This is a genomic window from Nocardioides sp. NPDC051685, assembly GCF_044453405.1.
Classification (GTDB): Bacteria; Actinomycetota; Actinomycetes; order Propionibacteriales; family Nocardioidaceae; genus Nocardioides.
The window spans coordinates 1-57,671 of sequence record NZ_JBITCR010000004.1 but is presented as its reverse complement, the minus strand read 5'-3'; the positions used below and the strand labels follow the sequence as shown (position 1 = coordinate 57,671).

The 57,671-nt window shown below is 70.6% G+C and carries 48 protein-coding genes; 17 read left to right on the top strand and 31 right to left on the bottom strand.

The genetic code is table 11. The annotated features are described in order from the left end of the window. The first annotated feature begins 9 nt into the window (after window positions 1–9). Entirely contained in the window at window positions 10–1,095 is a 1,086-nt protein-coding gene (locus ACIA03_RS13105; protein ID WP_396983015.1) for a citrate synthase, read from the top strand. A gap of 136 nt (window positions 1,096–1,231) precedes the next feature. Here ACIA03_RS13105 and ACIA03_RS13100 read toward each other — a convergent pair whose 3' ends face one another. Beyond that, window positions 1,232–2,233, bottom strand: coding sequence for an aldo/keto reductase (locus ACIA03_RS13100; RefSeq protein ID WP_396983013.1), 1,002 nt, complete (start codon window positions 2,231–2,233; stop codon window positions 1,232–1,234). Between the two features lie 102 nt (window positions 2,234–2,335). Here ACIA03_RS13100 and ACIA03_RS13095 point away from each other — a divergent pair, with 102 nt between their 5' ends. After that, the gene (locus ACIA03_RS13095) at window positions 2,336–3,190 is read left to right on the top strand and encodes a helix-turn-helix transcriptional regulator (protein WP_396983011.1); all 855 of its coding nucleotides are present in this window, start codon (window positions 2,336–2,338) and stop codon (window positions 3,188–3,190) included. On the opposite strand, the gene ACIA03_RS13090 is transcribed toward ACIA03_RS13095, so the two are convergent. Continuing rightward, window positions 3,162–4,361: a glycosyltransferase gene (locus ACIA03_RS13090; RefSeq protein ID WP_396983009.1), complete on the bottom strand. Its 1,200-nt coding sequence runs from the start codon at window positions 4,359–4,361 to the stop codon at window positions 3,162–3,164. The two genes, ACIA03_RS13095 and ACIA03_RS13090, sit on opposite strands and share 29 nt — an antisense overlap. Further along, on the bottom strand, window positions 4,358–6,460 hold the full coding sequence (locus ACIA03_RS13085) for a glycosyltransferase family 39 protein (protein WP_396983008.1): 2,103 nt from the start codon (window positions 6,458–6,460) through the stop codon (window positions 4,358–4,360). The genes ACIA03_RS13090 and ACIA03_RS13085 overlap by 4 nt, the downstream gene beginning before the upstream one ends. Before the next feature lie 334 nt (window positions 6,461–6,794). Here ACIA03_RS13085 and ACIA03_RS13080 point away from each other — a divergent pair, with 334 nt between their 5' ends. From ACIA03_RS13080 to ACIA03_RS13070, 3 genes are all read left to right on the top strand, one after another. Further along, window positions 6,795–8,138 carry an FAD-dependent oxidoreductase gene (locus ACIA03_RS13080; protein WP_396983006.1) on the top strand — a complete coding sequence of 448 codons (1,344 nt, stop codon included), beginning with the start codon at window positions 6,795–6,797 and terminating at the stop codon, window positions 8,136–8,138. Between the two features lie 121 nt (window positions 8,139–8,259). Next, entirely contained in the window at window positions 8,260–9,066 is an 807-nt protein-coding gene (locus ACIA03_RS13075) for a class I SAM-dependent methyltransferase (protein WP_396983004.1), read from the top strand. Between the two features lie 32 nt (window positions 9,067–9,098). Next, window positions 9,099–9,848: a Clp protease N-terminal domain-containing protein gene (locus ACIA03_RS13070; protein WP_396983002.1), complete on the top strand. Its 750-nt coding sequence runs from the start codon at window positions 9,099–9,101 to the stop codon at window positions 9,846–9,848. 79 nt (window positions 9,849–9,927) lie between these two features. Here the strand turns inward: ACIA03_RS13070 and ACIA03_RS13065 are convergent, their stop codons facing one another. The 13 genes from ACIA03_RS13065 to ACIA03_RS13005 form a co-directional block, all read right to left on the bottom strand. Continuing rightward, the gene (locus tag ACIA03_RS13065; RefSeq protein WP_396983000.1) at window positions 9,928–10,815 is read right to left on the bottom strand and encodes a dioxygenase; all 888 of its coding nucleotides are present in this window, start codon (window positions 10,813–10,815) and stop codon (window positions 9,928–9,930) included. Then, on the bottom strand, window positions 10,815–11,867 hold the full coding sequence (locus ACIA03_RS13060) for a maleylacetate reductase (protein ID WP_396982998.1): 1,053 nt from the start codon (window positions 11,865–11,867) through the stop codon (window positions 10,815–10,817). The genes ACIA03_RS13065 and ACIA03_RS13060 overlap by 1 nt, the downstream gene beginning before the upstream one ends. Before the next feature lie 27 nt (window positions 11,868–11,894). Next, window positions 11,895–13,685, bottom strand: coding sequence for an FAD-dependent oxidoreductase (locus ACIA03_RS13055; protein WP_396982996.1), 1,791 nt, complete (start codon window positions 13,683–13,685; stop codon window positions 11,895–11,897). 154 nt (window positions 13,686–13,839) lie between these two features. After that, window positions 13,840–14,109 carry a hypothetical protein gene (locus tag ACIA03_RS13050; RefSeq protein ID WP_396982994.1) on the bottom strand — a complete coding sequence of 90 codons (270 nt, stop codon included), beginning with the start codon at window positions 14,107–14,109 and terminating at the stop codon, window positions 13,840–13,842. 213 nt (window positions 14,110–14,322) lie between these two features. Further along, complete coding sequence (locus tag ACIA03_RS13045) at window positions 14,323–17,820, bottom strand: BTAD domain-containing putative transcriptional regulator (RefSeq protein WP_396982992.1); 3,498 nt, start codon at window positions 17,818–17,820, stop codon at window positions 14,323–14,325. 162 nt (window positions 17,821–17,982) lie between these two features. After that, window positions 17,983–18,834 (bottom strand): alpha/beta fold hydrolase, encoded by an 852-nt coding sequence (locus ACIA03_RS13040; protein WP_396982990.1) that lies wholly within the window; start codon window positions 18,832–18,834, stop codon window positions 17,983–17,985. Between the two features lie 98 nt (window positions 18,835–18,932). Then, the gene (locus tag ACIA03_RS13035; RefSeq protein WP_396982988.1) at window positions 18,933–19,922 is read right to left on the bottom strand and encodes a hypothetical protein; all 990 of its coding nucleotides are present in this window, start codon (window positions 19,920–19,922) and stop codon (window positions 18,933–18,935) included. A gap of 224 nt (window positions 19,923–20,146) precedes the next feature. Further along, complete coding sequence (locus ACIA03_RS13030) at window positions 20,147–21,151, bottom strand: branched-chain amino acid ABC transporter permease (RefSeq protein WP_396982986.1); 1,005 nt, start codon at window positions 21,149–21,151, stop codon at window positions 20,147–20,149. Continuing rightward, complete coding sequence (locus tag ACIA03_RS13025; RefSeq protein ID WP_396982984.1) at window positions 21,148–22,014, bottom strand: branched-chain amino acid ABC transporter permease; 867 nt, start codon at window positions 22,012–22,014, stop codon at window positions 21,148–21,150. The genes ACIA03_RS13030 and ACIA03_RS13025 overlap by 4 nt, the downstream gene beginning before the upstream one ends. Beyond that, window positions 22,014–22,742: an ABC transporter ATP-binding protein gene (locus ACIA03_RS13020; RefSeq protein ID WP_396982982.1), complete on the bottom strand. Its 729-nt coding sequence runs from the start codon at window positions 22,740–22,742 to the stop codon at window positions 22,014–22,016. Before ACIA03_RS13020 ends, ACIA03_RS13025 begins: the two co-directional genes overlap by 1 nt. Before the next feature lie 220 nt (window positions 22,743–22,962). After that, window positions 22,963–23,694, bottom strand: a complete 732-nt coding sequence (locus tag ACIA03_RS13015) for an ABC transporter ATP-binding protein (protein WP_396982980.1) — start codon at window positions 23,692–23,694, stop codon at window positions 22,963–22,965. After that, entirely contained in the window at window positions 23,691–24,983 is a 1,293-nt protein-coding gene (locus ACIA03_RS13010) for an ABC transporter substrate-binding protein (RefSeq protein WP_396982978.1), read from the bottom strand. Before ACIA03_RS13010 ends, ACIA03_RS13015 begins: the two co-directional genes overlap by 4 nt. A gap of 244 nt (window positions 24,984–25,227) precedes the next feature. After that, a complete protein-coding gene (locus ACIA03_RS13005; RefSeq protein WP_396982976.1) occupies window positions 25,228–26,202 on the bottom strand; it encodes a helix-turn-helix domain-containing protein in 975 nt (324 codons plus the stop codon). A 138-nt stretch (window positions 26,203–26,340) separates the two neighbouring features. Between ACIA03_RS13005 and ACIA03_RS13000 the strand changes: the two genes are divergently transcribed. Next, window positions 26,341–26,871, top strand: coding sequence for a Dps family protein (locus ACIA03_RS13000; protein WP_396982974.1), 531 nt, complete (start codon window positions 26,341–26,343; stop codon window positions 26,869–26,871). Between the two features lie 59 nt (window positions 26,872–26,930). On the opposite strand, the gene ACIA03_RS12995 is transcribed toward ACIA03_RS13000, so the two are convergent. From ACIA03_RS12995 to ACIA03_RS12980, 4 genes are all read right to left on the bottom strand, one after another. Next, on the bottom strand, window positions 26,931–28,196 hold the full coding sequence (locus ACIA03_RS12995; RefSeq protein ID WP_396982972.1) for an NAD(P)/FAD-dependent oxidoreductase: 1,266 nt from the start codon (window positions 28,194–28,196) through the stop codon (window positions 26,931–26,933). After that, window positions 28,193–28,555 carry a non-heme iron oxygenase ferredoxin subunit gene (locus ACIA03_RS12990; protein ID WP_396982970.1) on the bottom strand — a complete coding sequence of 121 codons (363 nt, stop codon included), beginning with the start codon at window positions 28,553–28,555 and terminating at the stop codon, window positions 28,193–28,195. The genes ACIA03_RS12995 and ACIA03_RS12990 overlap by 4 nt, the downstream gene beginning before the upstream one ends. Window positions 28,556–28,633: 78 nt before the next feature. Then, window positions 28,634–29,497, bottom strand: coding sequence for an alpha/beta hydrolase family protein (locus ACIA03_RS12985; RefSeq protein WP_396982968.1), 864 nt, complete (start codon window positions 29,495–29,497; stop codon window positions 28,634–28,636). 208 nt (window positions 29,498–29,705) lie between these two features. After that, window positions 29,706–30,875 (bottom strand): glycoside hydrolase family 19 protein, encoded by a 1,170-nt coding sequence (locus tag ACIA03_RS12980; protein WP_396982966.1) that lies wholly within the window; start codon window positions 30,873–30,875, stop codon window positions 29,706–29,708. Between the two features lie 166 nt (window positions 30,876–31,041). Here ACIA03_RS12980 and ACIA03_RS12975 point away from each other — a divergent pair, with 166 nt between their 5' ends. The 3 genes from ACIA03_RS12975 to ACIA03_RS12965 all read left to right on the top strand — a co-directional run bounded on the left by ACIA03_RS12975 (window position 31,042) and on the right by ACIA03_RS12965 (window position 34,378). Next, window positions 31,042–32,202, top strand: a complete 1,161-nt coding sequence (locus ACIA03_RS12975; protein ID WP_396982964.1) for an ROK family protein — start codon at window positions 31,042–31,044, stop codon at window positions 32,200–32,202. 203 nt (window positions 32,203–32,405) lie between these two features. After that, complete coding sequence (locus ACIA03_RS12970; protein ID WP_396982962.1) at window positions 32,406–32,837, top strand: hypothetical protein; 432 nt, start codon at window positions 32,406–32,408, stop codon at window positions 32,835–32,837. Continuing rightward, window positions 32,834–34,378 (top strand): multicopper oxidase family protein, encoded by a 1,545-nt coding sequence (locus ACIA03_RS12965; RefSeq protein ID WP_396982960.1) that lies wholly within the window; start codon window positions 32,834–32,836, stop codon window positions 34,376–34,378. Before ACIA03_RS12970 ends, ACIA03_RS12965 begins: the two co-directional genes overlap by 4 nt. Before the next feature lie 23 nt (window positions 34,379–34,401). On the opposite strand, the gene ACIA03_RS12960 is transcribed toward ACIA03_RS12965, so the two are convergent. The 4 genes from ACIA03_RS12960 to ACIA03_RS12945 form a co-directional block, all read right to left on the bottom strand. Next, complete coding sequence (locus ACIA03_RS12960) at window positions 34,402–36,108, bottom strand: cation:proton antiporter (protein WP_396982958.1); 1,707 nt, start codon at window positions 36,106–36,108, stop codon at window positions 34,402–34,404. Between the two features lie 99 nt (window positions 36,109–36,207). Next, window positions 36,208–38,487: a heavy metal translocating P-type ATPase gene (locus tag ACIA03_RS12955; RefSeq protein ID WP_396982956.1), complete on the bottom strand. Its 2,280-nt coding sequence runs from the start codon at window positions 38,485–38,487 to the stop codon at window positions 36,208–36,210. Window positions 38,488–38,563: 76 nt separating this feature from the next. After that, entirely contained in the window at window positions 38,564–38,770 is a 207-nt protein-coding gene (locus ACIA03_RS12950; protein ID WP_396982954.1) for a heavy-metal-associated domain-containing protein, read from the bottom strand. A gap of 44 nt (window positions 38,771–38,814) precedes the next feature. Then, window positions 38,815–39,705 (bottom strand): hypothetical protein, encoded by an 891-nt coding sequence (locus ACIA03_RS12945; protein WP_396982952.1) that lies wholly within the window; start codon window positions 39,703–39,705, stop codon window positions 38,815–38,817. A gap of 153 nt (window positions 39,706–39,858) precedes the next feature. Here ACIA03_RS12945 and ACIA03_RS12940 point away from each other — a divergent pair, with 153 nt between their 5' ends. The 3 genes from ACIA03_RS12940 to ACIA03_RS12930 are packed head-to-tail and all read left to right on the top strand — an operon-like array spanning window position 39,859 to window position 44,718. Next, on the top strand, window positions 39,859–42,936 hold the full coding sequence (locus ACIA03_RS12940) for an AfsR/SARP family transcriptional regulator (RefSeq protein WP_396982950.1): 3,078 nt from the start codon (window positions 39,859–39,861) through the stop codon (window positions 42,934–42,936). Between the two features lie 57 nt (window positions 42,937–42,993). Beyond that, complete coding sequence (locus tag ACIA03_RS12935; protein WP_396982948.1) at window positions 42,994–44,436, top strand: MFS transporter; 1,443 nt, start codon at window positions 42,994–42,996, stop codon at window positions 44,434–44,436. Window positions 44,437–44,496: 60 nt separating this feature from the next. Beyond that, window positions 44,497–44,718 carry a heavy-metal-associated domain-containing protein gene (locus ACIA03_RS12930; RefSeq protein ID WP_396982946.1) on the top strand — a complete coding sequence of 74 codons (222 nt, stop codon included), beginning with the start codon at window positions 44,497–44,499 and terminating at the stop codon, window positions 44,716–44,718. Between the two features lie 31 nt (window positions 44,719–44,749). Here the strand turns inward: ACIA03_RS12930 and ACIA03_RS12925 are convergent, their stop codons facing one another. From ACIA03_RS12925 to ACIA03_RS12895, 7 genes are all read right to left on the bottom strand, one after another. Beyond that, window positions 44,750–45,361 (bottom strand): MBL fold metallo-hydrolase, encoded by a 612-nt coding sequence (locus ACIA03_RS12925; protein WP_396982944.1) that lies wholly within the window; start codon window positions 45,359–45,361, stop codon window positions 44,750–44,752. Further along, window positions 45,358–46,470 carry an S-(hydroxymethyl)mycothiol dehydrogenase gene (locus ACIA03_RS12920; protein WP_396982942.1) on the bottom strand — a complete coding sequence of 371 codons (1,113 nt, stop codon included), beginning with the start codon at window positions 46,468–46,470 and terminating at the stop codon, window positions 45,358–45,360. Before ACIA03_RS12920 ends, ACIA03_RS12925 begins: the two co-directional genes overlap by 4 nt. A gap of 430 nt (window positions 46,471–46,900) precedes the next feature. After that, window positions 46,901–47,023 carry a hypothetical protein gene (locus tag ACIA03_RS12915; protein ID WP_396982940.1) on the bottom strand — a complete coding sequence of 41 codons (123 nt, stop codon included), beginning with the start codon at window positions 47,021–47,023 and terminating at the stop codon, window positions 46,901–46,903. Between the two features lie 23 nt (window positions 47,024–47,046). Beyond that, window positions 47,047–47,319 (bottom strand): hypothetical protein, encoded by a 273-nt coding sequence (locus tag ACIA03_RS12910; protein WP_396982938.1) that lies wholly within the window; start codon window positions 47,317–47,319, stop codon window positions 47,047–47,049. Between the two features lies 1 nt (window position 47,320). Further along, the gene (acs, locus tag ACIA03_RS12905; RefSeq protein ID WP_396982936.1) at window positions 47,321–49,276 is read right to left on the bottom strand and encodes an acetate--CoA ligase; all 1,956 of its coding nucleotides are present in this window, start codon (window positions 49,274–49,276) and stop codon (window positions 47,321–47,323) included. Then, window positions 49,239–49,661: a DUF779 domain-containing protein gene (locus ACIA03_RS12900; protein ID WP_396982934.1), complete on the bottom strand. Its 423-nt coding sequence runs from the start codon at window positions 49,659–49,661 to the stop codon at window positions 49,239–49,241. The genes acs and ACIA03_RS12900 overlap by 38 nt, the downstream gene beginning before the upstream one ends. Further along, window positions 49,661–51,184 (bottom strand): aldehyde dehydrogenase family protein, encoded by a 1,524-nt coding sequence (locus tag ACIA03_RS12895; RefSeq protein WP_350717440.1) that lies wholly within the window; start codon window positions 51,182–51,184, stop codon window positions 49,661–49,663. Before ACIA03_RS12895 ends, ACIA03_RS12900 begins: the two co-directional genes overlap by 1 nt. A gap of 146 nt (window positions 51,185–51,330) precedes the next feature. Between ACIA03_RS12895 and ACIA03_RS12890 the strand changes: the two genes are divergently transcribed. The 5 genes from ACIA03_RS12890 to ACIA03_RS12870 form a co-directional block, all read left to right on the top strand. After that, window positions 51,331–52,542, top strand: a complete 1,212-nt coding sequence (locus tag ACIA03_RS12890) for a GAF domain-containing protein (RefSeq protein WP_396982931.1) — start codon at window positions 51,331–51,333, stop codon at window positions 52,540–52,542. A 1-nt stretch (window position 52,543) separates the two neighbouring features. Beyond that, complete coding sequence (locus tag ACIA03_RS12885; RefSeq protein ID WP_396982929.1) at window positions 52,544–53,788, top strand: iron-containing alcohol dehydrogenase; 1,245 nt, start codon at window positions 52,544–52,546, stop codon at window positions 53,786–53,788. Beyond that, on the top strand, window positions 53,785–55,152 hold the full coding sequence (locus ACIA03_RS12880) for a sensor histidine kinase (RefSeq protein WP_396982927.1): 1,368 nt from the start codon (window positions 53,785–53,787) through the stop codon (window positions 55,150–55,152). Before ACIA03_RS12885 ends, ACIA03_RS12880 begins: the two co-directional genes overlap by 4 nt. 19 nt (window positions 55,153–55,171) lie before the next feature. Continuing rightward, window positions 55,172–55,855, top strand: coding sequence for a response regulator (locus ACIA03_RS12875; RefSeq protein ID WP_396982924.1), 684 nt, complete (start codon window positions 55,172–55,174; stop codon window positions 55,853–55,855). 639 nt (window positions 55,856–56,494) lie between these two features. Continuing rightward, on the top strand, window positions 56,495–57,671 hold a 1,177-nt coding region (locus tag ACIA03_RS12870; RefSeq protein WP_396982922.1), incomplete at its 3' end, for a DUF222 domain-containing protein.

The following is a 57,671-nucleotide window of genomic DNA, read 5'->3' as shown; positions in this document are numbered from 1 at the left end:
AGTGAGGTCGTGACGGAGTGGATCACGACCCGGGAGGCCGCCCAGCGCCTCGGGGTGAAGCGCACGACGCTCTACACCTATGTCAGCCGCCGTCTGCTCACCCGGCGTCGCAGCGGCGGCGAGAGCCTGTTCGACCGCGCCGAGATCGACGCGCTGGCCAGCACCCGTCACCATCCCGGCTCCCCGCTCGGCGTGCTGCCGATGCGTGCGGTCCGCTCGAGCGTGAGCGAGGTACGCGAAGGGGAGTTGTTCCTGCGCGGTGTGCCGCTGGCCGACCTGGCCGACGAGCCGTGGGAGGAGGTCGTCGATCTCGTTCTGGGCTCGGCTCCTGCAGTCGCCGTCGAGGTGCCGGCGCACCTGACCGCGCTGCCGCTCAACCGCAGGCTCTCCGCGCTGGCCCAGTGGGCGGGATCCCGCGGCGACTGGGTCGGGCCCGCTGCGGCTGCGGGCGTCGCCAAGGGGCTGCTCGGTGCGGCACCCGCCGCTCTCGGCGGTCAGACGGAGCCGGACCGGCCGCTTGCCGACGCGATCTTCGCCGCCGTCGCCGGGCGCTCCGGCAGCCCGTGGGAGGTGGCCACGCTCAACACCGCACTGGTCGCGCTGGTCGACCACGGCCTGGCCGCCTCGGTGGTGGCGGCCCGGGTCGCGGCCTCGGCGCGGGCCTCGGCGTACGACTGCCTGGTCGCCGGCTATGCCGCGCTGTCCGGGCAGCTGCACGGTGGCATCGGCCCGTCCGCCCTCGGGGTGCTCAGGAGCGGCGCCCCCGACGAGGCTGACGACGCGGGGCGGCTGCCCGGTTTCGGGCACTGGCGACACCCCGAGGGCGACCCGCGAGCCGACGCGATCCTCGCGCGCCTCGCCCTCGTCGACGGCTCCGCGCCGACCCTGGCGCGCCTGGACGAGATCGCATCGCGGACCGAGCGCCGGCCGAACATCGACGGCGCGCTCGCCGCGCTCGTCCTCACCTGCGACCTGCCCGACACTGCCGCCGAGGTGTTCTTCCAGCTGGCACGTACGGTCGGCCTCGCCGCCCACGTCGTCGAGGAGTCAGGCGAAGACCCCCTGCGTTGGCGCGCTACCGACCCCACCCCCTGACCCCGCCCCGCGAAGAGTCGATTCTTGACGCCGAGGAGTCGATTCCTGACAGCGAGGCGTCGGTTTTCGGGCAGAAACTGACGTCTCGCCGTCAAGATTCAACGTCTCGGTGTCGAAAACTGACGCTTCGGCGGGGTCAGCGTTCGCTGTCGAGTTGGGTCATGAAACGGGTGGGGTAGCGGTCGCCGCGGGCGGCGCCGACCGGGACGGCGGCGTCGATGCGGGCTCGGTCCGCGGCGTCGAGCGTGACCGCGTTGGCGCCGGCCATCGACTCGACCTGGCTCACCCGGCGGGAGCCGATGACGGGGACGATCTGCTCGCCGCGGGCGGCGACCCAGGCGATGGCGAGCTGCGCGAGGGTGATGTCCTTGGCCGCGGCGATCTCCTCCAGGGTCACCAGCAGGGCGCGGTTGTGGTCGAGGTTGTCGCCCTGGAAGCGTGGCATGTGCGCGAGCGAGCCGCCGAGGGCGCCGCTGCCGCCGATCAGGCCGCGGCCGAGGACGCTGTACGCGGTGATGCCGATGCCCAGCTCGCGACAGGTCTCGAGGATGCCGTTGGTCTCGATCCCCCGGCTGAGCAGGGAGTACTCGATCTGCACGTCGCTGATCGGGGCCACCGCGGCGGCGCGCCGGATGGTGTCGGCGCTGACCTCGCTCAGCCCGATGTGGCGTACGTATCCCGCCTCCACCAGCTCCTGGATCGCGCCCACGGTCTCCTCGATCGGCACCTGCGGGTCCAGGCGAGCGGGGCGGTAGATGTCGATGTGGTCGGTGCCGAGCCGCTGCAGCGAGTAGGTCAGCGAGGACCGGACCGCCTCGGGGCGGGCGTCGAAGCCGGCCGGCATCCCGACCGGGGTCAGCAGCGCGCCGAACTTCACCGAGAGCACCACGTCGTCGCGGCTGCGCTCGCGCAGCGCCCGGGCGATCAGCATCTCGTTGTGCCCGGCGCCATAGAAGTCGCCGGTGTCGATGAGGGTGCCGCCGGCGTCGAGGTAGGCGTGGATGACGCGTACGCCCTCGTCGTCCTCGACCGCGCCGTAGGCGCCGGACAGGCTCATCCCGCCCAGCGCCGGGGAGGTGACCGTGGGACCGTTCTTGCCGAGCTGTCGGCTGCTGAAGGTGATGTTGTGGGTCGTCATGCCATCCAGCCTGCGGCGCGCGACAGGCCGTCGGCAGGCACGACGCATCCAGGGACGAGTCGTCCCTGGATAACCGGCCACCCTCGACGGAGGATGGGGAGCGTGACCGACCGCCGCGAGCTCGCCGACTTCCTCCGCCGTCGCCGGGCGCTGCTCCGGCCCTCGGACGTCGGCCTCCCGGACGGGTCGCGGCGGCGTACGCCCGGGCTCCGCCGGGAGGAGGTCGCCTCGCTCGCCGGGGTCTCGACCGACCATTACACCCGGCTGGAGCAAGCACGCGGGTCGGCGCCGTCGGAGTCGGTCCTCTCCGCGATCGCGCGGGCGCTGCAGTGCGATCTCGACGAGCGCGACCACCTCTTCTATCTCGCCGGGATGACACCGCCGGCACGTCGGGCGAGCCACTACGTACGTCCCGGCCTGATCGCGCTCGCCCGCCGCCTGACCGACATCCCGGTCGTGATCTGCACCGACACCGGCGAGATCGCCTGGCTCAACCCGCTCGCCACCGCGCTGCTGCCGCGCCTTCCCGAGCGACCCGGCCGCGACCGCAACCTGGTGTGGCGCTGGTTCACCCAGCCCGACCACCGGCCGGCGCCCCGGGAGGACTGGGACCGGATGTCGGCGAGCCACGTGATGGACCTGCGGGCGACGTACGCGCGGCGGGCCGGCGACCCGGACATCACCTCGCTGGTGCACGACCTGCTCGCGGCGAGCGAGGAGTTCCGCGGCCTGTGGGAGCGCCACGAGGTGGGCGTGCGGCGTGCCGACCTGAAGACGTTCATCCATCCCGAGGTCGGCGCGGTCACCGTACGCTGCGAGGTCCTGCTCACCGAGGAGGCCGACGTGAAGCTGCTCGCCTACTTCCCGGCCGAGGGCACCGACGCCGCGGAGAGGCTCGAGCTGCTCCGCGTCATCGGCACCCAACGGCTCACCCGCGCGGACTCATCACCCACCTGAGCGCGACGAAGCGGATCAGCGTGGCCGTGGCGTTGGCGGCCACGAGCACGACGACCTCGATCGTCCGCGCGGGCGTCGGCGCGGCCAGGTGCAGGAGCGCGAGCGATCCCGAGGTCAGCGCCAGCCCGACCCCGAAGGCCGCCAGCCCGGCCACGTGATGCTTCACCGCACCCTGCCGCGCAGTGATCCCGAAGGTCAGCCGGCGGTTGGCCGCGGTGTTCCCGACCGCGGTCACCAGCAGGCTCACCAGGTTCGCGGCCTGCGCCCCGGTGGCGGTGCGGAGCAGCACGTAGAGGAGCAGGTATGCCAACGTGCTCAGCACCCCGACAGCGCCGAACCGGATCACCTGAGCCGCCAGGCTCGGGCTCCGGACGGGCCCGGGAGGACGTACGCCGCTGAGGTCGATCCGGCCGCTGACCAGCCCGAACAGCAGTCTCCTGATGCCGGCCAGGTCATCCTTGACGGTCTTGACGATGTCGACGCGGGAGTCCGGGTCGTCGACCCAGTCGACCGGGACCTCGTGGATGCGCAGGCCGGCCTCGGAGGCGAGGACCAGGACCTCGGTGTCGAAGAACCAGCTCTCGTCCTCGACCAGCGGGAGCAGCTTCTCGGCGGTGTCGCGGCGGATCGCCTTGAAGCCGCACTGGGCATCGGTGAACTCCGCCGACAGGATCCCGCGCAGCAGAAGGTTGTAGCCCTTCGAGAGGAAGTCCCGCTTCGGGCCCCTCACGATCCGGCTGCCCTTCGCCAGCCGGGTCCCGATCGACAGGTCGGAGTGGCCCGACAGGAGCGGCGCGAGCAGCGGCGGGAGTGCGGCCAGGTCGGTGGACAGATCGACGTCCATGTAGCCGACCACCTGGGCGTCCGAGGAGGACCAAGCCGCCTTGAGCGCTCGTCCGCGGCCCTTCTCGTCGAGATGGACCGCGCGTACGCGGGTCAGCTCGGCCTCCAACCGCCGGGCGATCTGCCAGGTGGCGTCGGTGCTGGCGTTGTCGGCGATCGTGATCGTCGTCGAGTAGGGCAGGTGCCCGAGGTAGTCGTCGAGCCGGCGGACCGAGCTCTCCAGGCCCTGCTCCTCGTTGTGGACCGGGATCACCAGGTCCACCGCGGTCCTCACCTGGGTCGGCGCCGGCGCCGCGCCGCTCGTCGCGGCGCTCTCGCTCGTCCTCATGCGCCCGCCTTCGGCTGGGTCAGGTCGTAGACGGTGGTGCCGTCGATGTCGGTCGAGGTGAAGTTCTCCTCGACCCAGCTGCTGATCTCGGTCGACACCGACGACTCACGGTTGCCGGGACCGGCCTGGCCTCCCGCCGGCATCTGCGCGTTGCCCGGGAGCTCCATGCCCGCCGGCAGCTCGAACGTTCCCATGCCGCCGGGGCCACCGCCGGCGATGTAGTAGTGGATCTGGCCGTCGGCGACGTACTCCTGGAACTGCTTCAGGGTGATGCTCGGCGCCGAGCCGTTGAAGCCGCCGATCGACATCACCGACTCGCCGCTGCCCAGCTGGTAGCTCGCGGCGCTCGTGGAGCTGGTCGTCGCGGCCGCCCAGCGGTACGCGCCGGCGTTCGTACGCAGCGCCTCGGCCAGCTCGTCGCTGATCTCGTCGCCGCCGAACATCCCACCTCCGCCGCCGAGCCGGACCAGCTCGGGGCCCTGGCCACCGTTCTGGCCATTGCTCGGACCGCCGTTCTGGCCACCCGGCATCGCCGGCATCGCCTGGCCACCGGGACCACCCCGCATCCGCACGGGGCCGCCGGGACCCCCGAGACCGCCGGGACCGCCGCCGCTGTAGGGACCGGCGGTCACGATGGAGCCGGTGTGCGGGGTCCCGATCGTCTGGATCGCGTACGCCGCCGGGCCGATGCCCACACTCACCGCCGTCGCGGCCAGCACCGCCACCGCGGACCAGCGCCCGAGCCGCTCGAGCCGGTCGAGCCGGTCGACCACGGTCAGGCCGGCAGCGGCCACGAGACCGAGGATCAGCACGAACCAGCGGAGCGTGGCGTACGGCTGCTGGTCGGACTGCCCGAGGAGCACCCACGCCCAGGCGGCGCTGGCCACGAGGGTGACCGCGAGGACGATCCGGGCGGCGACGCCCGCACGGTCCCGCCAGACGACGGCGGCGCCGATGACGGCAGTCGCGGCGATCCACGGAGCCAGCGCGACGACGTAGTAGTCGTGGTAGATGCCACCCATGAAGGAGAAGACCAGGCCGGTGACCAGCATCGATCCACCGGTGAGGAGCAGGGTGGCGCGGGTCAGGTCGGTCCGCGGTGCCTTGCGGAGCCACACCAGTGCCGCGACGAGCAGGATCAGCGCGGCCGGGAGGAGCCAGGTGATCATTCCGCCGGAGACACCCTGGAAGAGCCGCAGGATCCCGGCGGCGCTGCCGAAGCCGGCGTTGCCGAGCCCGCCGTAGTCGCCGCCGTTGATCCGGCCGATCCCGTTGTAGCCGAGGGCGAGCTCGAGCACCGAGTTGTTCTGCGAGCCGTCCATGTAGGGCCGCCACGACTCGGGGACGAGCTCGAAGATCGCGATCCACCAGCCGGCCGCGAGCAGCATCGCGCCGAAGCAGTAGACCCCGTGCAGGACCCGCTTCAGGAACGAGCCGGGTCCGGCGATCAGGTAGACGGCGGCGATCGCCGGAATGATCAGGAACGCCTGCAGCATCTTCGTCAGGAACCCGAAACCGAGCAGTACGCCCGCCAGCACCAGCCAGCGCGCCTTGCCGGTCTCGATGGCTCTGACGGTGCAGAACCCGGCTCCGACCAGCAACAACACCAGCAGCGCGTCGGGGTTGTCGAACCGGAACATCAGCGCGGCCGCCGGGGTCAGCGCGGTCAGCGCACCCGCGGCGATCGCCGCCGGCCACGGCGCGACCTTCCGGACCAGCGCGAACGTCAGCCCCACGGTCGCCACGCCCATCAGGGCCTGCGAGACCAGGATGCTCCACGAGGACAGCCCGAAGAGGCGTACGGACAGGCCCATCACCCACAACGAGGCGGGCGGCTTGTCGACGGTGATCGCGTTGCCGATGTCGAGGGAGCCGAAGAACCACGCCTTCCAGCTCTGCCCGCCGGCCTGGGCGGCCGCGGCGTAGAACTGGTTGGCGTAGCCGGACTCCGAGAGCGTCCACAGGTAGCCGAGCGCGGTCAGGCCGAGCAGAACGAGAAGGGACGCCCGCTCAGGGGTCGGGCGCCATGGTCGTCGGAAGGTGGCAGCCCCGGCGTCTTCAGGCGCCGAGCTCGCTGCTGGATCGAGGGTTGCGGTCATGGAGCACAAGGTTTGGCGCGGTGCCTGTGCTCCACCCCCGCTGGACCTGTGACTGACCTGTGTGCATTCTTGACTCCGGACGATGCCGAGAACACCATCGGATACAGGGTCTGCGGCCATCGCCCCCGCGAAGCACACCAGCCCCGTTCAGGCTCGACGACGCGCCGTACGTGTTGGAGATCACTCCCCGACATCCACACAAAACGAGAACACGTTCTAGGGTTGAGCGTGAAACCCACGTACGCCCACGTAACCACCTGGTGGAACGGATTCGGAGGGTTCCACGCCCCCCTTTAGGCTTGCCTTAGTACTCCACGGAAGGTTGAACTCCCTTATGCGTGACATCCGCGTTGCGATCGTCGGTGCCGGCCCGGCCGGCATCTACGCTGCCGACATCCTCACGAAGGAGCACCCTGGTGCGCGCGTCGACGTCATCGAGCGTCTGCCTGCTCCCTATGGCCTGGTTCGCTACGGCGTGGCTCCTGACCACCCGCGGATCAAGGAGATCATCAAGGCGCTCAAGCGCGTCCTGAACCAGGACAGCATCCGGTTCATCGGGAACGTCGACTTCGGCACCGACCTCAAGCTCGACGACCTGCACCGGTTCTACGACGCCGTCATCTTCGCCACCGGCGCGATGGCCGACCGCGAGCTCGACATCCCGGGGATCGACCTGCCCCAGTCCTACGGCGCGGCCGACTTCGTCAGCTGGTACGCCGGCCACCCCGACGTCTCCCGCGAGTGGCCGCTCGACGCCGAGGAGGTCGCCGTCCTCGGCGCCGGTAACGTCGCGCTCGACGTCGCCCGGATGCTGGCCAAGCCCGCCGACGAGCAGCTGGTCACCGAGATCTCCGACAACGTCTACCAGGGCCTGAAGAAGAACCCGGCCAAGACGGTCCACGTCTACGCCCGCCGCGGCCCGGCGCACATCAAGTTCAGCCCGATGGAGCTGCGCGAGCTCTCCCACTCCCCGTCGGTCGAGGTCGTCGTCGAGGAGGAGGGCTTCGAGATCGACGAGGCCGGCGAGAAGGCGATCCAGAGCCACAAGGCGACCAAGCTGGTGGCCGACATCCTCCTGAAGTACATGGAGGCGCCCAGCGCGGGCAAGCCGCACAAGATCGTCATCCACATGATGCAGAACCCCGTCGAGATCCTCGGCGAGGACGGTCAGGTGGTCGCGCTGCGCAGCGAGAAGACCGAGTACAACGGCGACGGCACCGTCTCCGGCACCGGCGAGTTCACCGACACCCCGGTCCAGGCCGTCTACCGTGCCGTCGGCTACCTCTCCGAGGCGCTCCCCGACGTGCCCTTCGACAGCGAGAACGGCGTCATCCCCAACGCCGGCGGCCGGGTCCTCGACCTCAACGGCGAGCAGATCAACGGGACGTACGTCACCGGGTGGATCAAGCGCGGACCGGTCGGCCTCATCGGCCACACCAAGTCCGACGCCAAGGAGACCATCGACAACCTCCTCCACGACCTCGACAAGCTCAAGCCCGCCGAGCACGGCTCGCCCGCGGCAGTCCTCGAGCACCTGTCCGGCAAGGGCGTCGAGTTCACCACCATCGAGGGCTGGGAGAGGCTCGACAACCACGAGCGCTCCCTCGGTGAGGCCCAGGGCCGCGAGCGGATCAAGGTCGTCCCGCGCGACGAGATGATCAAGATCTCCAACAGCTGACGCACCACGTACGCAGCGGGCCGGTCATCCAATTGGATGGCCGGCCCGCGCCGCATTTGAGCGCCCATCAAGTCGTCAACCAAGAGTTGACGAACGCCCTGCGTCAACCTAAGGTTGACGCATGGCGCCCCGTGAATCCGACCCTGCACACCGACAGCGGCAGATGGCCGAGTCGTTCGGCGTTGACGCCGATCGTTACGACCGTGCCCGGATGGCCTACCCCGACGAGTTGATCACCCGGATCACCGAGCTCTCCTCGGGGCCCGATGTGCTGGATGTCGGGTGCGGGACCGGGATCGAGGCCAGGCAGCTTCAGGCGGTCGGCGCGAGCGTGCTCGGCGTCGAGCCGGACGCACGGATGGCGGCGTACGCACGTTCGCGCGGGCTCGTCGTGGAGGAGTCGCGGTTCGAGGACTGGGATGCCGCGGGGCGTACGTACGACGCCGTCGTCGCGGCGCAGGCGTGGCACTGGGTCGACCCGGTTGCCGGTGCCACGAAGGTGAGGGAACTGCTGCGTCCGGGCGGGCTGTTCGCAGCCTTCTGGAACGTCTATGAGCCGCCCGCGCCGATTGGCGACGCGCTTCTCGAGGGCCTGAAAGCGGTCGTTCCCGACCTCCCTCTCGGCCTGGGCGCCATGAAGCAGGCGGACAGGACGTACGAAGAGGGTGCCCGGCAGGTCGGCGAGCGCTTCGTCGAGCTCGGCGGGTTCGCCGAGCCGGAGCCGTGGCGATTCTCCTGGTCGCGTGACATCACGCGCGAGGAGTGGCTCGACTTCGTGCCGACGCAGGGCTTCCTCACCCAGCTCTCCGGCGAACAGTGTGCGCCGGTGCTGGAGGTGGTCGGTGCGGCCATCGACGACCTCGGCGGGACGTTCACGCTGAACACCGTCACGGTGGGCGTCGCGGTCCCGTTCCGGCAAGTTCCATGACCCGTCACTTTCGATCGACCTAGGAGAAACGCATGACCAGCACCCCTGACCCTGCCCTCAAGGCCGTACGCCTCGACACCCTGATCGACTCGATCAAGAAGGCTCGGACCGAGCCCCTGGACCAGCTGGCCGACGCGATGGTGGTCTCCGAGCACCTGGGCGAGGTGGCCGATCACCTGATCGGGCACTTCGTCGACCAGGCTCGCCGCTCCGGCGCCTCCTGGACCGAGATCGGCACCCGGATGGGGGTGACGAAGCAGGCAGCGCAGAAGAAGTACGTCCCCAAGGCCGGCGACCAGTCGCTCGACCCGAGCGCCGGGTTCGCGAAGTTCACCCCACGGGCCCGCACGGTGGTGGTCTCGGCCCAGGCCGAAGCGCGGAAGGCGGCGAACGCCGAGACCGGCGTACCGCACCTCGTGCTCGGTCTCCTCGCCGAGCCCGAGGGGGTCGCGGGCCACGCGATCAGGGCCCAGGGTGTGACCCTCGAGACGGTCCGCGAGGTGGCGACCGCCGCCACTCCGGAGCCCTACGGCGAGGTCGGCGAGATGATCCCGTTCACGGCCGACGCCCGCAAGGTGCTCGAGCTGACCTTCCGCGAAGCGCTCCGGCTGGAGCACTCCTACGTCGGCACCGAGCACATCCTGCTCGCCCTCCTCGAGCACGAGGGCGGCGCCGGGATCCTCCACGACGCCGGTGTCGACAAGGAGGCGACCGAGCAGAGCATCACCTCGATCCTCGACTCGCTCGAGGTCGACTTCGCCGACCCCGACGTCACGCAGTAGCCGCCGACAGGGCTACCTGATCCGAGGTCCCTGACGTGCTGGGGCAACACCCCTGTGTCCCGAGCACGCCAGGGACGTTTCAGGCGCCCGTGGGCGCGAGCACGATGTCGAAGCGCACCTTCGACCAGGTGCCGTCGACGGCACTGCCGTCCGGGGTCGGGGCGCCGGCGGCCTGCCGCTCGAACTTCTTGATCAGCGACTCCTTGACCCCGAAGACGGTGTCCTTCCAGCCGATCGGGTCGCCCTCGGGGAAGATGTGGGTGACCAGCGGGCGGCAGCCCTCGTGGGTCACCATGAAGTGCAGGTGCGAGGCCCGCAGCGGTGAGCGCCCGACCGCGGCCAGCATCTTGCCGACGGGGCCGTCGTCGGGGATCGGGTACGGCGTGGGCGTCAGCCCCCAGAACCGGTAGCCGCCCTCGGCGTCGGTGAACAGGTGCGCCCGAGCCGCCCGCGCACCGGCGTCGCGCTGGACGTCGTAGAGCCCGTCCTCGTCGGCCTCCCAGACCTCGATCCTGGCTCCGACCAGCGGTTTCCCATCGGTGTCCGTTACCGTGCCGGAGACCCAGCAGGGCTCACCCGGGGCCCCGAACGCCATGTCCCCGCCCAGCTCGATCGCCGGGGAGTCCTCCACGAAGAACGGCCCGAAGACCGTGGCCTCGGTCGCGTCGGCGTACGCCTCGTTGTTGATGTTGATCGTCTGCATCGAGGCGCCGAGGGTGTCGGAGAGGAGGATGAACTCCTGGCGTACGTCGTCGGTGATGTGGCCGGCCTTGGTCAGGAAGTCGATGGCCGCGCCCCACTCCTCCTCGGTCAGGCGTACGTCGCGGATGAAGGCGTGCAGGTGACGCGTCAGCGAGACCATGACCTCCTTCAGGCGCGGGTCCTCGCAGGCGTCGAACGACGCGACCACGGTGTCGACCAGGGTCTGCTCGACCGCCTGCTGCTCGGGTGAGATCTCGGTGGCCATCAGCTCTCCTCTCCCGACCACGCCGCGATCAGCAGCGCGGTCAGGTTCTCCTCGGTGACCGGGGTCGGGTTGTTGGCGGGGATCGCGGCCAGGATCGGCGCGACCGCCTTGGCGATGCCGTCCTCGGGCATGCCGTAGTCCTCGAGCGCCTTCGGCGCCGCTAGCTTGGTACGCAGCCTCGCGAGTCCTTCCACGGCGCTCGGCGCCCCGAACGCAGCTGCCATCCGCGCCTCCGCCTCGGGGGCGTTCGGCGCGTTGAAGGCGAGCACGTGCGGGAGCACGACCGCGTGGGTCTGGGCGTGCGGCAGGTTGAACATGCCGCCGAGCACGTGGCAGATCTTGTGGTGCATCCCCGAGCCGGCGGAGGTGAACGAGACCGCCGCGAGGTAGGCACCGTAGAGGGTCTGCTCGATCCCCTCGATGCTCGCGCCGTCCGCCGCGACCAACGGCAACCCGCCGGCGAGCCCGCGGATCCCCTCGGCGGCGTTGACCTGGTCGATCGGATCCACGCGCGGGCCCCACATCGCGTCAACGCAGTGCGCGAGCGCGTTCAGCCCGCTGGCGACGGTCATCTCGCCGGGCAACGTGGTCAGCAGCGCGGCGTCGTAGACGACCGTCCGTGGCAGGACGCGGGCGTCGATGCCGGTCGTCTTCGTCTCGCCCGAGGTCAGCCCCCAGACGTTGGTCGCCTCGGACCCGGCGTACGTCGTCGGGACCGCCACGATCGGCAGCCCGGTGGTGAGCGCGACGGCCTTGGCGAGCCCGGTGGTCGAGCCACCGCCGACGCACACCAGCGCGTCGACGGCGGCCTCGCCCGCTCGCTCGCGAGCCCGCTCGGCGACCTCGACCGGGACGTGCATCACGACCTCGTCGTGACGCAGCGCGACCGGTACGTCGGCGGTCACCCGGGCGGCGAGCTCGGCCTCGCGCGCACCGGCGATGACCATCACCCGCCGCGCCCCGAGCTCGTCGATCTCTGCTGCCACCGCAGCGGGCGCCTCGCCGGTGGCGAAGCGGACCCGCTGCGGCAGCGACTCATGCGTGAACTTCATGAGACTCCCCCCGCTCAGCCCGGACGATCAGGCCTTGCCCAGCAGCGTCGCGACCGCCTCGCCCAGCGCGGTGCCGGGGTCCTCGGGGAGCGACATGGCGCGCCAGGCGATGTGCTTGTCGGGGCGGACCAGGATGGCGCCCGACTCCTCGACCTCGCGGAGCTTGGCCCAGTCGAAGTAGAGGTCGGTCACCGGTCGGCCGGGGCCGATGACGACGGTCTCGAGTGGGATCCCGAACTTCGTCCGGGCCGCTTCCGCCGCGTCCTCCCAGGCCTCGCCGGCGACGCCCGTGATCAGCGTCCACTGTGTGTAGGGGGCGAGGTCGAGCATCGCGTGCTTCTCGACGTTGTCCCCGACCCAGGCGTGCGGCAGGTGCGCACCCGGAGAGGTCGACATCCGGTGGTAGAGGTCCTCGTCGTCGGTCGGCGCGGGCCGGGTGCCGTCGGAGAGGATCGCGTTGGACTCGTAGAACTGGCCGAGCTCGACGCCATGCGCGTTGAACTCGTAGTTCTTGCGCTCCATCGCGGTGACGAGCGCGGCCCGCTTGGCGGCGCCCTCGGGGGTGTTGGCCTTGCGCTCCTCGATGGCCTTGGCCATCTCCTCGCCCTCGAGGCCGACGACGCCGAGCGCCTCGAAGAGCTCACCGAACTCGCGCGCGGACTGGTTGGCGCGGGTGACGATGCGCTTGGCGACCGGGGCACGCTCGGCGGAGTAGGACTCCAGGAGCGACGGCTCGGCGTAGCCCTGGAGCACCGCGGCGAGCTTCCAGGCCAGGTTGTAGGAGTCCTGGATCGAGGTGTTGGAGCCGAGGCCGTTCGACGGCGGGTGGCGGTGGATGGCGTCGCCCGCGCAGAAGACCCGGCCCTTCTGGGCGTGGGTCGCGTACATCTCGTTCACGCCCCACAGCGAGTAGCCGGTCACGTCCGGCTCCAGGTCGGGCATGCCGAGCAGGTCGCGGATGACCTTGACCGCGTACTCCTCGGTCAGCTCCGGCGGCGGCTGGTTGATGTCGTAGCCCCACACGATCAGCCACTCGTCCCAGGGACGGACCATCCGGACCAGGCCGGTGCCGATGCCGCCGACGTTCGAGCCCGGCTGGATGACCCAGTAGAGGACCGACGGGCGGTGGTCGACGAGCTCGGAGAGGTCGGCCTTGAAGGTGATGTTCATCGACCCGGCGATGTCCATCGCCCCCTCCATCGGGAGGTCGATGTCGGCGCCGACCTGGGTGCGGGCGCCGTCGGCGCCGATGAGGAACTTCGACCGGATCTTGTACTCGTGGCCGGTCAGGCGGTCGCGGGCGATGGTGGTGACGCCGTCCTCGTCCTGGACGTGGCTCAGGTATTCGGTCGAGAACCGGGTCTGGGTGCCGCGCTCGGTGGCGGTGCGGACCAGGATCGGCTCCAGGTAGGTCTGCGGGATGTCGACGGTCAGGCACGGGCTCGCCAGCTGGTAGTCGGCCTCCCGGTCCGGCCGGGTGCCCCAGGTGCGGATGCGGCCGATCTCCTCGCCGGCGATGCTGGTGCAGAAGACGGTGTCGCCGACGAGCTCGTGCGGCGTCGCATCGGCGAGGACCTTCTCCTCGATGCCCAGGTCGCGGAAGATCTCCATCGCGCGCTGGTTGGTGATGTGCGCCCGCGGGGTGTTCGCGGTCCAGCGGTACTTCGTGATCATGATGTTGTCGACACCGAGCTCGCTCAGGAAGAGCGCGGCGGACGCGCCGGCCGGGCCGGATCCAACGACGAGGACGTCGGTGGTCACGACATCCTCGGTCTCGGGGACCTCGGTCTCCTTCTGGCCGTCGTCGAAGACTGGCATGTTCCTCACCTTTCCGAGACCGCGGCGGGGTGTGGGATCGCGGTCTCGAAGGCGAGTCTTGCGGCCCGCCCAGGCCCCTTCAAAGGTGGGGTCGCGGGTTGGCGGAAATGCGTACGCGATCCAGCGACCCTGGGATCGGGCCCCAAGAGCCCGCTCAGCGGAGGAGGAGCGGGTGGTCGTTCAGGTACGCCGCCCTCCGCACCTTCAACATCGTGACGATCTGGTCGATGTCCATGGACGCGGTGCTGGATCCCACGGCGTCGTCGACGGTTTCGACGCAGCGCGTGGCCGGGTCGGGGATGGGAAGGACAGGGTGCGCGTTGGCGGTCGCGGGCGCAACTGCAGACATGATGGTCAGTACGCCCGCGATGGCGGCGGTAGTGGCGAAGGTGGTCGCGGCGCGACGGGTGTTGGCGATGTTCATAACGTCTCCCTTGAGTTGTGGGGCGGGTGGCCCCGGTGTGGATCTCCGTTGTGACATCAGCGGGTATCGCAGCGGTCAGGGCTCGGTATCGCGCCGGTATCGACCACGTTGACGGCATCAGTGCCCGGTGCAACTGGGGAGGTGGGTATTGGCGTGCTCGGCCACTGACGGTGGACGGCTCGGGAGAGCTAGCGACCCTTCACGATGGCAGTCTCACTTGTCGCGCCGCGATGCCCGCCCGAGCGCATCCGTCAGGGCCACCACTGCTCGCTCGATGGGCTTGGCACCCATCTCCCGGGCCAGTTGAAGGGCCCGCTCGAGCATGGCGTCCGCCTGGCTGGACGGCCCCGTTCTCGCTGTCGCCTCGGCGCAGCGCCACGAAGCGACGGCCTCCTCCCAACCCCAATGGGCGCTGGCGCACTGGTCGAGGGCGGTGTGCCAGAGATCGACCTCGTCGTCGCTCCGTCGACAACGAGCCGATTCTGCCTCGAACAGCGCCCGCAGCTCGGGTTGGGCTGCGAACGGATCCCAGGGAAGCAACTCTGCTTCCTCGAGCAGCTTCTCGAGCAGGCGTTGTCCGCGACCTGTCGACCCGGTTCCCGAGGAGTCGATCGAAGCCAGGTCCGCAGCGGCCCACGCACCCAACCGCAGCAGGTCGGCGGCCGTGTCCGGGTCGCTCTGGTCGAGGTGGAGATGGTCGAGGACCACCTGTCCCGCCTGCTCGGGTCTGTCGTGGCTGATCAAGTGCACCGCGCGGGTGCTTGCGCCGTTCAGGCCGACCACGGACAGGAAGTCCGGGATCAGTTCCTCGGCGCGGCGCATGTGCTGGTCCGCTTCGTCGAGTCTCCCCAGCCGGCAGGCGAGTTCACAGCCCAGCAGCCTGGCGGACACACCGGCGTCCTTGGCGAGCCGAGCGGCGAGAATCTCCCGGAGCGAGTCGCGCGCTCCGGCCAGGTCCCCTTCGCACAGGGCGGCGTCCGCAGCGATGATGGCCATCCAGGCTCCGGGGACCGGTGATCCGTGGGCGGCGACATCGCCGTAGGCCGACCGTGCCACGCGTCGAGTCTCCCGCGGCCATTGCGCAAAGATCGTCAGCGCCCACCCGGTCCGACCGAGCAAGGCGGGGTCGCCGATGGACAGCGCCAGCTCGTGCGCCCGCTCGGCGTCGCCCCGCTGTGACGCGTGGGTCATCGCGCGGGCGCTGCCGAACACGGCAAAAATCTGGGCTTGTAGACCGATGGCTTGCGCGAGGTCCGTACCGCACCGGACGGCGGCCTCGAGTGCCTGCTCGGCATGTTCAGCGGCCGCTGGCAGTCCTCGCCATGATTCGGTCTCGGACAGGAGGCTCAGCGCCCGGACGTATTCCACGCTGTCGGGGAATGCCGATGCCAGGTCGACCGCCTCGCGGATTTCGACCATGGGCCGTTCCGAGGTGTGTCCGGAGGTGAACACCGCGTCCCACCACAGGCACAGGATCGTCGAGGCCAGGAGGGGGTGCGTGGCTCGATCGACCAGCATGCGGGCGCGGTCGAGCCAGTCGTACTCCGCATCGAAGTCGCCCGTCAACGCGGCCACCTCCGCCGCGCGGGTGAGCAGGAGGACCTCGTCGCCGACAGCCCGCCGGGTCGGCTCACCGGCCCTCGGCAGGAGCTCGATGACGCGCCTCAGGTGGGTCAGCTGCTCGGGGAAGACGCGCAGATGCTCCGCCAGCCCGGCCGCCGTCAGCGAGCAACGGACCGCCTCATCGACGGCACCCGCCCGTTCGTGGTGCAGGGCGAGGTCTCCCCAGCGGCGCATCTCCCCGGCCGGCGAGCCGCTGGGCGTGGTCAAGGTGCCGGCGATCGCCGCATGCAACGGAACGGCCTGCCCGGGGAGGAATGTGTCGTAGAGGACCTCGGCCAACAGCGGATGACGGAACCAATATCGGTCATCGCGGTCGACCCTGACCACTCCGACGGCGGTCGCCTGCACCAGGCACCGGGACAAGGTCTGGCTGTCGAGTGCGATCACACCCGCCATGACGGCGTACTCGTCGAACGTCAGCGGTCGGCCGGCGACCGAGAGCAGTCGCGCGACCTCTTGGGCATCCTGGCCGAGCCGGCGCCACGCGGCCAGCAGCGCGTCTGCCAGGACGTCGGGGAGGGCCGCCGCAAGGGCTTCACTGCCCATGTCGAGGTCCTGCGCCAGCAGCTCGGTGAAGTACGCATTGCCCAAGGACCGGCCGTAGACCGTCTCCAGCAGTTTCAGGCTCGGCCTGGCGCCGAGCAGCGCCTTCAGCTGCTGCTCCGTCTCCTCGACCCTCAGGCGGCGGAGCCGCAGGTCCCGAACTCCGGGGAATCTGCGAACGTCGGCCAGCCACCCGTGCAGTCGATGGCTCGGATCGAGCTCCTCGTCGCGGACCGTCGCCATGACGACGAGGTCCTGGGCATCGAAGGTCGCGATCAGGTAACCCAACAGATCCAGCGACGAGACGTCGGCCCACTGCAGGTCGTCGATCACGAGCAGAACGGGGCCGTGGGTCGCCAGCCGGACCAGACCCCGCGCAATCTCCGGAAGGAGGCGTTGGGGCTCCTCGTCCGGCACCCCGACGAGCGAGGGGAGGACCGAGTCCAGCCGTGGCGCCACGGTCAGGAGGTCAGCCCGGGCTGTCGTCGATGCATGCGCCAACCAGGCTTCCAGGGCCATCGCGAACGGAGCGTACGGCGACGAGGCAGCGCCGAAGCGCGTGCACCGCCCCCACAGCACGTCGTACCCGAGATCCCGCGCCGTGTCGGCTGCCTCAGTGACCAACCGTGTCTTCCCGACGCCGGCCTCGCCATGGACGATCACGGCGCCCGGGGAGCCGTCGATCCCTCGTCTCAGCAGCTCTCCCAGTACCTGCAGCTCCTCCACCCTTCCGGCCAGCCGACGGCCCGGGGGCGCCCCGGGAATGGGTGGGGCGATCCGCGGTGCCCGTGGCCGGGGGGTCGCGCTGACGGCAGCAGCCTGGAGGTCCGTGTCATGGTTGAGGATGGCGGCTTCGAGGCGCACCACCTCCTCGCCCGGATCCAGCCCGAGCTGGTCGGACAGGAGGGCGCGCAGGCGCCGCAGGGTCTGCAGGGCCTCCGCCTGCCGATCGCTGCGGTACAGGGCGAGGGCCAGCTGCGCCCATCGGCGCTCGCGCATCGGTGCAGCGTCGACCATCGCTCGCGCTCGGGGGACGATCTCGCGATGGCGGCCGGCGCGAAGCTCGCCTTCGATCAGCAGCTCCTCGGCGTCATGTCTCAGCTCCTCGAGGCGCGCTGCCTCCTGCCGGCCCCGATCCCAGTCCTCGAGCTCGGGGTAGGCAGGCCCCCGCCACAGGCCCAACGCTGACTCGAGCAGGTCGCGCGCCGCAGCCCAGTCGTCCTCGAGGAGCGCCCGAGCCTGCTTCAGCAGTTCCTCGAACCGCTGGGAGTCCAGGGTCCCGGCCGGCACCGTCAGTCGATACCCATTGGGCACGGTCCCGATCGCGTCCGCTCCCAGCAGGCTGCGCAGGCGCGACACGCAACCCTGGATGTTCTTGGCAGACGAAGCCGGCGGTCGATCCCCCCAGAGAATGTCGGCAAGGCGGTCCACACTGAAGGCCTCACCGGGTGCCGTGGTCAGGGCGGCCAGGACCAACCGGTCACGACCACCGATCCGACGCGAGTCGCCGTGCACGCTCAGGGGACCGAGGACCGCGATCTCCACGTCCCAACTGTCGACCGCGCCCGAGCGGGCGTCAAGGTGGAGCGCCGCGCGCCCTTGGCGGGGCCTGCGTCGACGTTCGCGGCAGCGGCGCGGCCGAGCAGGACTTGGTCGGCCACTCGAGGAGTGGTCTGACCGAGGCGGCGGGTACGAGCAGGGCGACGACTAGCGCGAGAGCCAGTCGAGGACCGCCTTGATGGTCGAGTCGGGCTTCCGGGCCCACTTGAAGTGGTCGATGCCGGGCTCGTCCAGGTGCACGCGCGCGACCTCGAGCCCGGGCATGCGCCGGTGGATCTCGTCGACCGTCTCGCTGGGCGCCAGCCAGTCGCCCTCGATGGAGACGATCAGCGCGGGCTTCGCCAGGGCTCGCATGTCCGCGGTGACGTCGCGGGCCGGGCTACCGAAGCGGAGGCGGCCGGTGCGGGCGTACCGGGCCCATTCCTTCATCAGGGTGCGCGCCTCGCGCCCGGCGAACTTGAGCTGCTTGCCCGGGAAGTGGCCGACAACCCGGCCGATGACGCCCATCGCCTGGCTGGCGAGCAGGAAGCCCGGGCCGTAGTTGCGCCAGTAAGGGGTCTGTGAGGCGACGTAGATCAGGCCGGCGACCCGCTCGGGGTGGAGCGCGGCGTAGGCGCTGGCGGCCTGGCCACCGAGGCTGTGCCCGAGGACGTACGTCGCACCGGCCGCGGCCGGGATCAGCTCGCCGAGGCGGTCGACGGCGGCGGCGATGTCCTCGATCAGGTCGGCGTAGCCGAAGTCGTAGCCCCAGCCCGCGACCCTCCCGCCGGTCTCCTCGTGACCGCGCTGCTCCATCCGCCCGACGTTGATCCCCACCCGTGCGAACGCCACGATCAGCTTGTCGTAGTAGCTGGCAGGCATGCCCATCGCGGGCACGACGAGCACGGTCGGCGCCTCGGGATCCGCCGCACGGACCACGGTCAGCGTGAAGCTGGTGCCCTCGGCACGCTCGATCGCGTGTGCCTCGGGGGTGGTCGTGGGGGTGGTCGTCTCGGTCACGCCGCTCATGTTACTTGCGAGTAGTGAACTCGGGTAGTCGGGGATCAAACGGTCGGTTACGCGCGAGTAGAGCGACCGTTTGATCCCCGACTACGGGCTCAGGCTGCCCACCGGTGGCTCAGCAGACGGCCGCGTTCATCCTTCGAGAGTGCTCGTCGCTCAGCCACGGTCGCGGTTGGCGTCCACCACGCAGGCGTATCCAGTGTCCAGCGCCTCGGCCCCGCCGCTGCTCGCGCCCGCTGCCGCGCAGCCAGGGTGCGGGCCTTGAATCCCGACGGATCGCGCAGGTCCGCGGAGACCATGGTGACGTACTCGAGACCGACACCACGCAGATCTCCCTCTCGCCTGATGTCCTTGGCACGCTGCTTGCCCTCGAGGTGCAAGGAGCCGTCGTACTCGCCCACGACACCTGTCTCCAGGTCGAGCACGTCAGGCGTGGCGACATGCCGCCCGGCACGGTCGAACACCGGGCGGTTGCACACGACGTCGCGGATGCCGAGCTCCGCCCACACGAGTCGGAGATCGACCTCAGGCGGTGACCACGCGTTCTCGTCGAGGAAGGGGATCGCATCCCTGACCTTCGCGATTCCGGTCCAGCCGCGGTGCGCATCCGCCCAGTCGGAGATCTCCGCGATGGAGACCAGGTCATGGAGCGCCACCATGTCGTGAGCTCGTACGGCCGCCCGCCGATCGTGGGCGTAGCGCATCTCGAACGTCACCGACCGCACCGGGATCGTCACCCGCACGCCGTCAACCACCTGGACGTCGGAGAGGAGGAGTCGCTCACCGCATACGGCGAGGCCAGGGAGTGACGCCAACGAGTGAGCAGTGGCCGCGACGGTCACCGGCCTGGGTCGACCGGAGGGGTCCCAGCCGTCGAACCACTTGCACCGCATCCACGCCAACGCCGCCCACCCCGTCACCGCTGCATGCGCGGGGAGCCGCACCGATGCCTCGAGCACGCGCTGCATCGGCGCGTCGGCATCGACGTCGGCCGGCACGTAGAACCCGTGGCTGCTCCGCCGCCACCCACGCCCCCGAGCCTGACGCGGGGTCGGCCCGGTCTCCCCACTCGGGTCGAGGCGCACCGGCCGCACGACAGAAGGCCGCGCAGGGGAGTATTCCGGCGGTCGGAAGTGTGCAGGTCGGGCAGCCACAACGACAGGATCAGCCAGACGTACGAATCCCGCATCCAGCGATCCACAACAATCCCCCGCATGTGCACAAACCTGTGGATAACCCTGGAGAGCGGTGGATAGTCGGGGATCAAACGGTCGGTTACTCGTCAGTAGAGCGACCGTTTGATCCCCGACTATCGGGTCAGGACCGTGTGACCGACCGGGAAGACCTCGTAGCGACCGCGTGCCGCCAGGCCCCATAGGCCGCGGGGGGCCAGCAGCACAACCGCGATCGCGACCGCGCCGAGCGCGATCAGGTACCAGGTGCCGTAGGAGTCCAGCAGTTGCTGGAGCGCGAAGAAGATCACCGCTCCGAGGATCGGGCCCTCGATCGTCCCCAGCCCGCCGATGACCACGATGAAGATCATGAAGGCGGTGTACTGCACCGAGAACATCGAGTCCGGCGAGACGCGCAGACCGTTGACCGCGATCAGCGCGCCGGCCAGGCCGGCACCACCCGAGGCGGCGACGTAGACGAGGCGCTGCGAGCGCCGCACCGCGACGCCGAGGGAGGCCGCCGCCACCGAGTCGTCACGGATCGCGGTCAGACCGAGGCCGACGCGCGAGCGCATCAGGACGTACGTCGCGAGCACGACCAGCACGGCCAGCGCGAGCGCCAGGTAGTAGACGGTGGCGATCCGGGTCACCCGGTCGACGCCCTGGAAGGCGGTGAGGGAGAGACCGGAGCCGCCGCCGAAGCCCGGGAGCTCCTGTGTGACCAGCTTGAAGACCTCGGCCACCGCCCAGGTGCCGATCGCGAAATAGCCTCCGACCAGCCGGAACAGCAGGAACGAGGTGGGGATGGCCAGGGCGGCGCAGACCACGCCGGCCGCCATGACGGCCACCGGGATCGGCAGCCCGACGACGTCGGCGAGTTTGATCACGCCGTAGCCGCCGGCACCGATGTAGGCCTGCTGCCCGATCGAGACGAGCCCGCCGTAGCCGGCCATCAGGTTCCAGGTCGTGCCGAGGATGATCAGCGCGAAGAGGGTGACCAGGTTCGTCACGTCGCCCGGGCTGAGCACGAACCACGGCGCCGCGGCCAGGAAGACCACGACCGCGGCGAGGACACCGCCGCCGGCCAGCGACGGCCAGCCGCCGCGTACGACCTTCAGGGTTCCGATGGAGTTCACAGTCATGCGACGACCGCCTTCGGAAGCAGGCCCTGGGGCCGGAACAGGAGCACGACCAGGAAGACCAGGTGGCCGGCGAGGACGCCGTAGGCGGGGTCGATCTGGGCGCCGACGGTCTGCGCGACACCGAGCACGAGCCCGCCGAGAAGCGTGCCCCACAGCGAGCCGAGGCCGCCGATGATGACGGCCTCGAAGGCGAAGATGAGGACCAGATCCCCGTACGTCGGTGAGAACTGCGTCGACATGCCGAGGAAGACGCCGGCCAGCGCGACCGTGCCGATGGCGATCGCGGTGGCGAGGGCGTACATGTGCTTCTCGTCGATCCCCATGAGCGTGGCCGCCTCGGGGTCGTCCTTGGTCGCGCGCATGGCCCGGCCGATGCGGGTGTGGGAGAGGTAGAGCTGCAGGCCGACGATGACGGCGACCGCCACCAACAGCGTGATCAGCGAGAACACTCCGAGCCGCAGGTCGCCGAGCTCGACCGACGAGGTCGACAGATCGCCGATCGAGATCTTGCGGGAGTCGGCGGTGAAGATCTCCTGGAGCAGGTTGGCGCCGATGACAGCCAGGCCGAACGAGACCAGCAGCGGCGACAGCTCGCCGTGGCGCAGCGCGGCGTTGAACAGGCCGCGCTGGATCGCGTAGCCGACCACGGCGAAGATGGGGATGACCAGGAGGATGGTGAGGAACGCCGGCATCCCGGTCTGCTGGATCAGCCAGAGCGCGAGATAGGCCGAGGCGACCGCGAGGACGCCGTGAGCGAGGTTGACGATCCGCATCACCCCGAAGATGAGGCTCAGACCGCAGGCGAGGAGCGCGTACTGCCCGCCGAGCAAGACCCCCTGGAGGACCGCGTTGATCCAGTCCATCAGCCGACCTCCCTTCCGTCCGAGGCGTCGACCCCGAAGTACGCCGCCTGGACCTGCTCCCGGCTGACATCGGCCTTGGCTCCTTCGAGGACCGTTCGGCCCTCGAGGAGGCACTGCACCCGGTCGGCGACGGTGAGCGCCTGGGTGAGGTCCTGCTCGACCACGAGCACGGTCGTCCCCTTCTCGGCGATCGTGGGCAGCGCCTTGTAGATGTCGGCGATCACGACCGGCGCAAGACCCAGCGAGACCTCGTCGAGCAGGAGCAGTTTCGGGTTGGACATCAGCGCGCGGCCGATGGCAGTGGCCTGCTGCTCGCCGCCGGACAGGTGCGCTCCGCGGCGCGACCGCTTCTCGGCGAGCAGCGGGAAGGCGTCGTAGACGGTGGCCAGGTTCCAGGGGCCGGGGCGGCGGCCGTGCGCGCCGACCTTGAGGTTCTCCTCGACGGTCAGCGAGCCGAAGATCCGCCGCCCTTCCGGCGTGAGCGCGATGCCCTCCCGGACCCGCCGGTGGGCGGGGGTGTGGGAGACGTTGTGGCCGTCGAACCGGATCTGGCCGGCGCTCGGGCGGAGCAGACCGGCGATCGTCTTCAGCAAGGTGGACTTGCCGGCGCCGTTGGCGCCGATCACGGCCAGCGTCTCGCCCTCGGCGACCCGCAGGGTGATGCCGTGCAGGGCGCGGAAGTCGCCGTAGGCGACGTCGATCGCGTCGACCTCGAGCAGGGTGGTCATCGGCCTTCCTCGGATGCTGACCGAGGTAACTCGGTGAACGGGTGCTTGCTTCGCGGAACTCCGCGAGGGGAGTGACCACCCACCGAGGTAACTCGGTGAGCATTCATCGGGTCGCCCTGGGATGTCGACCGAGGTACCTCACCGAACTCGCACTTCCTTCGCGGAACTCCGCAAAGGGAGTGCGCGCCGACCGAGTTACCTCGGTGAGCATTCGCCGACCTCACGCGCCCTCCAGGTCAGGGGAGCCGAGATAGACGGCGGCGACCGCGTCCGAGGCCATCACCTCACGCGGGTCGCCGGTCGCGACGACGTCGCCCTGGGCCAGGCACATCAACCGGTCCACGACCTGCAGCAACGCGTGCACGATGTGCTCGATCCAGACGACGCCGGTGCCGCCGTCACGGATGGCGGCGATCGTCGCGATGAGCTCGGGCAGCTCGTGCTCGGTGAGGCCGCCGGCGATCTCGTCGAGGAGCAGCAGCCGCGGCTGGGTGGCCAGCGCGCGGGCGAGCTCGAGGCGCTTGCGGTCGAGCAGCCGCAGCGAGCCGGCGCGGGTGTTGGCCAGCCGGGCGAGGTCGGCGGTCTCCAGCGCCTGCCAGGCCTGCTCGTTCGCCTCACGGCGGCGCGTGCCGGCGCCGAAGGTCGACCCGACCAGCACGTTCTCGAAGACGGTGAGCCCCTCGAAGGGACGGGGGACCTGGAACGTACGCCCGATGCCGAGGGCCGTACGCCGGGCGGCCGGCATCCGGGTGACGTCGGTGCCGTCGAAGCGGATGGCGCCCGCGTCGACCGGCAGGGTGCCGGTCACCAGGTTGAGCAGCGTGGACTTGCCGGCGCCGTTGGGCCCGACGATCCCGAGCGCCTCGCCGGCGGCCACCTGGAAGGAGACCGAGCGGGCCGTGACGACCTGGCCAAAGGACTTGGCCAGGCCGTCAGCGTGGAGCAAGGTCACTTGAGCGCCTCGGGCTCGCCCCCGAGAGGTACGTCGGGAGCCAGCGAGTTCTCGACGACGACCAGCTCGAACGGGTGCTTCCCGCCCTCGACCTGGCGCCACTGGCCGCCCGCGAGGGAGGTCTTCGCGACGTACGGCGGGACGTTCTTGTCCTTGCCCCAGGCGACGTCACCGACGACCGTGGAGACCTCGAGCCCGGACAGTGCCTTGGTGATCGCGTCGGCGTCGGTCGAGCCGGCCTCGGTCACCGCCGCGGTCGCGACCTCGAAGAGCGCGTGCGCGAAGCCCAGCGGCTGGGTCCACTGCTTGCCGGTCTTCTCCTCGTACGCGTCCGCCAGCTCCTGCGCCGACTGGCCGGTCAGCGAGGACTTGTAGGGCGCGGTCGGGGTCCACCAGACCTCGGTGGAGAGGTTGTGGGCGATCGGGCCCAGCGCCTCGACGCTGCTCGGGAACAGGAGCGCCTTGCCGATGGTCGCGACCTTCGGGTTGTAGCCCTGCTGCTTCGCCTGCTGCCAGAACGTGGTGAAGTCCGGCGGGATCGGGACACCGACGAGCACGTCGTGACCCTTGTAGGCGCTGATCTGGGCGGAGAAGTCCTTGGTGCCGTTGGGGTAGTTGCCCGGGTTGTCGATCTTCACGCCCGAGGCCTCGGTCAGCGCCGGGAAGTTGGCGCCCCAGGCCTCGCCGTCGGGGTCCTTCGGGAAGAGGCCGCCGGCCTTCTTGTTGTTCGGGACCTTGCTCCAGATGTCGGCGTAGACCGTCGCGACGTCCTCGAGGCCCCAGAAGAAGTGGTAGCTGTACTTCAGGTCGGCCGGCTTGTCGCCGCTGCGGATCGCGAAGGGCTGCCACGGGGCGACCGTGGTGATGCAGGGGATCGAGTTGGCCTCGCACTGCTCCGAGACCGGGTTGACGATGTCGGGCGTCGAGGAGGCGACGATGATGTCGGCGCCGTCCTTGTTGATCAGGTCGCCGGCCACCGCCCCGGCCTTGGTCGTGTCGCTCTGCGCGTCACGCACCACGATCTCGACGTCGAGCTCCTTGTCGCCGACCTTGACCGGGTGGTCCTTGAAGTAGGTCTCCATCTCGTCGACGACGAAGCTGTTCGCCTCACCGAACGGTGCCAAGGCGCCGGTCTCGGTCGAGACGAAACCGATGGTGAGCGTGTCCTCGCCGCCACCGCCTTCGTCGTCGATGCCGCCCGACCCGCAGGCGGTCAAGGTGAGGGCCATCGCTGCCACGCCGGCGGCGGCCATGCTCAGGCCGCGTCCAGTGGTCAGTCCGTTGCGCACGTACTTCTCCTTAGAGAGTGGGGTGTTGAGGAGTGTCGTCCGCCACCGCCCCTACGGGTGGGAAGCAGGGTCCGGTTGGCGGAAAATCGCATGGAAGACCTATCGGACTTTTGGTGGACTTGTCACCCTTTCGCGCCGAGAAGGGACTTCTGGGCGCCGAGAGGTGACCTGTGGCGTACGAAAGTCGACTTTCGTACGCCACAACCGAGGTCTCGGCCCGCCACAAGTGCGGACTCGGCTGGGGTCAGGCGCGGGCGGCGCGGCGTACGTCTCCGGCGGCGACGCCGAAGCGCTTGCGGAAGGCCTGGGAGAAGTACGAGGCGGAGGTGAAGCCGCAGCGTTCGGCGACGTCGACGGTGCGGACGGTCGGGTCCGAGGCGCTGGCGAGCATCGCGTAGGCGAGCTCGAGGCGGCGGCCGAGGATGTGGCGCGGGACGCTGGTGCCGGCGTCGGCGAAGAGCCGGGAGAGGTGGCGCTCGGAGATGCCGGCGCCCGCGGCGACGGTGGTCGCGGAGAGTCCGGGGTCGACGAGATGGTCCTCGATGAACGCCTTCGCCGCGGCCCGATGGGCGGTGGCCAGCGACACCTTCCCGGCGGTCGCGATCACCGAGATGAGGTCGAGCACGGCGTCCTCGTCGGCCGGCACCGGGTCGTGGGGCCGGAGCGCCCGGCCGACCATCTGCACCAGCGCTCGCCCGTGCGGGTCCTGGTCGCGACCGGCGTCGAGGACGAGCGGCGACGGCATCGAGGCGATCCCGGTGCGGGCCTCGAAGGCGTCCACCGGCACCTTGACCGCGAGCTCCTCGAGCCCGTGCCCGAAGCCGCGCAGGAACGGCGCGTCGACGTCGCACACGATCAGCTGTCCCGGCCGGATGACCTTGCGGCGGCCGGCGTACTCCAGGATCGCCTCTCCCCGGAGGCTGGCGTAGACGGCGATCGACCGGGCGGGGATCTCCTTGACGAGACTGGCCGGACGCTCGACGACGTGGCGGGTGGCCCGGACCCGTGCCAGATGGATCTCGTCGAGCTGCAGGTTGATCTCTTGCGCGTCGAACCCATGGCCGTCGATGGGCCGGCAGGAGAGCGCGACCAGTGCGCAGGCGTTGTGGCGCTCCCAGGCCTCGACCTGCGCGTCCTCGCTCAGTCCGTTGGTCTGGAAGACCTCCGGACGAGGAACCCGCGCGACGAGGGGGACTGGGTCGGCTCCGGCTGGCGGCACGACTCGACTCTATTGCGTGCCCGGGAGCCACGGCGAGACTTAGGGAAGACTTACCTTTCTGGAATGGTTCAAGAAAAGGTGGCACAGTGGGTGTCACCACGAAACACCCACACATCGATCCAGGGGGATACACCGAACATGGCTACGCAGACCGCCACGAACAGCGCCACGCACACCTCGCACCCCGCGTTCATCCCGAGCCCGGCGTTCGCGACCCAGATGCAGCGCCTGCTCGTCGATCTGACCGAGCTCAGCCTGCAGGGCAAGCAGCTGCACTGGAACGTCGTGGGCAAGAACTTCCGCGACATGCACCTCGTCCTCGACGAGGTCGTCGACGCCGCCCGCGACTTCACCGACGAGGTCGCCGAGCGGATGCGCGCGCTCTACGTCCTCCCCGACGGCCGCACCGGCACCGTCTCCGAGGACACCACCCTCGCGCCGCTCCCGGCGACCGAGGTCGACACCGCGACCGCCGCCGACCTGGCCGCCGCCGCGCTCTACGCCACCTCGAAGACCGCTCGCGAGATCCACGACGACATCGACGCCGAGGACCCGACGACCGCCGACCTGCTCCACGCGATCATCACCCGCGTCGAGCAGCTGGCCTGGTTCATCGACTCCGAGAACCGCGTCGCCAACCAGTCCAAGCCGGCCCAGCTGACCGTCTGACCCTTCTCGCTCCCGCCGAGTCGGCTCGTTCTGACGAGCCGACTCGGCGTTCTTGATCGCTAGCGGCGCAGCAGGGACCGCAGGTTCTGGGTGGGATCGGCAAGATCAGAGGCCCGTACGTCGATGCCCCGGTCGATCATCCGCCTGGCCGCCTTCACGGCCGACGGGTCGTCGACCGCGACCGCGCCGATGAGGCGCTCACCGCGGAGAGTGAACACCGAGAACGGTAGCTCGCCGACCACGCCGCGTACGACGGTGGTGTGCTCGGCGTCCGGCTCACGCATCTCGCCGACTCCTTCGACATGGAGGCCGTAGCGGTCCGACCACCACCAGGGTGCGGTGGCGGGCGGGGGCTCTGCCTCGAGGATCGTCGCCGCGGCTCGGGCGCCGTCGAGCTGGGCGGCCTCCCAGTGCTCGGCACTGTGGTGGTCGCGGAGCCGGGCGCAGTCCCCGACCGCGAGCACCGACGGGTGGCTGGTCACCTGGCCGGTGTCGACGAGGATGCCGCGGGAGGTCTCCAGGCCCGCGGCCTCGGCCAGCGCGGTCTCGGGGACCAGGCCGACGGCCAGCAGCACGGCGTCGAACTCGCGTGAGTCGGGCTCGCCCTTCAGCTGCGCCGCGACGCCGGCCGGGGTCTCCAGCAGAGTCTCGACCGTGGTCGTGAGCGCCTCCACCCCGTGGTCGGCGTGCAGGCCGTGCAGCCACGTCGCCACCTCGATCCCGACCGCGGCGGCAAGAGGAGGCGAGAGCGGGTCGACCAGGACGACCTCGGCCCCCAGCCCGCGCGCGGTCGAGGCCACCTCGGCCCCGATCAGTCCCGCCCCGACGATCAGGAGTCGGGCCCCAGGCACCAGCTGCGTACGCAATCGATCGGCGTCGGCGACCTCCCGGAGCACGTGGATCGGGGGTACGACGGGACGATCCTGTCCATTACCCGCCGGTAGACCGACCGAAACGTCCCGTCGTACCTCGCCCAGCGACGGCCGGACCGCGCGACCGCCGGTTGCGAGCACGATCTTGTCGGCGGTCAGCACCTGACCGTCGGACAGCTCGACCTCGCCGGCGTCCGGGCGCAGCTCCACGGCGACCGCTCCCCCGACTAGCGAGATCTGCTGGTCGACGTACCACTGCAACGGCTGCAGCGCGATCGACTCGAGGTCGCGCCCGCCCGCCAGATACTCCTTGGACAACGGCGGGCGGTCGTAGGGGATCGGGTCGGCCGAGACGAGCGTCAGATCACCGGCGTACCCGTTCTTCCGCAGCTCCGCGACCGTCGACACCCCGGCGATGCCACCACCGACGACGACAACGGAGGAGGCCGTCACGGCCTCTCGCCGGGGAACAGGTAGATCTCCCCGTCACGCACCTCGACCCGGTGCGGCACGGTGTCCCGGGTGGCAGGGAGGCCGTCGACCTTGCCGGTCTTGAGGTTGAACCGCGAGGAGTGCAGCGGGCACTCGACGTCACCGTCCTCGACCCAGCCCTCGGCCAGCGAGGCGGTCTCGTGGGTGCAGGTGTCGTTGAGGGCCCAGCAGGTGCCGTTGTAGTCACGCAGGATCGCGATGTCGTCCTCGGTGCCGGTGATGTCGGAGGAGATGGCGATGCCCTCGCCCTCCGGGATGTCGTCGACGGACGCGACGCGGATGCCTTGGCTCTTTCCGCCGTTTCCACTGTTTCCGGTCATGCCCCCATCTTCCAATGCCGCACACACGGAGGACCGGCCACCCCAGGTGACCGGTTCCGCGTGTCCGGACCGGGGGGATCAGTCCGGGCAGGTGTCGCGGTAGTCGGACAGGTTGACCGAGGACGGTGCCGGGCAGAGGAACTGCGAGTAGCGGGTGTCGTCGTCGACGTACCTCTTCAGCCAGGTGACGAACAGGCGCCCCTGCCAGTCGTCGTCGGTGTTGGCGATGAGGTGGTCGGCGTTGTTGATCTCGCCGTACGCCTTCTCCCGCGCCCCGGTCATCGAGGTGTAGAAGGGGATCGAGTGGGTGGCGACGGGCGCGACCGTGTCGTTCTCCGCGCCGATGATCATGGTCGGGACCTGGATCTCCGGCCAGGTCTTGTCGGTGTGCCAGGGCTGCAGCGCGACCGCGGCCTTGACCGAGGAGTCCTGCTTGGCCGCGGCGAGGGTGCCACCGCCGCCCATCGAATGTCCTGAGACCGCGATCCGGGTCTCGTCCAAGCGCGAGGCGACGGCCGAGGAGGCGTCCTGCTTCAGGTAGTCGACCGCGGCCAGGATCTGCGAGCCACGGCTGTCGGGCTGGTCGTAGATGCTGTTGGTGTCGATCGCGAAGACCACGAACCCGTGGGAGGCGACCCGGCGGGCCACCGAGGAGTAGGCCGAGGACCTGGCGGTGAAGCCGGGCGCGAGCACCACGCCGCCGTACGTCCCTTCGGTGGTCGAGGTGGGGTAGTAGATCGTCCCGCCGCCGAAGCCGGTCACCAGCGAGGAGACCGAGGTGGTGGAGAGAGCGAACGTGCCGTTGTCCAGGACGCTCGCGGACGTGGGGTCCGGTCCGCGCTCGTAGGGGCTCTCCGCATCGGCCGGCGCGACCAGGCCGAGGAGGGGGAGGGTGACGGCCGCAGCGATCGCGGCGATTCTGAGGGAGAGAGATCTGAGCACCGAGCCTGCTCCTTAGTCCATCCGGCCCCGGGCTGTCCGGGGTTCCGGTTGCCTCTCGAAGGTAGGGGTGCGGCCGGGCCGCGGCCACCGGCGCAGAAACACAACCTGGTTGGGCGGTCGTCACAAGACATGAACCGGCGGCGTACGCGGGTGGGGCTGCGTACGCCGCCGGTTGGGTTCAGCAGTGCCTTTCGCTTCGGGCTCCGCTTCAGCAGTACAGGTTCCCGCCCGGGTCGACGCCCAGGAGAGAGGTGACCTCGAGGTAGTTGTCGACGCGGCTCTGCACCTGACCGGGGTTGCCGCCGTTGCACTCGAGGGACCCGTTGATCGACCGGATGGTCTCACCGAAGCCGGCGCCGTTGACCATGGCCGCGTGGGCGGTCATGGTGCCGGGGCCGTTCTGGGTGTTCCAGTACCAGAGCCCCGTCTTCCAGGCGACCGCCGGATCGGTGGCGACCAGGTTGGGGTTGTTCAGCAGGTCGATCCCGAGCGCGTCCCCGGCGGCCTTGTAGTTGAAGTTCCAGCTCAGCTGGACCGGGCCGCGGCCGTAGTACTGGTCGTTGCCGGCGGGGCAGCCGTAGGACTGGTTGGGGTCGCAGTAGTGCGGGTAGTTGGCCTGGTTCTGCTCGACGACGTAGAGCAGGTCACCGGTCTCGTGGGCGACGTTGGCGATGAACGCCGCGGCCTCACGCTTCTGGGTCGCCTCGTCCCCAGCATTGGTGAATTCCGGATAGGCGCTGAGCGCCTCGACGAGGCCCGCATAGGTGTAGAAGGGGTTGCGGTTGGGGAAGAGCTGGTTGAACTGCTCCTCGCTGACCGGGAACTCTCCGGCCTCCGGGGCCGGCGACTCCGGGTCGGTGGCGGTGCCGCCGATGTTCACGTCGATGCAGGCGTAGAAGGCGTTCGCCGTGTCGGCGACGTTCCAGACCGCGAGCACCTTCTGGCGGCCGGTGAAGGAGCCGAAGTCGACCTGGTGCTCGACGGTGGCCGGCGGCTGCGCGCCGCCGTCGTCGAACTCGGCGATCTTGGTGCCACCGATGAAGTACTGCCAGGTGCTGGTGCTGTGTCGAGCGCTCAGCGACCAACTGAAGGTCTGGGTCCGACCGACCGGCGTGACCTGCCAGCTCTTCGAGTCGTCGTCGAGCTCGGCGAACCGGGAGTTGCCACCGGAGCAGCTGGTCAGACCCTTGGGGCCCTCGACGCTCTGCGGTTCGTACTTGATGTCCCCGCACTCGACGGTGCCGGCAGCACACTGGGCCTGCCTGCTCGGGGGGTTCGAGATGTAGCCGTGCGCACTTGCGGGGCTCGTCGGCAGCATGGCCAGGACGGGCGCCAGCAAGATCCCGCCGAGAACGGCGATCTTCGTGGTAGTACGCATTCCAAGCTCCTAGAGGGGGTTGAGATGGATGGCGATCGAAGCCCCTACTGTAAGGTTCCTTTACAGTTACCGTCTAGACCCAGCGTGGACAGACGCCGGCGGGAGCCCTGGAATTGTTAGGTTGGTTTTCCGTACGCCACCCTCCCCCTCGAAAGGAGCGCCGCCGATGTCGAGAGCACCCAAGACACACCTGATCCGCGACACCAACGACCGCGCGGCGCTCGACCTGATGCTCTCGAACGGGCCGGTGACGAAGACCCGGCTCGGCGAGCTCGTGGGCCTCTCGAAGGTGACCGCCGGACAGCTGCTGACCCGGCTCGGCGACCGCGGCCTCGTCGAGGTCGTGGGCGCCCAGCAGGGCGGTCGTGGGCCCAACGCGGCGCTCTACGGAGTGGTCCCGTCGGCCGGGTACGTCGCCGCCCTCCACATCGGCCCCGACCAGATCACCGCATCGGTCGCCGACATCACCGGCACCGAGCTGGCCACCGGCGAGCTCGACCCCCACGGAGCCTCCGATCCGGTCGAGGCGGTGCGGGCCACCGTCGCCCACGCCACCCGGAGCGCCGGCATCACGATGGCGCAGCTCCGCTGCCTCTCGATCGGTACGCCGGGCATGATCGATCCGCGCACCGGCGACATCCGCTTCGCCAACGACCTGCCGGACTGGCGCGCGGGCGTCCTCGAAGACCTCCGCCGCACCTTCCAGCGGCCGATACTGATCGAGAACGACGTCAACCTGGCCGGGCTCGCCGAGCAGTCCGCCGGCGCGTCCCACGGCGTCAAGGACTCGGTCCTCGCCTGGATCGACCGCGGCCTGGGGCTCGCGGTGATCGTCGACGGCCGCCTCCACCGCGGCGCCGGTGGCGGTGCCGGCGAGATCGGCTATCTGGCGGTTCCCGGCGCCTCCACGCCGCACGGCACCGACAGCCCCCAGCACGCGGCCTTCCAGTCACTGGTCAGCGTCGAGGCCATGGACACCCTGGCCCGCGCGTTCGGCCTGAGCAGCAGCGGCGTGGACTGCGTACGCGCCGCGGTCGAGGGCGACGTCGATGCCGAGCCGTTCCTGGAGGAGCTGGCCCGACGGCTCGCCCTCGGTCTGGCGGGCATCTGCGTGGTGCTCGACCCGGAGCTGTGCGTGCTCGCGGGCGAGGTCGGGCGTGCCGGCGGAGCTGTCCTGGCCGACCGCGTACAGAAGGCGATCGCTTCCCTCGGCCCCAACGTCCCGACCGTCGTCCCGACCGCGATCTCCGGTGACCCGGTGCTCCGCGGCGCCCTCCAGATCGGTCTCGACACGGCCCGCGACGAGGTCTTCACCCACCAGGGCTGACCCCGACGAGGATCCGCCGGGTGCGGCGGGGGCGAGGCTTCATCAAGGTATGCAGGGAAAGTCACGCCTACCCAGCGGAGTTCCGCACGGGATGTGCACCTTCGGCTGCATACCTTGATGGGCCGCCCGGGGCCTCACGGTTGCGGGACGACCTCAGGGAGATCACGGAGGCGATACGTACCCCGTCTACATATGGTCGAAGTGTGACCACAGAGACACCGACCTCAGCGCCCGTCCGACGCGAGCGCCGACCACGCCTCAGCCTCTTCTGCTTCCGAGCCGTCGCGGTCGTGACCGCGCTCTTCGCCATCGGGCAGCCGATCTTCATCGGCTCCTACTTCGCCGGCACCTTCGAGGCGCTGGGACTCCATTCCGCCGGTGCGGCTGCACTGCAAGGTCTCGCGCTGCTGCTGCCGATCGCCGCGGGCGCGGTCGTCGCGGTGCGCGGGCGCTGGTGGTTCCTCGTCTGGTCGCTCGTGCTCTTCCTCCTCATCCACGTCCAGGCGATCCTCGGCTACACCCGTGTCCTCCAGCTGCACGTCCCGCTCGGTGTCCTCACCGTCGCGGTTGCGGTGGCGGTGGCCATCGCCTCCCTGCGCCTCGGCGCCGGCAGCCCGCGGGAGGTCCGGCGATGAGGCTCAGTCGACGCGTCCTCCTCGGCGCCGGACTGGCCGCGCCGGTCGCCGGATCGCTGGCCGCGTGCGGCCAAGCCCCCGGGCAGACCGGACGGATCCTGCGCAGCACGGCACGACTGCCGGAGGCGTACGCGACGCCGTTGCCGTTGCCGCCGGTCAAGCGCCCCTCGGGCGGCCTGATCGAGATCGCACAGCGCACGGCCTCGGTGGAGATCCTGCCCGGGCTGCGGACCGAGATGATGACGTACGACGGGGTCTTTCCCGGGCCGACGCTGGAGACCCGCCGCGGCGAGGCGGTGACCGTACGCCACACCAACTCCCTTGCGCTGCCGACCGCGACGCACCTCCATGGTGGACACACGCCCGCGGAGAGCGACGGCGGGCCGACGGATCTGCTGGTGCCGCCCGGCTTCGAGCAACACCATGCCCACCACGGCGGCCACGAGGCCATGGCCGATCCGAAGGCGCAGGTCAGAGCGGGAAAACGGGACTACCGCTATCCGCTCGAGCAGGCGGCGACGACGCTCTGGTACCACGACCACCGGATGGACTTCACCGCTCCGCAGGTGTGGCGCGGGCTGGCCGGCTTCCACATCGTCCGCGACGACGAGGAGGACTCGCTCTCGCTGCCACGCGGCGAGCGGGAGCTGCCGCTGATGATCGCCGACCGGGCCTTCGACGAGGATGGCGCGCTGCGGTATCCCGCGCGGGATCCTCGGCTGCTCGGCGAGCCCGGCGTCGAGGACCGCTACATGGCCGGCGTGCTCGGCGACGTCGTCCTCGTCAACGGCGCGCCGTGGCCGGAGGCGGAGGTCGAGGCGGCGCAGTATCGGCTGCGGCTGCTCAACGCCTCCAACGCGCGCCGCTATGCGCTCAACCTGCGGAGCTCGGACGGGAAGCCGGTGAAGCTGGTCCAGATCGGGTCCGACGGCGGCCTGCTCGACCGACCTGTCGAGCACGACGAGATCACGATGGCCTCGGGCGAGCGGTTCGACGTCGTCGTCGACTTCCGCTCGCTCGCGCCGGGCACGACCGTGGAGATGCGCAACGGTCTCGGCACCGGCCGGACCGCCCAGGTGATGAGGTTCCGGATCGCCCGCCGCGCGACCGACGACGTCCGGATGCCTGAGAAGCTGGCCGACGTACCCGAACCCGAGAGGCCCGACGGCGCGGTCGTCCGAAGATGGCACTTCCGCCAGGCGAAGGTGCACGGCCGGCGTGGCTGGGGGATCAACGGCAAGCCCTTCGACCCCGCCGTCCCGCAGGCCCAGGTGCCGCTGGGCTCCACCGAGATCTGGGAGTTCTTCACAGACGCGCACCACCCGGTGCACGTCCACCTCTCGCCCTTCCAGGTCCTCCGCCGCGGCAACCGCGGCCCCGGCCCGATGGATCTCGGCTGGAAGGACACCGTCGACATCCGTCCCTACGAGGCCGTGCGGGTCCGGGTGAGGTTCGAGAGGTACGCCGGCCGGTTCCTCATCCACTGCCACAACCTGGAGCACGAGGACATGGCGATGATGGCCGGGTTCGAGACGGTCTGACCCGAGACGACCTGACCCGAGGCTCAGGTCACGTCGAGTCGCTTCTCCATGTCGTCGAGGATCGACTCGACCCTCGCGTAGATGTGGGAGCTGTAGGCCCCGATGCTGCGCTCGGCGGCGAGCGCCTCGCGCATCGCATCGAGGTAGCGCATCTGCAGGATCATCGTCTGCTCCAGCGCCGCGGGACGGAGCCTCGGCGCCTCGCGCACACCCGCGAGCACCCGCGGGAGGATGCGATCCTTGAGCTTGGTCACCAGCTTCGGGTCGATCGGCTCGCCGTCGATGGTCTGCGACTCCAGCGGTCCGAGGCTGTCGACGGCCGACTCACCGACCTGCTGCAGCAGCGAGCGGAACGCATCATGCCTGTCCTTGGCGCTCTCCGGGGAGAACCGCAACCGGCGGATCAACGCCGGGAGGGTGAGGCCGAAGAGCACGAGGGTGATGAGTGCGACCAGGAAGGCGGCCAGCACGACGGTCGACCGGTGGGAGGTGCCGACCGGGATGGTCTGGGCGGCGGCGACCGTGACGACCCCACGCATCCCGGCCCAGCCGATGGCCAGGAAGCCGCGCTTGGTGATCGGCTCACGCTCCTCGAAGTCGATGTCGGCCCGGCCCCGCGCCAGCCGTCGCCGGGCGGCGGTGATCCGGGCGTCCTCCCGGTCGTCGGCGGGGGTCAGCGACTCGATCTTCTCCTCGAACTGGTCCAGGCGGGCGCGTACCTCTTCCTGGCTCTCCTCGCGGTCCCGGAGCGCGGGGCCGGCGAGGCCGGCGAACCGGAGCACGACCAGTAGGCCGACCACGACCAGGACCAGCCCGGCCATCTCGCCCCACGTGGTCTCGCCCTGCGCGGCGTCGACGAAGTCGGGCAGCTGGTAGCCCATCGCCAGGAAGACGCCGCTCTCCAGGATGAAGTTGAACGTGGTCCACGTGGTGGCCTGGGTCTGCCGGTCGCGGGCGCTGAACCGGCGGCTGCCGAGCCCGCCGGTCACCAGTCCGGCGACGACGACGGCGAGCACGCCGGACGCGTCCAGCTCCTCGGCCGGGAAGTAGGCGATGAACGGCACCGCGAACGAGATGGTCGTGTTGAGCACCGGGTCGTCCAGCCGCTGGCGGAGCACGACGGTGCCCCAGCCGACGAGGCCACCGATCACGAGCGCACCCAGCACCGCCCACCCGAACTCCAGCACCGTACGTCCCAGCGAGAACGAGCTTGCCGCAGCGATCCCCGCGACGGCGGTGCGGAGTACGACGAGGGCGGATGCGTCGTTGACCAGGCTCTCCCCCTCCAGCACCGTCATCACCCGCGGCGGCAGCCCGACCCGGCGCCCGATCGCCGTCGCCGCCACCGCGTCGGTGGGGCTGACGACCGCGCCGAGCGCGACCGCGAGCGGGAACGAGATCTCCGGGAACAGCCAGTGCACGACCGCGCCGATCACCAGCGCCGAGACGATCACCATGACGACCGAGAGCCAGCTGATCAGCCGGAAGTTCCGCCGGAAGTCGAGCACCGGCAGGTTGACCGCGGAGGAGTAGAGCAACGGCGGCAGTACGCCGGCCAGGATCAGCTCCGGATCGAGCGCGATCTGCGGCGCACCGGGCAGATAGCTCGCCCCGATCCCGAGCCCCACGAGCAGCAGCGGCGCCGCCACCCCCGTACGCCGCGCGAACACCGACGCCGCGATCATGATCCCCAACGCCGCTCCGGCGATCAGCAACACCCGATGGTCCATGGTCAGGAGCCTAGGAAACGGCTGGACACGGGCCCCGGATGCCGAGTCGGCGCGTCATGACGAGCCGACTCGGCGATCGGTCGGTTGGCAGCGATGGAATCAGCGGAAGCGTCGCAGCCGCAGGCTGTTGCTCACCACGAACACCGACGAGAAGGCCATCGCGGCACCGGCGAGCATCGGGTTGAGGAGCCCGGCGACCGCGAGCGGGATCGCGGCGACGTTGTAGGCGAACGCCCAGAACAGGTTGCCCTTGATGGTGGCCAGCGTCCGGCGGGAGAGCCGGATCGCGTCGGCCGCGACCCGCAGGTCGCCACGGACCAGGGTCAGGTCGCTGTCCTGGATGGCGACATCGGTGCCGGTGCCCATCGAGAGGCCGAGATCGGCCTGGGCCAGAGCTGGTGCGTCGTTGACGCCGTCGCCGACCATGGCGACCACCCGGCCCTCCTCCTGCAGTCGGCGGACCACCGCGACCTTGTCCTCGGGGAGCACCTCGGCGATGACGGTGTCCTCGGTGATCGGGATGCCGACCTCGGCGGCCACACTCCGGGCCACGGTCTCGTTGTCGCCGGTGAGCAGGACCGGGGTGAGACCGAGCCGCCGGAGCTCCGCGATCGCGGCGGCCGAGGTCGGCTTGATCACGTCGTTGACGACCAGGACGCCGCGCGCCTGTCCGTCCCAGCCGACGGCGACGGCGGTGCGACCCTCGCTCTCGGCCTGGGCCATCGCGGACGCGAGGTCCTCGGGCAGGTACTGGCTCCACTCCTCGAGCAGACAGACCCGGCCGACGAGGACGGCGTGGCCCTCGACGATGCCCTGCACACCCAGGCCCGGGACGTTGGCGAAGTCCTCGGCCGTCGGCAGGGTGCCGACGCGGGCCTCGGCGCCGGACGCGATCGCCCGGGCGATCGGGTGCTCGGAGGCGTACTCCAGGGCACCGGCCAGCCGGGCGATCTCGTCGGCGTCCTCGCCGGGAGCGGCGATGACATCGGTCAGGGTCATCGCCCCAGTCGTCACCGTGCCGGTCTTGTCGAGCACGACGGTGTCGATCCGGCGGGTGCTCTCCAGCACTTCCGGCCCCTTGATCAGGATGCCGAGCTGGGCGCCGCGTCCGGTGCCGACCATCAGGGCCGTGGGCGTGGCCAGGCCGAGCGCGCACGGGCAGGCGATGATCAGCACCGCGACCGCCGCCGTGAAGGCGGTGGCGGTCCCGGCGCCGGCGCCGAGCCAGAACCCGAGGGTGATGGCCGAGAGGGCGATCACGATGGGTACGAAGACGCCCGAGATACGGTCGGCGAGCCGCTGCGCGGCGGCCTTGCCGGTCTGTGCCTCCTCGACCAGGCGCGCCATCTGGGCGAGCTGGGTGTCGGCGCCGACCCGAGTGGCCCTGACGACGATGCGCCCGCCGGCGTTCACGGTCGCCCCGGTGACCCCGTCGCCGGGGGCGACCTCGACCGGCACGGACTCCCCGGTCAGCATCGCCGCGTCGATCGCCGACGATCCCTCCTCGACGACGCCGTCGGTGGCGACCTTCTCCCCGGGACGTACGACGAACCGGTCGCCGACGGCGAGCTGGTCGATCGGGATCCGGGTCTCGGCTCCGTCGCGGAGGACGGCGACCTCCTTGGCGCCGAGCTCGAGGAGCGCGGTGAGGGCGGCACCGGCACGGCGCTTCGAGCGGGCCTCGAAGTAGCGGCCGGCGAGGATGAACGTCGTGACGCCGGCAGCGGCCTCGAGGTAGATGTTGCCGAGCCCGTCGGTGCGTTCGATGGCGAGGCTGAACGCGTGGGTCATGCCGGGCTCGCCGGCGGTGCCGAGGAAGAGGGCATACAGGGACCAGCCGAAGGCGGCCAGGGTGCCGACCGAGACCAGCGTGTCCATGGTGGCCGCGCCGTGGCGCGCGTTGGTCCACGCCGCCCGGTGGAACGGCGCCGCGCCCCAGACCACGACCGGCGCGGCGAGGGTGAGCGAGAGCCACTGCCAGCTCTCGAACTGCAGGGCCGGCACCATCGCCATGAGCACCACCGGGACGGTGAGCAGCGCCGAGATCAGCAGCCGCTGCCGGAGCCGGTCGACGGGGTCGGTGGCCTCGCCGTCGACGGGCGCGCTCGACGACGGGTCCTCGCGGCGAGGCTCCTTCGCGCCGTACCCGGCGCTCTCGACGGTCGCGATCAGCACGCTCGCGTCGATGTCGGTGTTGTCCGCGGCGACGGTGATCTTCGCCTTCTCGGTCGCGTAGTTGACGGTGGCGGCCACACCGTCGAGCTTGTTGAGCTTGCGCTCGATGCGGTTCGCGCACGACGCGCAGGTCATGCCGTCGATCTCGAGCTCGAAGTCGGTGGTGGGTGCAGAGGTGGGTGAAGAGGTTCCGGAGACGGTCATGACGGTGTCCTTCGGGTGGGTGGATCGGCGTACGCGTCGGCTCCCCGGCTCACGGGAGGGGGAGCCGACGCGGGTCTCAGCCGGCCAGCTGGTAGCCGGCCTCCTCGACCGCGCGCTGAACCTGCGCGGGGTCGAGCTCGTTCTCGGAGGTGACGGTCACCCGGCCGGTGGCCAGGTCGACGTCGACGGAGGAGACGCCCGCGATCTGGGTGACCTCCTCGGTGACGGAGCTGACGCAGTGGCCGCAGGTCATCCCGGAAACGGTGTAGGTGGTGCTGCACATGGTGCTTTCCTCTCTCTGTGGTGGACCCTGCTCAGGCAGGGGGGTCAGTGGGCCTCGGCGGTGAAGGCAGCGGTCCGGACCTCGCCGGCGTGCTGGAAGTCGAGGAACAGTCGGTACGTCCCGGCCGAGGGCACCTCGGCGGAGAAGGTGATCTCCGGGCCGGGGTCGGTGCGCCCGTCGCCGGGCGCCCCTTCGGGGTGGACGTGGAGGTAGGCCAGGTCGCCGTCGCGGAGCGCGACCAGGTGGCCGTACGCCTCGAGGTAGGGCTCCAGGTCGGTGACCGGCTCGCCGTCGCGGTTCACGGTGAGGGTGAGACGCGAGGTCTTCCCGGCGACCAGATGCCCGTCCAGGTCCACCTGGTAGGGGCTGATCGCGCTGGTGGTGGCGGCCGGCGGCAGCGGCTGCGGCTCGTAGGGGCCGCCGACGAAGAGGTCCTGCCCGAGGGTCAGGCCCTCGTCCTCGGCTGCCGGCTGGAAGTCGGCGAAGACGCGGTAGGTCCCGGCGTCGGCAAGGTCGGCGTCTACCGACCAGGTTCCGTCGGCGGCCATCACCGGGTGCACGTGCTGGAAGGTGGCCAGGTCGCGGCGTACGACGATCAGGTGGAGCTTCTTGCCGTGCGCGGTCTCGAACCGGGTCACCGGCTGGTCGTCGGCACCGAGGATCCGGAACCGCAGCGTGGCGTCGGTCGTGCGCTGGTAGCGGTCCTCGACGAGGTCGAGGGTGTAGCCGGCCTCGCTGACGTTGAGCCCGGTGGCCGCGGGCGCCTTCGCGGCGCCGTGTCCGGCGTGACCGCCGTGGCTGCTCTTCTCAGCCGCGTGCTCGGGGTGACGCTCCGGCTCGCCGAGCGGGCCGACGGAGGCGCCCACGGCGGAACCCAGGCCGCCGAGGGCAACGACGGCTCCGGCGAACGCACCGACCTTGGCAATGGCGTTCATGTGATCTCTCCTGGCTCAGAACTCGATGAGTTGACGTGCCAGAGGTTGCTCGGGGGATCTGTCTGCGTACTGTCCCGGCGTTGTCGTGGCCCGGACAGGAATCCGGACAGATATCCGTTCGGCGCCTGAGCGGGGGCTGACTACGATCTCGACGTGCTGCCGACCTCGCGTGACATCCGCTTCGGGCTGCTCGGCCCCTTCGAGGCGACGGTCGACGGCGAGGTCGTCAAGGTCCCCGGCTCGGCGGAGCGGGCGCTGCTCGCGGTGCTGCTCCTGGCGCGCGGCCGGATCGTGCCGGCCTCGGCGCTCATCGACCGGCTGTGGGCCGACTCGTCGCTGCCGGCCGATCCGTTGAACGCGCTCCAACTCCGGGTCTCCAAGCTGCGCCGCGTGTTCAAGACCGTCGGACTCGACCTGGTCCAGCGCGACGGCGGCGGCTACCGGGCGGCCATCGACCCCACCACCATCGACGCCGAGGCCTTCGAGCGACGCATCCGCGAGGTCCGCGCATCGGTCGCCGGCGCCGGGAGCCCGACCGGGGAGGATCTCCGCACCTACGACCGGGCGCTCGGACTCTGGCGTGGCGAGGCGCTCGCCGACTTCGCCACCGAGCCATGGGCGGTGCCCGAGTCCGTGCGGCTGGAGGACCTGCGCAGGACGGCGTACGCCGAGCGTGCTCAGATCGCCCTCTCGCTGGGCCGGCATGCGGAGGTCGTCACCGATCTCGAGCCGCTGCTGCGTACCGACCCGACCCATGAGGCCATGGCCGGTCTGCTGATGGTCGCGCTCTACCGCGCCGGCAGGCAGGCGGACGCGCTCGAGGTCTTCACCCGCACCCGCACGACCCTGGACGCCGACCTCGGCCTCGAACCGTCGACCTCCCTGCGCTCGCTCCATGAGCGGGTGCTCCGGCAGGACCCGTCTCTCGGCTCCTCCGGCGAGGTCACGCTGTCCACCCCGGCGACCGCTCCCCACCGCGCCCGGCCCGGAGCGCAGCTCGCCAACCTCCCAACCGACCTGACCCCGCTCGTCGGGCGCGACGAGCTGCTCACGTCGCTGAGCGAGCGCGTCGGCACGTCCAGGCTGACCACCCTCGTCGGCCCCGGCGGCTCCGGGAAGACCGCCCTGGGCCTGCACGCCGCCCAGCGGCTCGCGACGAGGTTCCCTGACGGCACCTTCCTCGTCCGGCTCGCCGCGATCCGGAGCCGCGAGCACATCGTTCCCGCTGTCGCCACGGCCGTGGCGATGCCGCAGGACGGCTCGGCGACCGACCTCCAGGAACGGCTGGCCGACTTCCTCGCGGACAAGCACCTGCTCCTGGTCATCGACAACTGCGAGCACCTCGTCGATCCCGTCGCGACCCTGGTCGAGCAGCTGCTGACCCGCTGCCCGCAGCTCACGGTCATCGCCACCAGCCGCGAGCCCCTCGCCCTGCCGAGCGAGGTGCAGACCCTCGTCGGACCGCTCCCGACACCGCTCGAGGACGACGACGCCGAGGCGATCGCGGCGACCCCCTCCGTCCAACTGCTCGTCCGCCGCATCGCGACCGTCCTGCCCGGGATCGAGACCGACCCCGATGCGTACGCAGCACTCGGCCGTATCGCCCGCGCACTCGACGGCATGCCGCTGGCCCTGGAGCTGGCCGCGGCCCGTGCGGCCTCGCTGTCCCCGAGCGACCTCGCCGACCGGCTCGACCAGCGGTTCACCCTCCTCACCTCAGGACCACGGACGGCGGAGGACCGTCAGCGCACCCTCCGCGCGACCGTGGACTGGAGCTACGACCTGCTCGACGACCTCGAGAAGCGCGTCTTCGAAGGCCTCGCCGTGTTCCACGGCGGGTGGACCCTGACCGCCGCCGAGCAGGTCCTCGCCGACGACGAGACCGACCCGAGCCAGGTCATCCACGCCGTGGGTCGCCTGGTCGAGCAGTCCCTGATCGTCGCCGAACGCGGCCCGGTCACCCGCTACCGGATGCTCGAGACGCTGCGCGAGTACGCCGCCGAACGGCTGTCCCGGACCGGCCGGAACGACGCCCTGGCCACCCGGCACGCGCACCACTTCACCCAGGTCGCGGAGCGGTCGGCCCAGGCGCTGCGCGGTCAGGGCGACCCCCGCGCACGGAACCTCCTGGTCGACGAGCAGGCCAACGTACGCTCGGCCATCGCCTGGCTGGAGGGCCCGGCCGGCGACATCGACGCGGCCCTGCGGCTGGCCGGTCATCTCGGCCTCTTCTGGCACCAGGGCCGCCACCTCGAGGGCCGCCGGATCCTGCGCCGCCTCCTGGGGACCGAGCGTGGGACGGCCACGGCGCGGGCCGCTGCCCTGCAGGCGGTGTCGCTGGTCGAGCGCCCCCGCGCCTGCGTCGTCCATCCGCACCCGCGCTGCGCGGAGGCGGCCCGGGAGAGCCTGGCGATCTTCAGCAGCGACGGTGACGCCGACCGGGCCGCCGTCTCGCAGGTGCTGCTCGCGGTCGAGGGGGTCAACGGCCAGGATCCGGAGGCGGCAGCGCTCCTGGATGCCGCCGAGAGGTCCTTCCGCGACCGCGGCGACCGCTGGGGGGTCGCCGTCGCCGGCTTCGTCAGGCTCGAGACCGCCCTCAAGGCCAGGGACGAGCCGGCGGCGATGCGCCTCGGGCGGGCCACCGCAGCCGAGTTCCGCCACCTCGACGACCCCTGGGGTCACAGTGCGGTCCTCTACCACCTCGGCTACGGCCTGCGGCAGTTCGGACGCCTGCGGGAGTCGGCCCGCACGCTCGAGCAGGCGATCGACGTCGCCACCTCCGCCGGCATCCACAACACCGTCCAGTGGGCCCTGGCCGACCTCGGCATCACCCACCTGGGTCTGTCGGACCACGAGTCGGCCGAGGACGCCTTCCGCCGCGCGGAGCTGGCGTCGCGTCACGTCGGCGACCGCGCCGGGTCGGTCCTGGCGGCGTACGGACGTGGGCGGCTCGCCGAGCATAGGGAGGACTGGACGAGCGCCATCGACCTGCTGGCGACGGCGATCCAGGGCTTCGAGACGCTGCAGACGCCCGCGATGACGGCGAAGGCGACCCTCGCCCTGGCCCGGTGCCACGAAACCCTCGGCGAGAAGGAGGCGGCCGTGGAGCGCTACGCCGAGGCCCGCACCCTCGGCCTCGCCACCGGCGAGCTCGCCCTCACGGATCAGGCCGACGAGGCGCTGTCCCGGCTGAACGGGACGGACGGCGCCCGGACAGACCAGGGACAGTGACACCGGACAGGTTCTCCTCACGCGGTCGGAAGGCCGCCCTGACGAAAAGAGAGAACCATGTCTTCCACAGCATCCCCGGCGGCGGGTGCCAACAGCCGCCGCTGGCTCGCCCTCGGCCTCATCGCCGCCGCCCAGTTCATGGTCATCATGGACACCTCCATCATCGGCGTCGCCCTCCCCGAGATCCAGCGTGATCTCGGCTTCGCCCCGCAGGACCTCAGCTGGGTGTTCAACGCCTACGTGGTCGCCTTCGGCGGCCTCCTCCTGCTGGGCGGCCGGCTCTCCGACCTGCTCGGCGCCCGCCGGATCTTCGCCCTCGGTTGGCTGGTCCTCGGCCTAGGCTCGCTGGTCGCCGGACTGGCCGACGGTGTCGCCGTCGAGATCGCCGGCCGCGCTGTCCAGGGCGCCGGGTCCGCACTCATCGCACCCTCGGCGCTGACGCTCCTGTTCATGACCTTCGGGGCGAACCCGAAGGAGCTCACCAAGGCGCTCGCGCTCTACGGCGCGGCCGCCCCGGCCGGTGGCACGGCCGGCGTATTCCTCGGTGGCGTGCTCACCGAGTACCTCTCCTGGCCCTGGGTCTTCTTCATCAACCTGCCGATCGCCATCGCGGTCCTCGCCCTGACGCCCGGCACGATGCCGGCCGGCACCGCACAGCGCGGCCGGATCGACCTGCTCGGCGCGCTGACCGTCACCCTGGGTCTTGCCGCGGTCGTGTTCGCGGTCGTACGCGTCCCCGAGGAGGGCTGGGGATCGCCGAGCACGCTCCTGGCCGGTGGCCTCGGCATCGCCCTGCTCGTCGCCTTCGTGGCGCTGCAGGCCGGCTCGGCGGCGCCGCTCGTGCGCCTGGGCATCTTCCGGGCGCCGAACCTGGCCGCCGCGAACATCGCCCAGCTCCTGCTCGGCGCCGCCTGGATCCCGATGTTCTTCTTCATCAACCTCTACCTGCAGCAGGTGCTCGGACTCGGCGCCTTCGCGTCCGGCGCCGCCCTGCTGCCGATGACCGTGACGATCATGCTCGGCATGGTCGCCGTCGCCCCGCGGCTGACCGCCGCGTTCGGCCCGAAGGCGATGACCGTCGGTGGCCTGGTCGTCCTCGGGGCCGGCCTGGTCTGGCTCTCCCGGGTCGACGCCGACGGCAGCTTCGCGGTCGACGTGCTGCCGGCGACGCTGGTTACCGCGGCGGGCATGGCGCTGGCGTTCATCCCGTCGCTGAGCACGGCGCTCGGCGCCGCCGCTCCCGAGGAGGGCGGTCTGGCCGCCGGGATCGTCAACACCAGCTACCAGGTCGGCTCCGCGCTCGGGCTGGCGTCGATGACCGTCGTCGCCGCCGCGTACGGCTCGGACCAGGTCGGTGACCTGGCCGCCATGACCGACGGCTTCTCGGCCGGGTTCCTCGGCGCTGCCGGGATCGCGCTCGCCGGTGCCGTCGTCACCGGGATCGGCTGGAAGTCGGCCCGCACCGAGACCGCGGCCGAGTCGGTACCCGCCGGCCGCTAGCCGCCCGCCCCGTCGTGGCCCCGGATCCGTCCGGGGCCACGACCGCACCAGGAGACCGCCATGCAGACCATCCAGCTGTACGTCGAGGGCATGCGTTGTCCTCGATGCGTCCGTGAGGCCACGGCTCGGCTCCGGGACCTCCCCGGGGTCGCCACCCTCACCGCCGACCGCGGGACCGGACAGATCACCGTCACCGGGGACGTCTCCGCCACCGATCTGCTCGAGGCAATGGCAGGCAGCAGCTTCACGGCCGAGGTCGTTCCGCGGCGATCGAGGCCATGAGCGCATCGACCGCCCCGGGCGACCGCCTCGTTCAGGCCAGCGCCGCCTCCTCGGCCGCGATCGTGGTGTCGTCGCCATGGCCGGTGTGGACGACCGTGTCACCGGGGAGCGCGAACAGCTTGGCCTTGATCGACGTCTCGATCGTGGGCCGGTCGCTGAACGAGCGCCCGGTCGCGCCGGGGCCGCCTTGGAAGAGGGTGTCGCCGGTGAACACGCAGCCCAGATCGGCCGACCACAGGCAGACCGCGCCGGGGGCGTGGCCCGGCGTGTGCAGGACCGTCAGCGTCGTGTCGCCGATCTCGATCACCTGCCCGTCGGACAGGTCCGCGTCCCAGAGCTCGTCGGTGTGGGTGAGCTCCCACAACGGCCTGTCGTCGGGATGGAGCAGGATTGGCGCTCGGACGGCCTCACGCAACGCCGGTGCGACGCGTACGTGGTCGTCGTGGGCGTGTGTGCACACGATCGCCTTCACCCGGCGGTCACCGACCACCGCGAGGATGTCCTCGACCGAATGAGGCGCGTCGATGACCAGGCACTCCTGGTCGTCACCGACGACCCACAGGTTGTTGTCGACCTGGTGGGTCTCGCCGTCGAGGCTGAACGTGCCGCTCGTGACCGCATGGTCGACACGTACGTCGGTCACAGGATCACCACCGAACGCAGCACGCTCTGCCCCTCAGGGGCGTGGTGCATCTTCTCGAAGGCGGCCTCGATGTCGCCGATGCCGATCTCCTCGGTGACGAAGGCGTCGAGGTCGAGACGGCCCTGCTGGTAGAGGTCGACGAGCATGGGGAAGTCGCGGCTGGGGAGACAGTCGCCGTACCAGCTGGACTTGAGCGCGCCGCCGCGGCCGAAGACGTCGATCAGCGGGATGTCGGGGACCTTCATGTCCGGGGTGGGTACGCCGACGAGCACCACGGTGCCGGCCAGGTCGCGAGCGTAGAAGGCCTGCTTCCAGGTCTCCGGGCGACCGACCGCCTCGACGACGATGTCGGCTCCCTCGGCGCCCGGGTAGGTCTCGGCGGCGATCCGGCGGATCTCCTCGACCGCGTCGGTCGCCGACGAGTCGACGGTGTGGGTCGCGCCGAGCCGCTTGGCCTGTTCGAGCTTCTTCGGGTCGATGTCGACGGCGATGATCGGGCTCGAGCCGGCCAGCGCCGCTCCGGCGATCGCGGCCACGCCGACGCCGCCGCAGCCGATGACCGCCACCGACTTGCCGCGGGTCGCGCCGCCCGTGTTGATCGCGGCACCGATGCCGGCCATGACACCGCAGCCCAGCAGTCCGACGGCAGCGGGCCGGGCGCCCGGGTCGACCTTCGTGCACTGTCCGGCCGCGACCAGCGTCTTCTCCGCGAACGCGCCGATGCCCAGCGCCGGGGACAGCTCGGTGCCGTCCTCGAGGGTCATCTTCTGGGTCGCGTTGAAGGTGGCGAAGCAGTACTGCGGCTCACCTCGGTTGCACGCCCGGCAGCTGCCGCAGACCGCGCGCCAGTTGAGCACCACGAAGTCGCCGGGCGCCACGGCGGTGACGTCGGGACCGACCGCCTCGACCACACCGGCTGCCTCGTGGCCCAGCAGGAACGGGAACTCGTCGTTGATCCCACCCTCGCGGTAGTGCAGGTCGGTATGACACACCCCGCACGACTGGATCTGGACCACCGCCTCACCCGGTCCGGGATCGGGCACGTTGATCGTCACCAGCTCCACCGGGGCTTTCTCGGCGCGGGCGATGACGGCCTTGACCTGCTGCATATCTCTCCTCTCGAGGCACCGGAGGCGTCCGGTCGCTCGCGCTCTATCCTGGGGGTCTCTGATATATCTAAGCAAGGTCAGATCTCGCCGACCGGGTTTCCCCGGTGACCGACAAGCCGGCGTATCGCCTCGACGTCCCTCGCAGCGAACCGCTCCTGTGGATCAGCGACGCCGTGTGCTGGTGCTACCAGCGCGGAGGCCGTTGGATCGACGCGGCTCGGCCGCTGATCGTTGAGGTCCGCCACCTCGTGGTCTGACCCACCGAGTTAGCGGAAATCCAACGGCCACAGAAATGGCGCGAGCCCGGCTCATCCACCGTCCGGAAGACTGCCGGGCTTACTTCGCGGGCCTACAAGGCCGTTGCGATCACTCCTTTACAGGCTCAGTCTGCAAAGGAGTAGGGCCCGAATCGTACGCGCCTTCGTCACCTTCAGCGCAGCAGCTCTGCCAGCACTTGCAGCCAGCGTGGCCCCGGCAGCACACCCTCGCGCGTGTGCAGCCCGAGCTCGTGGAACGCCTCGGGGCATCGGCAGGCGTGGGTCACGGTCTTCATCGATCGTCCGCCTCCTCGCGGGGTCACTTGGTGCTCAGGATTCCCGACACCGTACGGGTCGGGCGGGCCGCGGCGGAGCAGTCGGCGCACCACCGGCGGATGTCCTCGGACCGAAGCTGCCAGAAGGCGTGCCACCCCTGGGTCGCCGCACCGCAGATGGTCGTGGACGTGCCGATCCGCTTGAGGTGCGCCTCGCCCCACGGAGCCTCCGCCCCGGCAGGCTGGCGGTGGCGGGCGACGATGACCCAGCTCTGCCCGATCGTCCTGGGATCGACGCCGGTGGCGGGCACAGTCATCTCAGCCCTCCGCGATCTGGGCCATGACGCTCGGGTCGCTGAGCGTGGTGGTGTCGCCGACGTCTCGGCCCTCGGCGACATCGCGCAGGAGGCGGCGCATGATCTTCCCGGACCGCGTCTTGGGCAGCTCCGGGACGATCGTGATCTGCCGCGGCTTGGCGATGGCCCCGATCTCTCGGGCCACATGGTTGCGCAGTTCCTGGATCAGCGCCTCGCCGGTGTTGCCGTCCCCGGAGCGCAGGATCACGTAGGCGACGACCGCCTGGCCGGTGGTCTCGTCGGTGGCGCCGACGACGGCTGATTCGGCGACCCGCGGGTGCGAGACCAGGGCGGACTCGATCTCGCTCGTGGAGAGCCGGTGGCCCGACACGTTCATCACGTCGTCGACTCGGCCCAGGATCCAGATGTCGCCGTCCTCGTCCTTCTTGGCACCGTCACCGGCGAAGTAGTAGCCGAGGTCCGCGAAGCGGGTCCAGTACGTCTCGACGAAGCGGTCCTCGTCCTGCCACAACGTGCGCAGCATGGCCGGCCACGGCTTGGTGAGCACCAGGTAGCCGCGCGCCCCGTTCGGCACCGAGCGACCCTCCTCGTCGACCACGTCGGCACCGATGCCGGGCAGCGGCCGCATCGCCGAGCCGGGCTTGCCGGCGGTGACACCGGGGAGGGGGCTGATCATCATCTGACCGGTCTCGGTCTGCCACCAGGTGTCGACGACGGGGCAGCGGTCGCCGCCGATGACGTTGCGGTACCAGACGTACGCCTCGGGGTTGATCGGCTCACCGACCGACCCGAGGAGTCGCAGCGAGCTGAGGTCGTAGGTGTCCGGGATCTCGCGTCCCCACTTCATGAACGTCCGGATCGCCGTCGGGGCGGTGTAGAAGAGGGTCACGCCGTACTGCTCGATGATCTCCCACCAGCGACCCCGGTGCGGGCTGTCCGGGGTGCCCTCGTAGAGCACCTGGGTCACGCCGTTGGCGAGCGGGCCGTAGACGATGTAGCTGTGTCCGGTGACCCAGCCGATGTCGGCGGTGCACCAGTAGACGTCGGTGTCCGGCTTGAGGTCGAAGACGGCATGGTGGGTGTAGGCCGCGCCCGTCAGGTAGCCGCCGGTGGTGTGCAGGATGCCCTTGGGCTTCCCGGTCGTGCCCGAGGAGTACATGACGTACAGCGGGTGCTCGGAGTCGAACGCCTCCGGCGTGTGCTCCGGGGAGGCGCTGCCGACGACGTCGTGCCACCACAGGTCGGTGGCGTCGTCGAAGGGCACGTACTCCCCGGTGCGGCGCACGACGAGGACGTGCTCGACCGGGCTCTGGCTGCCCAGCCGCGCGACGGCGGCGTCGACGGCCGGCTTCAGCGGCGACGGAGCCCCGCGACGGTAGCCGCCGTCGGAGGTGATGACCAGCTTGGCCCGGCAGTCCTCGATCCTCGAGGCGAGGGCCTCGGCCGAGAACCCGCCGAAGACCACGGTGTGGGTGGCCCCGATGCGGGCACAGGCCAGCATCGCGACGATGGCCTCGGGGATCATCGGCAGGTAGATCGCGACCAGGTCGCCGCTGCCCACACCGAGACCGGTCAGCGCGTTGGCGGCCCGGGACACCTCGTCCTTGAGCTCGGCGTAGGTGATGTCCCGGGTGTCACCGGGCTCACCGACGAAATGGAAGGCCACCTTGTCGCCGCGACCGGCCTCGACGTGACGGTCGACGCAGTTGTACGCCGCGTTGAGCTTCCCGTCCACGAACCACCGCGCGCTGGGAGCCTCGGACCAGTCCAGCACCTGGGTGAACGGCTCGGCCCAGGACAGCCGCTCGGCCTGCTCGGCCCAGAAGCCGTCGGCGTCGGACTCGGCCCGGGCGTACGCCTCGGCGGTGACGTTGGCGGCGGCGGCCAGGTCGGCCGGCGGGTCGAAGCGGATCGGGTGGTCAGTGCTGAGCAGTTTCTCGATCAGTTTCTCGGTCAAGGCGCTGTGCCTCCTCGTCTGTGAACAGTCGCGACCGGATCAGGAACCGCACGCCCTCGGGCGCCTCCAAGGAGAACCCGGCGCCGCGTCCGGGGACGACGTCGATGGTGATGTGGGTGTGCGACCAGTACTCGAACTGCGAGCGCGACATCCAGACGGGCACCTGGGGGTCGAGCCCGATGTCCAGGTCGCCCAGGTGGATGTCGGCGTCACCGAGCATGAAATCGCCGCTCGGGTAGCACATCGGGGCGGAGCCGTCACAGCATCCACCGGACTGGTGGAACATGACCGGCCCGTGGATACCGACGAGACGGCGGAGCAGGTCCGCCGCCTCGTCGGTCACGGCGACCCGCGCCGGAAGGGAGGAGGCGTGGGTCGCGCTCATCAGAAGAACCCGAGTGCGTCGGGGCTGTAGCTGACGAGCAGGTTCTTGGTCTGCTGGTAGTGGTCCAGCATCATCTTGTGGGTCTCACGACCGATGCCGGACTGCTTGTAGCCACCGAAGGCCGCGTGGGCCGGGTAGGCGTGGTAGCAGTTCGTCCAGACCCGGCCGGCCTTGATCTCCTTGCCGGCACGGAAGGCCTGCGACCCGTCGCGCGACCAGACGCCGGCACCGAGGCCGTACAGGGTGTCGTTGGCGACCTTGAGCGCGTCGGCCTCGTCGTCGAAGCCGGTCAGCGAGACGACCGGACCGAAGATCTCCTCCTGGAAGATCCGCATCGAGTTGTCGCCCTCGAAGACGGTCGGCTGCACGTAGTAACCCTCGGCGAGGTCGCCCTCGAGAATGGTCCGCTCGCCACCGGTGAGGACCTTGGCGCCCTCGTCCTTGCCGATCTCGATGTAGGAGAGGATCTTCTCGAGCTGGTCGTTGCTGGCCTGGGCGCCGATCATCGTGGTGTCGTCGAGCGGGTTGCCCTGCTTGATCTTCTCGACCCGGGCGATCGCGTCGCCGACGAAGTCGGAGTAGATCGAGCGCTGGACGAGCGCACGCGACGGGCAGGTGCAGACCTCGCCCTGGTTGAGGGCGAACATCGTGAAGCCCTCGAGCGCCTTGTCGTAGAAGGCGTCCTTCTCCGCGGCGACGGAGTCGAAGAAGATGTTCGGGCTCTTGCCGCCGAGCTCCAGGGTCACCGGGATGATGTTCTGGCTGGCGTACTGCATGATCAGCCGGCCGGTGGTGGTCTCGCCGGTGAAGGCGACCTTGGCGACGCGGGGCGAGGAGGCGAGCGGCTTGCCGGCCTCGACACCGAAGCCGTTGACGACGTTGAGCACGCCGGCGGGCAGCAGGTCGCCGACGAGCTCGACCAGCTTGAGGATCGACCAGGGCGTCTGCTCGGCCGGCTTCAGGACCACGCAGTTGCCCGCGGCGAGCGCCGGGGCGAGCTTCCAGACGGCCATCAGGATCGGGAAGTTCCACGGGATGATCTGGCCGACGACGCCCAGCGGCTCGTGGAAGTGGTACGCCACGGTGTTCTCGTCGATCTCGCCGATGGTGCCCTCCTGGGCACGGAGCACACCGGCGAAGTAGCGGAAGTGGTCGATGGCGAGCGGGATGTCGGCGGCCAGCGTCTCGCGGACCGGCTTGCCGTTCTCCCAGGTCTCGGCGACGGCGATCGCGGTGAGGTTCTCCTCCATCACGTCGGCGATCTTGAGCAGGATGTTGGCCCGCTCCGTCGTCGAGGTCTTCCCCCACGACGGAGCGGCAGCATGGGCGGCGTCCAGGGCGGCCTCGATGTCCTCGGCCGTGCCCCGGGCGATCTCGGTGAACGGCTTGCCGTTCACCGGCGAGATGTTCTCGAAGTAGGCACCCTTGACCGGGTCGACCCAGGCGCCGCCGATGTAGTGGCCGTAGCGACCTTGGACGGTGACCAGCGAGTCGGGCTGGCCGGGAGCTGTGTATACGGTCATCGGGAATTCTCCTCAGGCAAAGTCAGGCATTGGGGCGTGATCGTGGTCACAGACGCTAGGAACGCCGAGGTTGCAGCCACGTTGCGCAACCGGTGCAACGTGAATGCAACCTTCAAATGTGACTCTCGTCACCAGAGGAGGTCCGGATGAGCGATACGAAGCAGAGCGCCTCGATGCGCGCAGCCGTGGCGGACTCGTGGCACCGGTCCGCCGCCGCCGGGGTGACCGCGGACGACACGTGCGCGCCGATCACCCTCGCGGAGGACCAGCTGCGGGACGTACGTGCTGCCCATCCGCTGGCGCGCGTGTTCCCGCTGCTCGACGACGTGCTCGGCCAGGCGGCGCGGGACTGCGACGCGATCATGGCCGTCTCCGACGAGGCCGGCCAGCTGCTCTGGGTGTGCGGTGCTCCGGCCGCGCTCCGGCGGGCCGAGCAGATCGGCTTCGTCGAGGGGAGCAACTGGGACGAGCGGCTCGCCGGCACGAACGCACCCGGCCTCGCGCTCCGGCTCGACCGGCCGACCAGCGTCATCGCCGCAGAGCACTTCCGGCGCGCGGTGCAGCAGTGGAGCTGCGCCGCCACCCCGATCCACGACCCGGGCGACTCACGCCTGCTCGGCGTCCTCGACATCACCGGAGGGGACTCCATCGTGGTGCCCCAGACGATGGCGATGGTGCGCGCCGCGGCCAGGCTCGCGGAGTCGGAGCTCGCGCGCGAGCAGCTGCTGCCGAGGCAGCCCGAGACCCGGCCGGGCTGGGCACGCATCGCCGTGGAGACGCTGGGCCGCCAGGACCTGCTGCTCTCGATCGACGACGGCCGTGGCCATCGCGCACAGCTGCGGCTCTCACCCCGCCACAGCGAGATCTTCCTGCTCCTCGCCAGCACTCCGCGCGGGCTCTCCGGCGACGAGCTCGCGGTCCTGCTGTACGAGGACGACGGCGGCTCCTCGACGCTCCGCGCCGAGCTGAACCGGCTGCGCAACCTGCTGGGCGAGGAGTTCCTCGCCTCACGGCCCTACCGGCTCACCACCGAGGTCACCGGCGACTGGCTCGGGGTGGAGGCGCGGCTGGCGGTGGGCGACGTCGCCGGTGCGCTCCGCTGCTATCGCGGTCCGATCCTGCCGCGCTCGGTGGCGCCCGGCGTCGTCCGGCTGCGCGAGACGCTGGCGCAGCAGCTGCGGGCGGCGGTGCTGCAGTCGGGTCAGCCCGACCTGGTCTCGACCTGGACCCGGTCGGCGTGGGGCGCCGACGACTACGAGATGTGGCTTCGCCTCCAGGACCTGCTGCCGCCCGGCTCCCCGCTGATGGCGCTCGCGGACGGTCAGATCGCCCGGCTGGACCGCGAGGTCGGTCTCTGAGATGAGCGCCGGAGCCGGAGCCACGACAGCAGTCATCGCACGCACCAGGGAGACCTCTCCCCGGCACGAGCCCGTCCCGCCGACCGCCGCCCCGCTCGACCAGGTGGTGAAGTTCCAGGCGCCCGAGGTGGTCTTCGGACCCGACTCGCTCGCGGAGGCCGGCTACGCCGCCGCCCGGCTCGGCGCCCGGCGACCGTTCGTCGTCACCGATCCCGGCATCGTCGAGGCCGGCTGGGTCGACGAGCTGCTCCGGCTGCTGCGAGCCGAGGGCCTCGCCCCGGTGCTGTGGACCGATGTCACCCCGAACCCCAAGGACCACGAGGTACGCCGCGCCCACGAGCGCTACGTCGAGGCCGAGGCCGACGTCATCGTGGCCATCGGCGGCGGCTCCTGCATGGATGCCGCGAAGGGCGTCGCCGTGCTCTCCGGCAACGGCGGCGACATCCTCGACTACGCCGGGATCGACCAGATCGCCCGGCCGATCCCGCCGATGCTGATGATCCCGAGCACCTCCGGGACCGGTGCGGACGTCTCGCAGTTCTGCATCGTCACCGACACCGATCGCCGGGTGAAGCTCACGATCATGGGCCGGGCGCTGGTCCCGGACGTCTCCATCACCGACCCACGGCTGCTGACCACGATGCCGGAGGCGCTCAACGCCGCGACCGGCCTGGACGCGCTGACCCACGGCATCGAGTCGTACGTGTCGCTGGCGCACAACCCGCTGGCCGACGGGCACGCGATGACCTCGGTCGCCCTCGTCTGCCGGCACCTGCGCTCGACCATCACCGACCCGGGCGCGATGGAGCACCGCACGATGATGGCGCAGGCGAGCCTGCAGGCGGGCCTGGCCTTCACCAACGCGATCCTGGGCGCGACCCACGCGATGAGCCATCAGGTCGGCGGGCTGCTCGACGCCCCGCACGGTGTGGTGAACGGGGTCCTGCTCCCGCACGTGATCCGCTACAACGCACGCTCGGTCCCCGAGCGGTTCGTCGGCCTCGCCCGTGCCGCCGGGCTGCCGGTCGACGGCGTCCCCGGAGACGTCGCGGCCGAGATGCTCGCCGACCACGTGCGGCGCCTCGCCGACGACGTCGGCGTGCCTCGGGGCCTGCGTGATCTCGGGGTGACCGACACCGATCTCGACACGATGTCGGAGTCCACCCTCGACGACGCCTGCCTGACGACGAACCCGCGACCGGCGAGCCGCGCCGAGATCCACGCGCTCTTCCGGACTGCGCTATGAGCGCCCCCGATCTGGCAGCACTGACCGGCGTACGTTCGGGCAAGCGGTCCTACTACCGCGCGTTCCTGCGCTCCGACGAGCGGATGCAGCAGGCCGTACGCGCCATGGACTCGATCTCGCGGGCGCTGGTGCGCACGGTGGAGGGTCCGCGGGCGCTCCTGGAGGAGGTGGCCCGCGCGGCCGCGGTGCACCTCGCCGCGGAGTGGACGATCCTGGCGCTGGCCGACGGCCACCTGACGGGGGCGCGGCCGAGGTTCATCGTCGTCGACCACGACGGCCGGGTGGTCGGCGACGAGGAGGAGCTCCCCGGCGTCGTACGTCGCGAGCTCGGTGCGATCCGGGCCGGCCATGCCACCGGGGCGCCCGGGCCGGCGCGCTGGGTGCGGGTGCCGATGACGCTGGAGAGCGTCATGATCGGCAGCCTGGTCGGGCTCCACGGCCTCGCCGACGACCCGGAGCCCGGGGACCTGTCGGTGCTGCGGATCCTGGCCAACGAGGCCGCGGTGGCGCTGCACACCTCCGAGCAGTACCAGGCCGGGCTCGCCCAGCATCGGCGTGCCCAGCGGCTCTACGACGAGGTCGGCGCCCGGGAGCGGGACCTCGAGCAGCGGACCCGCGAGCTGCGGGAGGCCGAGGAGCGGCTGCTGGTGGCACGACAGCGTGAGCTGGTCGACCACGAGCGCCACCGCATCGCGCGCGAGCTCCACGACAGCGTGACCCAGTTCGTGCTCTCGGCCGGGATGTCGGTCGAGGTCGCGCGCGGCGAGACGGAGGAGCTGGGACCCGCGGGGGCGCGGATCACCGAGCTCCTCGCCACCGCGAAGCAGCTCACCCAGGACGCCGTCGAGCAGCTGCGCCGGGCGATCTACGCCCTGCACCAGCCGCATCGCGACACGGTCTCCTCGCTGCCCGAGCTGCTGCACGAGGTCGCCGAGCACCACCGCCCGCACCTGGACGTCTCGGTGCGGGTCGAGGGCGAGGTCTGCCCGATGCCCGCGGAGGCCAAGCACGACATCGCCCGCGCGGTCGGCGAGGCGCTCTTCAACGTGGCGATCCACGCCGAGGCGTCTCAGGCGGTGCTCCGCCTCCGCTACCGCAAGCACGAGCTCTACGTCGGCGTCGCCGACGACGGCCGCGGCGACCCCGGCCTGCTCGCCCGGAAGCTGCGGCTCGAGCGCGGCGCCTCGATCGACGGCAGGCACCGGGGCCTGGCCAACATCGAGACCCGGATCAGCGAGCTCGGCGGCACGGTCGCGTTCCGGCGCTCCCACCTCGGTGGGGTCCGGGTCGAGCTCCGGGTGCCGCTGCCGGTCGTGGACCGCGGCCGGGGAACGATCTGCGGGCTCATCGAGGACCCGCAGTAACCGCTTCGAGGAGGAACCCATGACCACGCTCAGCCCACCCCAGGCGGTCCCGGACCGGATGACGGCCGGCATCGACGTACTGCTGGTCGATGATCACGCGATCGTGCGGCAGGGGCTGCGGTCGATCCTCGAGCGCGAGCCCGGCCTCCGGGTGGTCGCGGAGGCGGCGACGGCGGCCGAGGCGCTCGCCCGGGTCAACAGCGCCCGCCCGGACATCGTGCTGCTCGACCTGAAGCTCTCCTCGTCCTCGGACGCCGAGGGCCTCGAGCTCTGCGCCGCGCTGACCCAGCGCCACCCGGAGGCCCTGATCCTCGTGCTGACCACGTTCCTGGACGAGCAGCTGGTGATGCAGGCGATCCGCGCCGGCGCCCGTGGCTATGTCGTCAAGGACGTCGACACCACCGGGCTGGTCCGGGCGATCCGGGACGTCGCGAGCGGCGGCAGCGCCTTCGACGCCCGCTCCGCGGCCGCGATGATCCGTGGCGTGAACATGCCGGTGACCAGCGACGACTCCGAGCTCACCACGCGCGAGCTCGAGGTCCTGGAGCTGCTCGCGCACGGGCTCTCGAACCGCGCCATCGGCCACCGGCTCTACATCTCCGACACCACCGCGAAGTTCCACGTGGGCAACATCCTGCGGAAGCTGGGCGTCAGCCGCCGGGCCGAGGCTGTGTACGAGGCGTCCAAGATGGGCCTCCTCTGATCCGGCTGGCGTTCATGGCCCAGGCGTCACCCGCGTCGGCCGAAGCATCACCGACTTGCTGCCGAAACATCGCTGGGGCTGCCGTACGCGGTAGGAGCACACGTCGCACGACAATTGCCGTCAACCGCGCGTGGGCGGGTGTCGCGGGGCGCTCGGGTCCCCGGGGTCCGGTTCGCTGGCCGCGGGCGGGTGGGGATGCTGGATGTGTGTCCGCTTGGTCTCGGGAGGGCTTCCAGCGCGGGTGGGGCCGATACGTTGTCCGGGTTGGGAATTTAGAACCAGGGTGTCTGGGTAGGGTGCCATTTACCCGTCTTGTGCGCCTTCCAGCAGCGGTCCGGGTTTTCGTTGGGATACCTGTCCGTGACCGGGTTTTCGGTCCGATTTCATTTTCTTCGGTTGGTTACTTGTGGTAGGCTCGGCACAGGCGTAAACGTGAAGGCCGACCACCTCGAAAGAGGCGTACCCTATCCGCTCGAGACACAACGAGTCGGGGGTATTCCAGGGGAACCAGGGGCGTGAACGCTGAGCTGCGAGGGTAAGTAATAGCCCGTATCTGGCGGGCCTCCGAGACCAGCGAACCAAGAACACACCTGCGTGGGCGGGTGTGGAGAGTTCGTACGTCGGGAGGTGACCGGTTCGATGACCATGCTGCAACAACCCCAACACCCCGTGCTCGGGGCGGTGGTCGCGGTCACCGCCTCGCTCGAGGCTGTTGCGGAGGCGAACCCGGTGTTCATGGCCGCCGATCAGAAGGCCGCCGCGCTGCTCGAGATCGCCACGGCCAAAGCCCAGCTCGCCGAGCTCGAACTCCGGGTCATCGCCACCGCCGAGGATGTCGCCGCCGATACCGCGGCACGGGATGTCGCAGCCTGGTTGCATCACCACACCCACCAGCGCCCCGAAACCCTGCGCGCCGACCTGCGACTCGCGCAGGCGTTGGACCGGACCTACGGCCTGGTCGCCGCGGCGATGCGGCGCGGCGACTGCAACCTCGCCCAGGCCCACGTCATCGTCCACGCCCTCGACGACCTGCCGGCCGGCCTCGACCCTGAGATCCGGGTCAAGGCCGAAGAGACCCTCATCGCCTACGCGACCCGGTTCGACCCCACCCAGCTCCGCCGCCTCGGGCGCCGGATCCTCGATGTCATCGCCCCACAGATCGCCGAAGCCGAAGAAGCCCGACGTCTCGCCGCCGAGGAAGCCCACGCTCGCAAGAAGACCCGACTGAGCATGCGGCGCCTCGGGGATGGCACCACCCGCATTTCCGCCGTGGTCCCGGACGCGGCCGCGGACCGGCTCGCCACCACCCTGGAAGCGTTCGCCTCACCCAGGCGCGATGACGGCACCCGCACCGACACCGGTGAGTTCTTGCCCTACGACCGCCGCCTCGGCCGCGCGTTCTGCCAGATGCTCGAGACCCTCGACCCCGCCCGGCTGCCCATCCACGGCGGCGATGCCACCACCGTGATCGTGACCATCGACCTCGATCAGCTCCGCAAGGACGCCGGCATCGCCCAGATCCTCGGCGGCACCCCGATCACCGCGGCCGAAGCCCGCCGCCTGGCCTGCACCGCGAACATCCTTCCCGCGGTCCTCGGTGGGGATTCCGAGGTCCTCGACCTGGGCCGCAGCCAACGGCTCTTCACCGCCGCCCAACGCCGAGCGCTGCTCCTGAGGTCAGCGACCTGTGAGGCCGAGGGGTGCGACATCCCTGGGACCTGGTGGCTGTCGCGATTTGAAAATCGCCGAGTCGGGTCCGTGATGGTTGGCGTGTGCTGCGAAATACTTCGGTATGGCTCGCACTTATCGTCCGGTG

What these genes read in the sequence shown, in the direction of transcription:
- ACIA03_RS13100 (WP_396983013.1), bottom strand. Translation starts at nt 2,233, where the DNA reads ATGACGACCCACAACATCACCTTCAGCAGCCGACAGCTCGGCAAGAAC.
- ACIA03_RS13090 (WP_396983009.1), bottom strand. Translation starts at nt 4,361, where the DNA reads ATGAGGACGAGCGAGAGCGCCGCGACGAGCGGCGCGGCGCCGGCGCCG.
- ACIA03_RS13085 (WP_396983008.1), bottom strand. Translation starts at nt 6,460, where the DNA reads ATGACCGCAACCCTCGATCCAGCAGCGAGCTCGGCGCCTGAAGACGCC.
- ACIA03_RS13080 (WP_396983006.1), top strand. Translation starts at nt 6,795, where the DNA reads ATGCGTGACATCCGCGTTGCGATCGTCGGTGCCGGCCCGGCCGGCATC.
- ACIA03_RS13075 (WP_396983004.1), top strand. Translation starts at nt 8,260, where the DNA reads ATGGCGCCCCGTGAATCCGACCCTGCACACCGACAGCGGCAGATGGCC.
- ACIA03_RS13070 (WP_396983002.1), top strand. Translation starts at nt 9,099, where the DNA reads ATGACCAGCACCCCTGACCCTGCCCTCAAGGCCGTACGCCTCGACACC.
- ACIA03_RS13065 (WP_396983000.1), bottom strand. Translation starts at nt 10,815, where the DNA reads ATGGCCACCGAGATCTCACCCGAGCAGCAGGCGGTCGAGCAGACCCTG.
- ACIA03_RS13060 (WP_396982998.1), bottom strand. Translation starts at nt 11,867, where the DNA reads ATGAAGTTCACGCATGAGTCGCTGCCGCAGCGGGTCCGCTTCGCCACC.
- ACIA03_RS13055 (WP_396982996.1), bottom strand. Translation starts at nt 13,685, where the DNA reads ATGCCAGTCTTCGACGACGGCCAGAAGGAGACCGAGGTCCCCGAGACC.
- ACIA03_RS13050 (WP_396982994.1), bottom strand. Translation starts at nt 14,109, where the DNA reads ATGAACATCGCCAACACCCGTCGCGCCGCGACCACCTTCGCCACTACC.
- ACIA03_RS13030 (WP_396982986.1), bottom strand. Translation starts at nt 21,151, where the DNA reads ATGACTGTGAACTCCATCGGAACCCTGAAGGTCGTACGCGGCGGCTGG.
- ACIA03_RS13025 (WP_396982984.1), bottom strand. Translation starts at nt 22,014, where the DNA reads ATGGACTGGATCAACGCGGTCCTCCAGGGGGTCTTGCTCGGCGGGCAG.
- ACIA03_RS13020 (WP_396982982.1), bottom strand. Translation starts at nt 22,742, where the DNA reads ATGACCACCCTGCTCGAGGTCGACGCGATCGACGTCGCCTACGGCGAC.
- ACIA03_RS13000 (WP_396982974.1), top strand. Translation starts at nt 26,341, where the DNA reads ATGGCTACGCAGACCGCCACGAACAGCGCCACGCACACCTCGCACCCC.
- ACIA03_RS12990 (WP_396982970.1), bottom strand. Translation starts at nt 28,555, where the DNA reads ATGACCGGAAACAGTGGAAACGGCGGAAAGAGCCAAGGCATCCGCGTC.
- ACIA03_RS12980 (WP_396982966.1), bottom strand. Translation starts at nt 30,875, where the DNA reads ATGCGTACTACCACGAAGATCGCCGTTCTCGGCGGGATCTTGCTGGCG.
- ACIA03_RS12975 (WP_396982964.1), top strand. Translation starts at nt 31,042, where the DNA reads ATGTCGAGAGCACCCAAGACACACCTGATCCGCGACACCAACGACCGC.
- ACIA03_RS12965 (WP_396982960.1), top strand. Translation starts at nt 32,834, where the DNA reads ATGAGGCTCAGTCGACGCGTCCTCCTCGGCGCCGGACTGGCCGCGCCG.
- ACIA03_RS12960 (WP_396982958.1), bottom strand. Translation starts at nt 36,108, where the DNA reads ATGGACCATCGGGTGTTGCTGATCGCCGGAGCGGCGTTGGGGATCATG.
- ACIA03_RS12955 (WP_396982956.1), bottom strand. Translation starts at nt 38,487, where the DNA reads ATGACCGTCTCCGGAACCTCTTCACCCACCTCTGCACCCACCACCGAC.
- ACIA03_RS12950 (WP_396982954.1), bottom strand. Translation starts at nt 38,770, where the DNA reads ATGTGCAGCACCACCTACACCGTTTCCGGGATGACCTGCGGCCACTGC.
- ACIA03_RS12945 (WP_396982952.1), bottom strand. Translation starts at nt 39,705, where the DNA reads ATGAACGCCATTGCCAAGGTCGGTGCGTTCGCCGGAGCCGTCGTTGCC.
- ACIA03_RS12935 (WP_396982948.1), top strand. Translation starts at nt 42,994, where the DNA reads ATGTCTTCCACAGCATCCCCGGCGGCGGGTGCCAACAGCCGCCGCTGG.
- ACIA03_RS12930 (WP_396982946.1), top strand. Translation starts at nt 44,497, where the DNA reads ATGCAGACCATCCAGCTGTACGTCGAGGGCATGCGTTGTCCTCGATGC.
- ACIA03_RS12920 (WP_396982942.1), bottom strand. Translation starts at nt 46,470, where the DNA reads ATGCAGCAGGTCAAGGCCGTCATCGCCCGCGCCGAGAAAGCCCCGGTG.
- ACIA03_RS12915 (WP_396982940.1), bottom strand. Translation starts at nt 47,023, where the DNA reads ATGAAGACCGTGACCCACGCCTGCCGATGCCCCGAGGCGTTCCACGAG.
- ACIA03_RS12910 (WP_396982938.1), bottom strand. Translation starts at nt 47,319, where the DNA reads ATGACTGTGCCCGCCACCGGCGTCGATCCCAGGACGATCGGGCAGAGC.
- ACIA03_RS12900 (WP_396982934.1), bottom strand. Translation starts at nt 49,661, where the DNA reads ATGAGCGCGACCCACGCCTCCTCCCTTCCGGCGCGGGTCGCCGTGACC.
- ACIA03_RS12895 (WP_350717440.1), bottom strand. Translation starts at nt 51,184, where the DNA reads ATGACCGTATACACAGCTCCCGGCCAGCCCGACTCGCTGGTCACCGTC.
- ACIA03_RS12890 (WP_396982931.1), top strand. Translation starts at nt 51,331, where the DNA reads ATGAGCGATACGAAGCAGAGCGCCTCGATGCGCGCAGCCGTGGCGGAC.
- ACIA03_RS12885 (WP_396982929.1), top strand. Translation starts at nt 52,544, where the DNA reads ATGAGCGCCGGAGCCGGAGCCACGACAGCAGTCATCGCACGCACCAGG.
- ACIA03_RS12880 (WP_396982927.1), top strand. Translation starts at nt 53,785, where the DNA reads ATGAGCGCCCCCGATCTGGCAGCACTGACCGGCGTACGTTCGGGCAAG.
- ACIA03_RS12875 (WP_396982924.1), top strand. Translation starts at nt 55,172, where the DNA reads ATGACCACGCTCAGCCCACCCCAGGCGGTCCCGGACCGGATGACGGCC.